The 57,671-nt window shown below is 43.4% G+C and carries 51 protein-coding genes and 1 other annotated feature (1 of these 52 running past the window's edge); of the genes, 7 read left to right on the forward strand and 44 right to left on the reverse strand.

Annotated features, from left to right (window positions below; translation table 11 throughout):
- The first annotated feature begins 230 nt into the window (after nt 1-230).
- Nucleotides 231-455 carry a helix-turn-helix domain-containing protein gene (locus ACFQU8_RS06915; RefSeq protein ID WP_382358476.1) on the forward strand — a complete coding sequence of 75 codons (225 nt, stop codon included), beginning with the start codon at nt 231-233 and terminating at the stop codon, nt 453-455.
- A gap of 45 nt (nt 456-500) precedes the next feature.
- Here ACFQU8_RS06915 and ACFQU8_RS06920 read toward each other — a convergent pair whose 3' ends face one another.
- The 4 genes from ACFQU8_RS06920 to ACFQU8_RS06935 all read right to left on the reverse strand — a co-directional run bounded on the left by ACFQU8_RS06920 (nt 501) and on the right by ACFQU8_RS06935 (nt 4,316).
- Entirely contained in the window at nt 501-944 is a 444-nt protein-coding gene (locus ACFQU8_RS06920) for an acyl-CoA thioesterase (protein ID WP_382358477.1), read from the reverse strand.
- 82 nt (nt 945-1,026) lie between these two features.
- On the reverse strand, nt 1,027-1,791 hold the full coding sequence (gene sdhB, locus ACFQU8_RS06925; RefSeq protein ID WP_382358478.1) for a succinate dehydrogenase iron-sulfur subunit: 765 nt from the start codon (nt 1,789-1,791) through the stop codon (nt 1,027-1,029).
- A 21-nt stretch (nt 1,792-1,812) separates the two neighbouring features.
- Complete coding sequence (sdhA, locus tag ACFQU8_RS06930) at nt 1,813-3,561, reverse strand: succinate dehydrogenase flavoprotein subunit (RefSeq protein ID WP_382358479.1); 1,749 nt, start codon at nt 3,559-3,561, stop codon at nt 1,813-1,815.
- Between the two features lie 134 nt (nt 3,562-3,695).
- A complete protein-coding gene (locus ACFQU8_RS06935; protein WP_382358480.1) occupies nt 3,696-4,316 on the reverse strand; it encodes a succinate dehydrogenase cytochrome b558 subunit in 621 nt (206 codons plus the stop codon).
- Between the two features lie 270 nt (nt 4,317-4,586).
- Between ACFQU8_RS06935 and ACFQU8_RS06940 the strand changes: the two genes are divergently transcribed.
- Nucleotides 4,587-5,024, forward strand: coding sequence for a YslB family protein (locus ACFQU8_RS06940; protein ID WP_382358481.1), 438 nt, complete (start codon nt 4,587-4,589; stop codon nt 5,022-5,024).
- Nucleotides 5,025-5,071: 47 nt separating this feature from the next.
- Here ACFQU8_RS06940 and uvrC read toward each other — a convergent pair whose 3' ends face one another.
- From uvrC to zapA, 11 genes are all read right to left on the reverse strand, one after another.
- Nucleotides 5,072-6,865, reverse strand: coding sequence for an excinuclease ABC subunit UvrC (uvrC, locus tag ACFQU8_RS06945; protein WP_382358482.1), 1,794 nt, complete (start codon nt 6,863-6,865; stop codon nt 5,072-5,074).
- Between the two features lie 90 nt (nt 6,866-6,955).
- The gene (gene trxA / locus ACFQU8_RS06950; protein WP_382358483.1) at nt 6,956-7,273 is read right to left on the reverse strand and encodes a thioredoxin; all 318 of its coding nucleotides are present in this window, start codon (nt 7,271-7,273) and stop codon (nt 6,956-6,958) included.
- A 156-nt stretch (nt 7,274-7,429) separates the two neighbouring features.
- Complete coding sequence (locus ACFQU8_RS06955; RefSeq protein ID WP_382358484.1) at nt 7,430-8,404, reverse strand: electron transfer flavoprotein subunit alpha/FixB family protein; 975 nt, start codon at nt 8,402-8,404, stop codon at nt 7,430-7,432.
- Nucleotides 8,405-8,458: 54 nt separating this feature from the next.
- Nucleotides 8,459-9,232, reverse strand: coding sequence for an electron transfer flavoprotein subunit beta/FixA family protein (locus ACFQU8_RS06960; RefSeq protein WP_382358485.1), 774 nt, complete (start codon nt 9,230-9,232; stop codon nt 8,459-8,461).
- A gap of 21 nt (nt 9,233-9,253) precedes the next feature.
- Nucleotides 9,254-10,027 carry an enoyl-CoA hydratase gene (locus ACFQU8_RS06965; protein ID WP_382358486.1) on the reverse strand — a complete coding sequence of 258 codons (774 nt, stop codon included), beginning with the start codon at nt 10,025-10,027 and terminating at the stop codon, nt 9,254-9,256.
- A gap of 18 nt (nt 10,028-10,045) precedes the next feature.
- Complete coding sequence (locus ACFQU8_RS06970) at nt 10,046-10,633, reverse strand: TetR/AcrR family transcriptional regulator (RefSeq protein ID WP_382358487.1); 588 nt, start codon at nt 10,631-10,633, stop codon at nt 10,046-10,048.
- A 121-nt stretch (nt 10,634-10,754) separates the two neighbouring features.
- Complete coding sequence (locus tag ACFQU8_RS06975) at nt 10,755-12,446, reverse strand: long-chain-fatty-acid--CoA ligase (RefSeq protein ID WP_382358488.1); 1,692 nt, start codon at nt 12,444-12,446, stop codon at nt 10,755-10,757.
- Between the two features lie 379 nt (nt 12,447-12,825).
- Nucleotides 12,826-15,168 carry an endonuclease MutS2 gene (locus ACFQU8_RS06980; RefSeq protein ID WP_382358489.1) on the reverse strand — a complete coding sequence of 781 codons (2,343 nt, stop codon included), beginning with the start codon at nt 15,166-15,168 and terminating at the stop codon, nt 12,826-12,828.
- Between the two features lie 61 nt (nt 15,169-15,229).
- Nucleotides 15,230-16,942 (reverse strand): DNA polymerase/3'-5' exonuclease PolX, encoded by a 1,713-nt coding sequence (gene polX, locus ACFQU8_RS06985; RefSeq protein WP_382358490.1) that lies wholly within the window; start codon nt 16,940-16,942, stop codon nt 15,230-15,232.
- 127 nt (nt 16,943-17,069) lie between these two features.
- A complete protein-coding gene (locus ACFQU8_RS06990; protein WP_382358491.1) occupies nt 17,070-17,609 on the reverse strand; it encodes a CvpA family protein in 540 nt (179 codons plus the stop codon).
- A gap of 6 nt (nt 17,610-17,615) precedes the next feature.
- The gene (zapA, locus tag ACFQU8_RS06995; protein WP_382358492.1) at nt 17,616-17,876 is read right to left on the reverse strand and encodes a cell division protein ZapA; all 261 of its coding nucleotides are present in this window, start codon (nt 17,874-17,876) and stop codon (nt 17,616-17,618) included.
- 216 nt (nt 17,877-18,092) lie between these two features.
- Here zapA and rnhC point away from each other — a divergent pair, with 216 nt between their 5' ends.
- Complete coding sequence (rnhC, locus tag ACFQU8_RS07000) at nt 18,093-19,019, forward strand: ribonuclease HIII (protein WP_382358493.1); 927 nt, start codon at nt 18,093-18,095, stop codon at nt 19,017-19,019.
- A 40-nt stretch (nt 19,020-19,059) separates the two neighbouring features.
- On the opposite strand, the gene pheT is transcribed toward rnhC, so the two are convergent.
- The 3 genes from pheT to ACFQU8_RS07015 form a co-directional block, all read right to left on the reverse strand.
- Entirely contained in the window at nt 19,060-21,486 is a 2,427-nt protein-coding gene (pheT, locus tag ACFQU8_RS07005) for a phenylalanine--tRNA ligase subunit beta (RefSeq protein WP_382358494.1), read from the reverse strand.
- A complete protein-coding gene (pheS, locus tag ACFQU8_RS07010) occupies nt 21,486-22,535 on the reverse strand; it encodes a phenylalanine--tRNA ligase subunit alpha (RefSeq protein WP_382358495.1) in 1,050 nt (349 codons plus the stop codon). The genes pheT and pheS overlap by 1 nt, the downstream gene beginning before the upstream one ends.
- A 355-nt stretch (nt 22,536-22,890) precedes the next feature.
- Nucleotides 22,891-23,628: a TrmH family RNA methyltransferase gene (locus tag ACFQU8_RS07015; RefSeq protein WP_382358496.1), complete on the reverse strand. Its 738-nt coding sequence runs from the start codon at nt 23,626-23,628 to the stop codon at nt 22,891-22,893.
- A gap of 94 nt (nt 23,629-23,722) precedes the next feature.
- On the opposite strand from ACFQU8_RS07015, the gene sspI reads away from it, so the two are divergent.
- Together sspI and ACFQU8_RS07025 are read left to right on the forward strand one after the other, a co-directional pair.
- The gene (sspI, locus tag ACFQU8_RS07020; protein ID WP_382358497.1) at nt 23,723-23,947 is read left to right on the forward strand and encodes a small acid-soluble spore protein SspI; all 225 of its coding nucleotides are present in this window, start codon (nt 23,723-23,725) and stop codon (nt 23,945-23,947) included.
- Nucleotides 23,948-24,210: 263 nt separating this feature from the next.
- A complete protein-coding gene (locus ACFQU8_RS07025; RefSeq protein WP_382358498.1) occupies nt 24,211-24,885 on the forward strand; it encodes a lytic transglycosylase domain-containing protein in 675 nt (224 codons plus the stop codon).
- 60 nt (nt 24,886-24,945) lie between these two features.
- Here the strand turns inward: ACFQU8_RS07025 and ACFQU8_RS07030 are convergent, their stop codons facing one another.
- The 18 genes from ACFQU8_RS07030 to citZ all read right to left on the reverse strand — a co-directional run bounded on the left by ACFQU8_RS07030 (nt 24,946) and on the right by citZ (nt 45,066).
- Nucleotides 24,946-26,022: a M42 family metallopeptidase gene (locus tag ACFQU8_RS07030; protein ID WP_382358500.1), complete on the reverse strand. Its 1,077-nt coding sequence runs from the start codon at nt 26,020-26,022 to the stop codon at nt 24,946-24,948.
- Between the two features lie 72 nt (nt 26,023-26,094).
- On the reverse strand, nt 26,095-26,580 hold the full coding sequence (locus tag ACFQU8_RS07035) for a dUTP diphosphatase (protein ID WP_382358501.1): 486 nt from the start codon (nt 26,578-26,580) through the stop codon (nt 26,095-26,097).
- A 339-nt stretch (nt 26,581-26,919) separates the two neighbouring features.
- Nucleotides 26,920-27,492, reverse strand: a complete 573-nt coding sequence (locus tag ACFQU8_RS07040; RefSeq protein ID WP_382358502.1) for a TVP38/TMEM64 family protein — start codon at nt 27,490-27,492, stop codon at nt 26,920-26,922.
- 143 nt (nt 27,493-27,635) lie between these two features.
- Nucleotides 27,636-27,992 (reverse strand): 50S ribosomal protein L20, encoded by a 357-nt coding sequence (gene rplT, locus ACFQU8_RS07045; RefSeq protein ID WP_382358503.1) that lies wholly within the window; start codon nt 27,990-27,992, stop codon nt 27,636-27,638.
- Nucleotides 27,993-28,055: 63 nt separating this feature from the next.
- Nucleotides 28,056-28,253 (reverse strand): 50S ribosomal protein L35, encoded by a 198-nt coding sequence (gene rpmI / locus ACFQU8_RS07050; RefSeq protein ID WP_382358504.1) that lies wholly within the window; start codon nt 28,251-28,253, stop codon nt 28,056-28,058.
- 29 nt (nt 28,254-28,282) lie between these two features.
- Nucleotides 28,283-28,792, reverse strand: coding sequence for a translation initiation factor IF-3 (gene infC, locus ACFQU8_RS07055; protein WP_382358582.1), 510 nt, complete (start codon nt 28,790-28,792; stop codon nt 28,283-28,285).
- A gap of 67 nt (nt 28,793-28,859) precedes the next feature.
- Nucleotides 28,860-28,978: a sequence feature (ribosomal protein L20 leader region), on the reverse strand.
- 143 nt (nt 28,979-29,121) lie between these two features.
- Nucleotides 29,122-31,071 carry a threonine--tRNA ligase gene (thrS, locus tag ACFQU8_RS07060; RefSeq protein WP_382358505.1) on the reverse strand — a complete coding sequence of 650 codons (1,950 nt, stop codon included), beginning with the start codon at nt 31,069-31,071 and terminating at the stop codon, nt 29,122-29,124.
- A gap of 340 nt (nt 31,072-31,411) precedes the next feature.
- Nucleotides 31,412-32,269 carry a sporulation protein YtxC gene (ytxC, locus tag ACFQU8_RS07065; protein ID WP_382358506.1) on the reverse strand — a complete coding sequence of 286 codons (858 nt, stop codon included), beginning with the start codon at nt 32,267-32,269 and terminating at the stop codon, nt 31,412-31,414.
- A gap of 238 nt (nt 32,270-32,507) precedes the next feature.
- Nucleotides 32,508-33,440: a primosomal protein DnaI gene (gene dnaI / locus ACFQU8_RS07070; RefSeq protein WP_382358507.1), complete on the reverse strand. Its 933-nt coding sequence runs from the start codon at nt 33,438-33,440 to the stop codon at nt 32,508-32,510.
- Nucleotides 33,441-33,466: 26 nt separating this feature from the next.
- On the reverse strand, nt 33,467-34,807 hold the full coding sequence (locus ACFQU8_RS07075; protein WP_382358508.1) for a replication initiation and membrane attachment family protein: 1,341 nt from the start codon (nt 34,805-34,807) through the stop codon (nt 33,467-33,469).
- 37 nt (nt 34,808-34,844) lie between these two features.
- On the reverse strand, nt 34,845-35,315 hold the full coding sequence (gene nrdR / locus ACFQU8_RS07080; RefSeq protein ID WP_382358509.1) for a transcriptional regulator NrdR: 471 nt from the start codon (nt 35,313-35,315) through the stop codon (nt 34,845-34,847).
- A gap of 267 nt (nt 35,316-35,582) precedes the next feature.
- Nucleotides 35,583-36,614 carry a glyceraldehyde-3-phosphate dehydrogenase gene (locus ACFQU8_RS07085; RefSeq protein ID WP_382358510.1) on the reverse strand — a complete coding sequence of 344 codons (1,032 nt, stop codon included), beginning with the start codon at nt 36,612-36,614 and terminating at the stop codon, nt 35,583-35,585.
- A gap of 145 nt (nt 36,615-36,759) precedes the next feature.
- A complete protein-coding gene (coaE, locus tag ACFQU8_RS07090; RefSeq protein WP_382358511.1) occupies nt 36,760-37,359 on the reverse strand; it encodes a dephospho-CoA kinase in 600 nt (199 codons plus the stop codon).
- A 14-nt stretch (nt 37,360-37,373) separates the two neighbouring features.
- On the reverse strand, nt 37,374-38,198 hold the full coding sequence (mutM, locus tag ACFQU8_RS07095; RefSeq protein ID WP_382358512.1) for a DNA-formamidopyrimidine glycosylase: 825 nt from the start codon (nt 38,196-38,198) through the stop codon (nt 37,374-37,376).
- A gap of 12 nt (nt 38,199-38,210) precedes the next feature.
- On the reverse strand, nt 38,211-40,850 hold the full coding sequence (gene polA, locus ACFQU8_RS07100) for a DNA polymerase I (RefSeq protein WP_382358513.1): 2,640 nt from the start codon (nt 40,848-40,850) through the stop codon (nt 38,211-38,213).
- 71 nt (nt 40,851-40,921) lie between these two features.
- Nucleotides 40,922-42,310, reverse strand: a complete 1,389-nt coding sequence (gene pnpS, locus ACFQU8_RS07105) for a two-component system histidine kinase PnpS (protein ID WP_382358514.1) — start codon at nt 42,308-42,310, stop codon at nt 40,922-40,924.
- A gap of 214 nt (nt 42,311-42,524) precedes the next feature.
- Nucleotides 42,525-43,796 carry an NADP-dependent isocitrate dehydrogenase gene (icd, locus tag ACFQU8_RS07110; protein WP_382358515.1) on the reverse strand — a complete coding sequence of 424 codons (1,272 nt, stop codon included), beginning with the start codon at nt 43,794-43,796 and terminating at the stop codon, nt 42,525-42,527.
- Nucleotides 43,797-43,950: 154 nt separating this feature from the next.
- Nucleotides 43,951-45,066 carry a citrate synthase gene (gene citZ / locus ACFQU8_RS07115; RefSeq protein ID WP_382358516.1) on the reverse strand — a complete coding sequence of 372 codons (1,116 nt, stop codon included), beginning with the start codon at nt 45,064-45,066 and terminating at the stop codon, nt 43,951-43,953.
- Between the two features lie 277 nt (nt 45,067-45,343).
- On the opposite strand from citZ, the gene ytvI reads away from it, so the two are divergent.
- On the forward strand, nt 45,344-46,453 hold the full coding sequence (gene ytvI, locus ACFQU8_RS07120; protein ID WP_382358517.1) for a sporulation integral membrane protein YtvI: 1,110 nt from the start codon (nt 45,344-45,346) through the stop codon (nt 46,451-46,453).
- A 5-nt stretch (nt 46,454-46,458) separates the two neighbouring features.
- Here the strand turns inward: ytvI and ACFQU8_RS07125 are convergent, their stop codons facing one another.
- The 8 genes from ACFQU8_RS07125 to dnaE form a co-directional block, all read right to left on the reverse strand.
- Entirely contained in the window at nt 46,459-46,845 is a 387-nt protein-coding gene (locus ACFQU8_RS07125) for an FxsA family protein (protein WP_382358518.1), read from the reverse strand.
- A gap of 71 nt (nt 46,846-46,916) precedes the next feature.
- The gene (gene pyk / locus ACFQU8_RS07130) at nt 46,917-48,677 is read right to left on the reverse strand and encodes a pyruvate kinase (protein ID WP_382358519.1); all 1,761 of its coding nucleotides are present in this window, start codon (nt 48,675-48,677) and stop codon (nt 46,917-46,919) included.
- A gap of 21 nt (nt 48,678-48,698) precedes the next feature.
- A complete protein-coding gene (pfkA, locus tag ACFQU8_RS07135) occupies nt 48,699-49,658 on the reverse strand; it encodes a 6-phosphofructokinase (RefSeq protein WP_382358520.1) in 960 nt (319 codons plus the stop codon).
- 255 nt (nt 49,659-49,913) lie between these two features.
- Nucleotides 49,914-50,870 (reverse strand): acetyl-CoA carboxylase carboxyl transferase subunit alpha, encoded by a 957-nt coding sequence (gene accA, locus ACFQU8_RS07140; RefSeq protein WP_382358521.1) that lies wholly within the window; start codon nt 50,868-50,870, stop codon nt 49,914-49,916.
- A complete protein-coding gene (gene accD, locus ACFQU8_RS07145; RefSeq protein ID WP_382358522.1) occupies nt 50,867-51,727 on the reverse strand; it encodes an acetyl-CoA carboxylase, carboxyltransferase subunit beta in 861 nt (286 codons plus the stop codon). Before accD ends, accA begins: the two co-directional genes overlap by 4 nt.
- Before the next feature lie 92 nt (nt 51,728-51,819).
- Nucleotides 51,820-52,455: a FadR/GntR family transcriptional regulator gene (locus ACFQU8_RS07150; RefSeq protein ID WP_382358523.1), complete on the reverse strand. Its 636-nt coding sequence runs from the start codon at nt 52,453-52,455 to the stop codon at nt 51,820-51,822.
- 103 nt (nt 52,456-52,558) lie between these two features.
- The gene (locus ACFQU8_RS07155) at nt 52,559-53,797 is read right to left on the reverse strand and encodes an NAD(P)-dependent malic enzyme (protein ID WP_382358524.1); all 1,239 of its coding nucleotides are present in this window, start codon (nt 53,795-53,797) and stop codon (nt 52,559-52,561) included.
- A 197-nt stretch (nt 53,798-53,994) separates the two neighbouring features.
- The gene (dnaE, locus tag ACFQU8_RS07160) at nt 53,995-57,375 is read right to left on the reverse strand and encodes a DNA polymerase III subunit alpha (RefSeq protein WP_382358525.1); all 3,381 of its coding nucleotides are present in this window, start codon (nt 57,373-57,375) and stop codon (nt 53,995-53,997) included.
- A gap of 141 nt (nt 57,376-57,516) precedes the next feature.
- Here dnaE and ACFQU8_RS07165 point away from each other — a divergent pair, with 141 nt between their 5' ends.
- A protein-coding gene (locus tag ACFQU8_RS07165) for a YtrH family sporulation protein (RefSeq protein WP_382358526.1) crosses the window boundary here: on the forward strand, nt 57,517-57,671 show its beginning. It continues 178 nt past the right edge of the window; only the first 155 of its 333 coding nucleotides appear in the window; its start codon is at nt 57,517-57,519; the stop codon falls past the right edge of the window.

The following is a 57,671-nucleotide window of genomic DNA, read 5'->3' on the forward strand; positions in this document are numbered from 1 at the left end:
GTTAAAGCAGCAGCAGGCTGCTTAGAGGAATTTTAAAAAAATACACATTAGAAATTCTGCAGGTCTTTGCGTTTTTAATAAGAGCAATTATGAAATTGATTCAGGTCAAAAAACTTTCTTAAATAACCCGCAAAGGGGCTCACTGTTTACGTCTTCTTTCATAAACTAATCATGACTAAATAACTCACCCTTCAACTGCGACTCTTTGGACAGCGAGGAGGGGTTATCAATTGAAGGATAAGACAAACAAAACATCACAGCTACTGACAAAACGGGAAAAGGAAGTATTTGAACTTCTTGTACAAGATAAATCAACAAAAGATATTGCCCAGGAATTGTTTATATCAGAAAAAACAGTCCGGAACCATATTTCAAATTCAATGCAAAAAATGGGCGTCAAGGGGCGTTCCCAGGCTGTTGTCGAACTCCTCCGTATGGGGGAGTTAAAGCTATAGGGAGTTAAAAACCGGCTTTCTTTTCAAAAAGCCGGTTTTTGTCATCTATAAAGCCATAAGCTGACGTTTCATTGTATCGTTCATCGGAACCGGCTTTTCCGTATCGGAATGAATCATGACCATTCGTCCGCGGCCCGTTAAAGAGAGTTCATAGTTGTCATTTAACGCCATATAATGAACGTCCAGAGACGTGTTGCCAACGTGACCTAGTTTGACATACAATTTGATCGTTTCATTAAAATAAATTTGCCTATGATAATCACATTGTAAATCCGCTACAATCGGCATGACCTTTTCATCATGCTCCTGAGGAAACACCCCTGCTTGTTTTAAAAATTCAATCCGTGCTTCCTCAAAATAAATAAAAGCTGACACATTATTAACATGTCCGAACATATCCGTTTCGGAAAAACGAACTTTAACAGGAATATAAAATGAAAATTCCGACATCCACTGATCTAAATCTTCAATATAAGAAACCTTTGTCAATTAAACTGCCTCCCTATGAAAATGACCCCTGCCACTTAATGGAGCAAGGGTCATTATATAGATAGATTGATAGTTTTATAATCTAATGTGCTTCATCACTGCCAAAGAAGTTCTTGAACGCTTGAATATTGGTTGCACGGTTCATGGCAGCAATTGACGTCGTCAAAGGAATACCTTTAGGGCACACTTCAACACAGTTCTGAGCATTGCTGCAGCCGCTAATACCGCCGTCTCCCATTAACCCTTCGAGACGTTCACTGGCATTCATTTCACCTGTTGGATGTGAGTTGAACAAACGTGCTTGCGATATAGCTGCTGGACCGATGAAATCGGATTTATCATTAACATTCGGGCATGCTTCAAGACAAACCCCACAACTCATACATTTCGATAATTCATAAGCCCATTGTTGTTTTTTCTGAGGCATCCGCGGACCGGAACCAAGGTCATAAGTTCCGTCAATTGGAATCCAGGCCTTCACTTGTTTCAATGATTCGAACATTTCTTCCCGATCAATGAATAAATCGCGAATTACCGGGAATGTTGTCATTGGCTCAAGACGTATTGGCTGTTCCAGCTCATCTACCAGAGCAGAGCAGGATTGCTGAGCTGTTCCATTAATAACCATGGAACAAGCTCCGCAGACCTCTTCAAGACAGTTCATATCCCATTGAACTGGTGATGTTTTCTCCCCACTCGCATTGACTGGGTTTTGCCGAATGGCCATCAGTCCGGAAATCACGTTCATATTACGTGTATAAGGCACCTCAAATGTCTCTTTATAAGGAGAAGAATCCGGACTGTCCTGACGGGTAACGATAAACGTAACAGTACTTTTTTCAGCCATTTCATTGACTCCTTTCATTAACTACTTGCTTGAATAGTCACGCTTACGGGGCGCTATATATTGTGTATCTACTTCTTCATAGTTAAAGACAGGCTCATGATTTGTTTCATCAAATTGAGCGACAGTCGTTTTCAGGAAGTTTTCATCATCACGCTCGGGAAATTCTGGTTTATAGTGCGCACCACGTGTCTCATCACGCTTCAGAGCACCGATCGTGATAACGCGTGCCAGTTCCAGCATACTTTCCAGCTGACGCGTGAACATGACACCCTGGTTGTTCCAGCGGGACGTATCATTTATGTTAATATCTTTCCAGCGTTCCATCAACTGCTGAATTTGCTTATCAGCTTCTTTCAGCTGATCGTTATGACGGACAACGGTGACATAGTTGGTCATCAGTTCGCCGAGTTCTTTATGAATCTCATAAGCATTTTCAGAACCATTCATCTGCATCAGCTGCTCAAATTTATCTTGTTCTTCTTTCTCTTTATTATCGAACAATTCAGATGGCATATCATCAACATGTTTGTCCAGTCCCTCAATATAATCGATAGCATTCGGCCCGGCTACTGATCCGCCATAAATAGCCGACAGTAACGAGTTAGCGCCCAGACGATTTGCGCCATGCTGGGTGAAGTCACACTCACCAGCGGCAAAAATGCCTGGAATGTTAGTCATCTGGTTATAGTCGACCCAAAGACCACCCATGGAATAATGGACAGCAGGGAAAACTTTCATTGGAACTTTGCGGGGATCGTCCCCTACAAATTTTTCGTAAATTTCCATGATGCCGCCCAATTTGACATTGAGCTCTTCAGGATCTTTGTGTGACAAATCAAGATAGACTTTATTTTCACCATCAACACCGAGGTTCTGATTGACACATACATCAAAGATTTCCCGTGTCGCTATATCACGCGGAACCAAGTTTCCATAACCTGGATATTTCTCCTCAAGGAAATACCATGGTTCGCCATCTTTATACGTCCAGACACGTCCACCTTCACCACGGGCTGATTCACTCATCAGACGGAGCTTATCCTCTCCCGGGATAGCTGTGGGATGAATCTGGATAAACTCACCATTTGCGTATTTTGCGCCTTGACGATAAAGAATGCTTGCAGCTGATCCAGTATTGATCATAGAATTCGTGGACTTGCCAAAAACAATGCCAGGACCGCCTGTTGCTATAATAACAGCATCCGACGGAAACGATTTAATCTCATGTGAGCGAATATTTTGGCCGACAATGCCGCGTCCAACATTATCATCATCAATGATGGCTCCAACAAATTCCCAGTTTTCATATTTATTAACAAGGCCTTCCACTTCATAACGGCGCACTTGCTCATCAAGTGCATATAGGAGCTGCTGTCCTGTTGTTGAGCCTGCATACGCTGTCCGGTGAACTTGTGTCCCGCCAAACCGGCGGAAGTCCAAAAGGCCCTCTGCTGTACGATTGAACATAACACCCATGCGGTCCAGCATATTTATTATACCGGGCGCTGCTTCACACATCTCTTTCACGGGTGTCTGGTTAGCCAGAAAGTCACCGCCGTAGATCGTATCATCAAAGTGGAGCCACGGGGAATCACCTTCGCCCTGTATGTTAACAGCACCGTTAATGCCGCCCTGAGCACACACAGAGTGAGAACGCTTAACAGGAACAATCGAAAACAAATCGACTTCAACGCCTGCTTCAGCTGCTTTAATTGTTGCCATCAGACCGGCTAAACCGCCGCCAACAACAACCATTTTACGATTACTCATAGTATAAGGCTCACTCCTTATTTTCTGTAAAATATGGTTCAAGAAAACCGGTGAGATCAAACTATTCCGCTCGAAAGCCGATGTTTAACTGACGATGCAGCACGTCCTGATCTGGTCTTCTCAAACCGTTTCTTTTAAACACCATAAGCGAATTGGATCAACGCTCTGACACCGAGATAACTGAGTGCTAAAAATACAATCATTGTAATGTATGTAAGCACCTTCTGGGAACGTGGCGATTGTGTAAAACCCCATGTTACCATGAAGCTCCAGAGTCCGTTCGAAAAATGGAACGTTGCTGCCAAAAGGCCGATGATGTAAAACCAAAACATTAATGGATTGGACAAAATATCTTCCATCAAACTGTAATCAAGCGGTTCGTTGCCCAAACCAATCTGTATGCGCGTTTCCCAAACGTGCCAAATGATGTACACGAATGTAACAATACCGGTGATTCGCTGCAAAAGATACATCCAATTGCGGAAAAAACCATATCGTGTTGTATTGCTCTTTCCGATAAATACAATGTAAACCCCTAAGATTCCATGAAACAAAATCGGCAAGTAAATAAGCACTATTTCCAACAAAAGTCTGAATGGCAAGTTATCTACAAAAGATGCCGCTTGATTAAAGCTTTCCTCACCGTAAACAGCAAAGTGGTTCACAATCAAATGCTCAATCAGAAAAAGACCAATTGGAATGACACCAAGAAGCGAGTGAAGTCGCCGATAAAAAAATTCACGATGTTCTGCCATGATTTATCCCCCCTCTTCACGTTTAATACACTTCAGACAATAAGACTGTAGTTATTATTGCCCAAAAGATGCACAATTTATGACATATATATTGTAATGCTATCCGGGTTGGGCGTCAAGAAAAGGAAGTGAATATGCATATTATCCTACTAAAAAATGCCGGACACTGCTTGCACTTTAACACATTTGCATTGATAATATTACTATGATTCCGTTTAAACCAATAAATGTGTTTATGCGTGTATTCGTACTGGGGAAGGGATGACTTTAATGACTAAAGACCACAGCATGATGCCAATTACACTTTTGGATAAATTAAACACGCCGGGAGCCGGATATGATCTCATCCGGTATATTGGCCTGCCGGATTTATTTGGGAATGAAACCCATACTATGCTTTATTTTATGGGTAAAAATCTGGCTCGAAAATTTGAAATACAAGCCGTATCCGATATTATCTACGCATTTGAAAAATTAGGATGGGGCCAACTGGAACTTTTAAGCGAGCAAAAAGATAAGCTGACTTTTCAATTAATGGCCGACTCCGTGGTTTATCGTCTCACAGCGCCAATCGAAACGGAATTCCGTCTTGAATCCGGGTTTTTAGCTGCATCAGTTGAAAAGATTAACAGCAATTCATGCGAATGCCATGAAGATATACATAAAAAAGTCCATCTTGTCGAATTCACAGTCACCTATACTGATTAAACAATCGCACTTCTGGAAGCTGTCAGATTAAAAGGAGCGAAACAAAGTCAGGTTGTTTCGCCCCCTTTATCGTTATTCAAATGGGTTAGAATGTCTTGGGCAATAGTTTGCGGAACGCCTAATTTCGTAAGATTTTCCACGGACGCCTGTTTAATATCGTTAATTGATTTAAAATGGGTCAACAGCAGACGCCGCCGCTTTTCCCCAACACCTGGAATGTTATCCAGCTCTGACTGGATGCTATTTTTGCCTCGTAGTTGTCTATGAAAAGAGATAGCAAACCGATGTACTTCATCTTGAATGCGCTGCACAAGATAAAATGGCTGTGATTGTCTTGACAGCTGGATCACTTCGGGTGGATTACCATACAGTAATTCACTTGTTTTATGCTTGTCATCCTTCACCAAACCGGCAAGCGGAATATCCAGACCCAGCTCATTTTCCAGCACATCCATCGCTGCACTCATTTGACCTTTGCCGCCATCGACAATAATCAAGTCAGGCAATGGCAGGTCGTCTTTCAGCACTCTTGTATACCGGCGACGGACAACTTCACGCATCGTTTCATAATCATCCGGTCCTTCAACATTTCGGATTTTATATTTGCGATATTCTTGTTTGTCAGCCCGCCCATTGATAAAAGCTACCATTGCTGATACGGGATCCGCCCCTTGAATGTTCGAGTTATCGAACGCCTCAATCCTGTGCGGTGTTTCAATATTCAAGGCATCACCAAGACTGTCAACAGCCTGAAATGTCTGCTCTTCATCACGTTCAATGAGTGAGAACTTTTCCTGCAGGGCAATCCGGGCGTTTTTCATCGCCAAATCCACAAGCTGTTTCTTCCGCCCGCGGAATGGGGTGTGGACATTTATTTCCAATAAGTCACTTAACAAATCAGTGTCAGTGCCAATCGGAACAAGCAGCTGTTTTGGTTTCAGATGGTGCTGGTGCATATAAAATCGTCCAATAAAGCTGACAAAGGTATCTTCAGGGTCATCAAAAAAAGGAAATGTTGAAACATCACGCTCGATTAAGTTCCCTTGTCTCACAAAAAAAACCTGAATGCACATCCACCCTTTATCATAACTATAGCCGAATATATCGCGGTCTTTCTGATCATTTAATGTCATTTTTTGCCGTTCCATAACGGCTTCAATATGCTGAATAAGATCCCGCAGTTCCTTAGCCCGTTCAAAATTCATTTCTGCACTGGCTTCGTGCATTTTATTGAGCAAATCATCCTTGATCTCTTTGTGACCACCGTGCAGAAAAGAGGTGATGTTTCGAATAATCTCTTTATAGGTTTCTTCCGGAACCGGTTGTTCACGGCAGGCAAGACACTGCTCCATATGATAGTAAAGACACGGGCGGCCTGGAGGATTATTGCATTTCCGTAATGGATACAATCGGTCCAGCAGCTTCTTCGTTTCCTTAGCTGCCAGTACATTTGGATAGGGTCCAAAATATTTTCCTTTATCCTTTTTGATATTTCGTGTAATAAGCAGCCTCGGATGTCTTTCAGATGTAATTTTTAGATACGGGTAGGTTTTATCATCTTTTAAAAGGACATTATATCTGGGATCGTATTTTTTAATTAAATTCATCTCCAGAATTAATGCTTCCATTTCAGATGATGTCACAATATACTCGAAATCCTGAATTTCCTGAACCAGGCGTTGTGTTTTTTTATCATTAGCTCCATTGAAATATGATCGGACTCTGTTGCGGAGCAATTTAGATTTTCCAACATAAATAACCGTGCCATTTTTATCTTTCATTAAATAACAGCCTGGCTGTGCCGGCAGAACAGCCAGTTTTTCCTGTAATAGCTGATTCATTGCAAAACTCATCCCTAAATTATGATACCTGTCTATACATAATCCCCTGCTACGTGATGTAACAAGGGATTACGATGCAACGCTCTTTTATTATGCAGCGTGTTTGTTGATTAAGTCAACGAGTGCTTCTTTAGGCTGGAAGCCAACAACCTGATCAACAACCTCGCCGTTTTTAAACAGCAGAAGTGTAGGAATGCTCATGACGCCATAATTGCCGGCTGTTTCCTGATTTTCATCAACATCCAATTTTACAATTTGTACTTTATCGGACATTTCGCCGTCAATTTCTTCAAGAACTGGAGCGATCATTTTACAAGGTCCGCACCATGGGGCCCAAAAATCCGCCAGAACCAGCCCTTCAGCTGTTTCCTGACCAAAGTTTTGATCTGTTACATGTTCAATTGCCATTTTCATTACCTCCTCAATCACTATACTGTAAATTGAGTATATCATCGTTCATTATTCCTGGCGAATACTTTGTTTATTCCACTTCCAGAGCGTCATACACGCGATAACATAACGATGCTGCTATTGCTTTTAAGTATCAAAGTGCCTTTCAGTACCTTAAACCACAGCCTGCTTCAATTCTTCGGTCAGTTTTGGAACCACTTCAAATATATCACCGACAATGCCATAATCCGCAACATTGAAAATATTTGCTTCCGGATCTTTATTGATGGCAACAATCACTTTCGAATTGGACATGCCTGCAAGATGCTGGATTGCACCGGAAATACCGACAGCAATATACAAATCAGGTGTGACAACTTTACCGGTCTGACCAATCTGCAGCGAATAGTCACAGTATTCGGCATCACATGCACCGCGTGAAGCGCCGACAGCTCCTCCCAGCACATCCGCGAGTTCATACAAAGGCTCAAAACCCTCGGCACTTTTCACTGCGCGTCCGCCGGAAACAATGACGTTTGCCTCAGATAAATCAACACCCTCAGACGTCTTCTGAATCACGTCTTTGATAACTGTATTAAGATCTTTGACATCAACTTCCTGAGCCGTTATATCTCCAGAACGTGATTCATCGCGTTCAAGTGCTGGCAGGTTATTCGGACGAATGGTCACGAAGGTTAAACCATCTGATATCGTTTTTTTCTCAAATGCTTTCCCCGAATAAATGGGTCTGATGAAAACAGCTTGATCATCATTGATTTCAATATCTGTAACATCCGAAATCAAACCAGTATCAAGTTTGGCGGCAAGCCTTGGCGTTAAATCTTTTCCGGATGCTGTGTGTCCCATGATAATGCCATCTGGTGATTCGTTATTAATCACTGTCATAAGCGCCTGTGAATAGCCTTCGGACGAATACGTTTCCAGATTGTCATGCTTAACCGTTATGACACGGTCAGCTCCGTTGTAAATAAACTCCTGTGCCTGTTCATTCATATCTTCATGACTGCATAAAACACCAACAACTTCTGCTCCGTCATCAATCCTTTTAGCTGCCGCAACTGCTTCAAATGTGACATGGCGCAGCTCCCCATGCCTCGCCTCACCTATAACAAGTAATTTATCACTCATGCTATTTCTCCTCTCCTTATCAAAAATTAAGCAGGTATTTTGTTCCCAAACGAATTAAAGTACTTTGGCTTCATCTTTAAGCAGTGAAACCAGTTCACTCACCTGTTCGTCAATGTCGCCTTCCAGAATGCGTCCTGCTTCTTTTTCAGGAGGCAAAAATATATCAATTGTTTCGGTTTTAGCCTCAACATCTTCTTCGTCCAGATCCAAATCATCAAGTTCGAGTTCATCAAGCGGTTTTTTCTTAGCCTTCATAATACCAGGCAGTGACGGATATCTCGGGTCGTTCAACCCCTGCTGACAGGTAACCAGTAATGGGAGATCTGCTTCTGCCTTTTCGACATCACCTTCAACGTCTCTTTCTATAGATGCTGTGCTGCCATCAATTTCAAGCCCTGTAATTGTTGTCACATAATTGATGCCCAGCCTTTCAGCAAGCCGTGGGCCGACCTGACCGCTCGCCTCATCTATAGCGACGTTTCCAGCCAAAATCAGTTCTGGTTCTTTATCATTAAAATAGGATTCCAGAATTTTGGTTGTTGTAACCTGATCACCGTCTTCAAGATCATCTTCTGTATTAATCAGAACGGCCTGGTCAGCTCCCATAGCAAGAGCTGTGCGCAATTGTTTTTCAGCCTCCTCATCACCAACTGTCACAACTGTCACTTCCCCGCCGTGCTTATCACGCTGGTTAATCGCTTCTTCTACAGCATATTCATCATACGGGTTAATAATATATTCAGCGCCTTCATCTTCAATGCGTCCATCCGATACACTGATTTTTTCTTCTGTATCAAACGTGCGTTTCAACAGTACGTAAATGTTCATACCCGTTTCTCCTCCTTTAAATTACTTATCCTGAAAGTCTGGTTTGCGTTTATCCAGAAATGCATTTATCCCTTCTTTTGCATCTTCTGAACCGAAAATATCGGCGAATGCCTTTGCTTCCTCCTGAACCCCTGTTTCAAATTGTTCAGACTTAGCATAAGGGATCAAGCCCATGACCGCATTAATTGATAATCGGCTTCTTGATGCAATCGTCCCAGCCAGTTCATATGCCTTATCAAAAGCTTCCCCATCTTTTACTGTCTGATTGGCAAGACCAACTGTTTTAGCTTCCTTGCCGCTAATGGGCTCGCCTGTTAAAATCATTTCATAAGCTTTGGCGGCCCCGACATGCTGCGGCAAACGCTGTGTTCCGGCAAATCCCGGAAGAATACCCAGCGTCACTTCAGGCAGGCCAAGTTTAGCCTCTTCAGTCACAATGCGAATGTGACAGGCCATCGCGAGTTCCAGTCCGCCTCCTAAGGCAGCCCCGTGTATGGCAGCAATGACAGGGATTGAAAAACGCTCAATCTGGTTAAATAATTCCTGTCCTTTTTGTGATAAAGATTGATAATCAGAAGCATTTTGCAGAGCCGTAAACTCTTTAACATCCGCTCCGGCGGAGAAAAATTTCCCTTCCCCTTTTAAGACGACAGCTTTAATAGTGGAATCGGTTTCAAGTTTGTCCATATAATCTTTTAGATCATTTAATAGATTACGTGTCAAAGCATTTGCCGGTGGACTCTGGATCGTCAGGACTGCTACATGATCGTGTGTTTCATAGTTTATGGTACTCATATCAAATGCGCCTCCTTTCTAATGATTAACGGAAAGACCAGACGTGATAAAGGCGTGAACATCCGAACTTTGTGAAATAAGCTCATATCGCTGGTCCTGCATAACCCAATTGGTAACGATCTCATCAAGCGTACCAAAGATCATTTGCCGAACAAGCGGAATATTCAAATTATCACGAAAGATATTTTCCTCTATGCCTTCTTTAATTATATCATCAATCACCGTTAGATAGGGCTTTAAAATCTGATTAATTTCCTGCCTGAGTTTTATATTCGACTGCCTCAGCTCCAACTGCGTAACAACGGCGAGATGATGATCCTCAGCAAGCTGATGGAAATGCATGCTGATCAGCGTGTATAACTTAGCTTCAGCATTGTCCTCATATTGTATGCTGCTGGCAATCTCTTTAATAAACTCACCCATTTTTTCTTTGAAAACTGAGATAAGAATATCTTCTTTATTTTTAAAGTAAAGATAAATGGTTCCATCAGCAACACCCGCCTTATTAGCAATTTTAGCTACCTGCGATGCATTAAAACCATTTTCTGCGATGACTTCAACAGCTGCCTCGATAATTTGATTATACTTCGGTTTGTTTTTTTCCATCATAATCTCCTTGAAATTCACTAGTGAATAGTGAATGAACAGTCATTCATATCCTTATTCTAAAGGGCAGGCTATCTTCTGTCAATATATCGTTCAGGCAGGTCGGTTGTCGTTTAATGAATCAAACGGATTCAAAATTTGGCTGTTGTTTTTTATCTTCATCGATAAGCTGACGGCGTAAGATTTTACCCACGGCTGTTTTAGGCAATTCATCACGAAATTCATAGACTCTTGGTACTTTAAACGCTGCCAGATTGTTACGGCAAAATGTATTAAGATCTTTGTCATCAACTTGGTGACCAGCTTTCAAAACAACATAGGCTTTAACTGTTTCGCCGCGATAAGGATCCGGAACACCTGCAATCACAGCTTCCTGAACAGCTTCATGTTCATACAGCACTTCTTCCACTTCCCTAGGGTAAATGTTGTAGCCACCAGCAATAATCAAATCTTTCTTCCGATCAACAATGTAAAAATACCCATCTTCATCCATGTACCCAACATCACCTGTGAACAACCATCCGTCTTTCAGGACATGATTCGTTTCTTCTTCATTATTCCAGTAGCCCTTCATAATTTGCGGACCCTTTACAGCTAATTCACCAGTCTCCCCGACAGGTGCTTCATCACCGGTTTCCAGCACAATTTTCGCAAGCGTGTCCGGCCATGGTAAACCGATACTGCCATTAACACGATGTTCCCATACTAAATTGGCATGTGTAACTGGCGAGGATTCAGTTAAACCATAGCCCTCCACAACACGGCCATTGGTTACATTCTCAAATTGCTCCTGAACTTCAACAGGCAATGGTGCCGATCCGCTAATACAGGCTTGAATAGACGACAAGTCATATTTTTTCAAATCGGGATGACTCAATAGTCCGATATAAATCGTTGGTGCACCAGGGAATAAAGTGGGTTTTTGTTTCTGGATCGTTTTAAGAACGTCTTCCGCATCAAATTTAGGCATTAGAATCATTTTAAACCCATACATCACAGACAGATTCATAACGGTCGTCATACCATATACATGGAAAAATGGCAAAACACCCAAAACCGTTTCGTTGCCAGTTTCCGTTTTATATAGCCAGTTCCGGCACATTTGCACATTGCTGACCAGGTTATAATGCGTCAGCATCACACCTTTTGGATGTCCGGTCGTGCCGCCAGTATACTGCAGCAGGGCCACATCATCCTGTGGATCGATGTCAACTGGTGTATAGTGCTCATGACCGTTTTCCATGATTGACTGCCAAATATGAATGTCCTCCGATGACTCCGGATTGACAACCATATTGTATTCTTTCTTCTGGATAAACGGATAGACCAGATTCTTCGGAAAAGGCAAATAACTTTTTATTTCTGTTACAATAGTATGCTTCAACTCAGTGTTGCCGCGCACCTTGGAAACACGCGGCAATAAAACATCTAAACAGACAATAAACGTTGCGCCGCTATCCATCAGCTGGTACTCAAGTTCACGTTCTTTATATAACGGATTCGTCTGAACGACAATTCCGCCAGCAAGCAGGGCCCCGTAATAACTGATAACGGCTTGCGGGCTGTTCGGCAGCATAACTGCTACCCGATCCCCCTTTTCCAAACCAAGTGATTGAAAATAAGCTGCCAACTTTTTCGCCTGTGAATAGACATCCCCAAAAGTCATGTCTTTCCCCATAAAATGAATCGCTTTCTTTTTTGGGAATTGTTCCGCTGACTCGACCAAAAACGAATCTAGTGATCTCTTTTCATATGCAATCGTTTCTGGAATCACTTCCGGATAATGCTTTAGCCAATACGATTGGTTCACCATTATATACTCCTCCTCTTTGCTTGGCTAATTCCATTATACCGATAAGTGATTATTTTTTGAAACTTAAAATACCATTTTCTTTAAAATTTTTTAAAATATCTGCTAAACAAAGATATACAGCATATTTAAAGCAAGTAAACAATTCCAACTATTAAGAAGATGGCACTAACGATAAACATGATCTTCGCCAGACGCTTCAGCAGCATCTGAATCCCCTCCAATACGCACTCCATACTCTAAATAAAGCAGGAATCAAACTATCACGTTCAGCTGGCTTCAGGTCATTAAAAATCTGCCTGGACATACGAGCCGAAACAAAAAGATCTTATCAAATAAAGTCATCCCAGTACATATTGTCCGGCAGCAGCTAACATTGATGTTATGCCAATTCAAGGACAGTCACACCACTTCCGCCTTCACCTGCTTCACCCTGCCTGTCTCCTTTAATGCGGGGATTTTTTTGGGCAAATTGTTTAACCCCTTTGCGCAGAGCGCCAGTACCTTTTCCATGAATAATAAAAACTTTAGGGTAGCCAGCAAGCAAGGCATCATCAACATATTTTTCTAATTGCTCCATCGCTTCCTCGTAGCGCTCACCACGGAGGTCAAGTTCTGTTTTGACATGATGACTGGAACCCTTAACGGTTGTCATCGGTTTTTCCGTTTCCGTCTTCTGCTCATTAATACGCTCCAAGTCGCTCCGCTTCACTTTGACTTTCATGACGCCTACCTGAATCAAATATTCCTGATCATTAACCTTTTCCAATACCGAACCTTGCTGGTTTGCTGACAATAGTTTTATTTGATCGCCGGGTTTCAGTTCTTGTGCTGAAGCGTTGGCTGATGCTGTCTTATCCGATTTTTTCGCTGATAAATCTGGCTGCGCTTCTTCAAGCATTTTCCGGGCTTCTATCCACTCATGCTCTTTTAACTGGGCGTCTGTTTTCATAGTACGGACTTCGTCAACAATGGTTTCTGCATCATCACGCGCTTTTTGCAGTGCTTTAGCCGCTTTATCTTCCGCATTTTTATACATTGTCTCACGCTTCGTTTTGAACTGGTTCCACGCCTTTTGCAGTTCCTTATGAAGGTTTTCACTTTCTTCCAGAACTTCCTGTGCCTGTTCGTAATCAGCTTCAGCCTCATGATGTGATTGTTCAAGTGAGGCAATCATATTTTCCACGCTTGCAGCATTAACACCGACATGATTTTTAGCCTGATCAATCACCGAATGAGACAGTCCCAAACGTTTGGCAATATCAAACGCGTTACTGCGTCCAGGTACGCCAATCAGCAGCCTGTAAGTAGGCTTTAAGCTTTCCACGTTAAATTCTACTGAGGCGTTCACCACATGTTCACGATTATAACTGTATGCTTTTAGTTCAGGATAGTGTGTTGTAGCCACTGTGAGGGCACCACGAGCGACAACATCATCCAGAATAGCCATAGCTAATGCAGCACCCTCTTGAGGATCAGTTCCCGCACCGAGTTCGTCAAACAGCACAAGAGATTTGTGATCGACTTGCTGGAGAATTGAAACAATATTTGTCATATGCGATGAAAACGTGCTTAAACTTTGTTCAATCGATTGTTCGTCACCAATATCAGCAAAAACATTATCAAAAACAGCCATCTGACAACCATCCTCTGCAGGAACTTGCAGACCTGACTGAGCCATTAACGTGAACAGCCCGACCATTTTTAATGTAACCGTTTTGCCACCGGTGTTGGGACCAGTAATAACGATGGTTGTATAGTCTTCACCGATAGAAACATCATTGCTCACGACCTCGTCCTCAGGGATTAGCGGGTGCCGGGCTGCCTCGAGATTAATTATCCCGTCTTCATTCATAACAGGCATAGCCGCATTCATTTGTCTGCCTAATTTTGCCCGGGCATTAATAAAATCGATTTGCGCCAGAAGCGAGACATTCTCTGTAAGAACGTTTTCATTAGCCGCAATTTGCCCGCTCAATTCCTGGAGAATCCGATCAATCTCTTGTTTTTCTTTACTTTTTGCCTCCTGAATCTGGTTATTCAAGTCGACAATCGCCTTTGGTTCCATGAATAACGTCGCACCGGATGTGGACTGGTCATGAACAATTCCGCCGATTGCTCCGCGGTATTCCTGTTTCACAGGCAGAACATAGCGGTCATTGCGAATGGTGACAATTGTATCTGACAGCATTTTACTCTGTGATTTCGTATAGCGGTCCAGCTTATCACGTACATTGCCCTCATAGGACCTGATCGATGACCGAATGCTCCGCAATTTAGGTGTGGCGCTGTCCATCACGTTTCCTCTTTCATCAATACAGTTATTAATGGCTTTCTCCAATTCAGGCAAGGAAACAATACGTCCGGCCATATCGTCTAAATGGGGCACATCCGTTTCTAAAGTATCAAAAAAATGCTTAACCTGACGGGTTGCATAAAGTGTCGTGGCTATATTAAGACAATCCTCAGCAGTCAATATCCCGCCGATAACACTCCGCTTCACACTTGCACGAATATCTGCAATTCCGCCTAAGGGCACAGCCATATTCAAGCGTAATATCTGACCGGCTTCATCGGTCTCCGTCTGCCGTGTTCTCACATCCTCAATATCGGCTGAAGGTTTCAGTTTGCGGGTCAGTTCTTTTCCGACAGTCGTCGCTGCCTGGTTACTTAATCGGGCAATGACTTTGTCAAATTCTAATGTTTGCTGTATATGTTCATTCATCGGGCTTTCTCCTTTGACTGGTTAAACATGCAGATCGCATTTCAGCTTTAATGCCACCTGTCTAGCGGCTCATAAAATCGATCAATTGCTGCTTCGGCCATGTATTAATAACGGTTTCCTTTTTAAGCCATCCTTTACGGGCAGCACTAACCCCATAGCTTGTATGGTCAAGCATTGCAAAATCGTGAGCATCCGTATTAATAGCGATTTTAACACCTGCCGCCCGTGCTTTGTATGCCCAGGCACTGGATAAATCAAGCCGATTCGGATTAGCATTGATCTCTAAAGCCGTATTGGTTTCTTTCGCACGCTGAATCAGCCGGTCGACGTCGGCGTCATACCCTTCCCGGCGGCCAATTATTCTGCCTGTCGGATGAGCAATCAAAGATACATGCGGATTAGCCAAGGCAGCTTCGAGCCGCGTCATGATCTTTGTCTGCGATTGGTTAAAGCTGGAATGAATCGCTCCAATAACAAAATCCATTTCCTGCAAAAATTCGTCTGAGAAGTCCAGAGAACCATCCGGCAAAATATCCATTTCTACACCGGCAAAGATATGAATATCAGCATATTTTTCATTTAATCGGTCGATTTCCTCACGCTGTTTGCGCAGCCGTGTTTCATTCAGACCGTCAGCAACCCGGAGAAATTTGGAATGGTCTGTAATCGTTATATAATCATAATGTTTGCTGCGTGCTGCATTCACCATTTCTTCGACCGATTGAGCGCCATCACTCCAAGTCGTATGCATGTGCAAATCGCCAATGATATCTGTCTGCTCAATCAATGGAACAGGATTATGATAGGCTTCCACTTCACCAGTATTTTCCCGGACTTCCGGTGGTATATAATTCAGGTTAAAGTGGTTGAAAAACGCTTGTTCACTGGAAAACGTGACAATATCACCAGTGGACTCAGCTTCTACGCCATATTCATTTATTTTATAACCGCCTGACTTAGCCAACTGCCTCATGGCTACATTATGATCCTTTGAGCCGGTGAAATGATGCAGCGTTGTTACAAATTCTGCTGGCGCAACGATACGAAAATCCACATTAACATCATAAACATCGGCAAGCGTGACCGAAACTTTTGTATCACCCTGTGCAATAATCTCTTTTACACTGTCCATTTCAAGCAGTTGATCACGGACTGACTTAAAATGATCTGCCGCGATAATAAAATCAATATCTTTGACTGTCTCCCGCATACGCCGCAAGCTGCCGGCACGAGAATACTGTCTGATAGCGGGAATTGCATCCAAATACTGTTCAATCCTCTCGGCCAGCGGCAGCACTGTGGCTATTGGCAGTCGCTCCGGACGCTCATTCGCTTCATCAATCGCTGCTATAATTTTTTGGGCTGTCTTCTTGCCAAATCCATCTAATTGTTCAACATCTCCATTTTCACAAGCCTTACGCAACGAAGAAGCATCCGTTATCCCCAGCTGCTGATATAGATTCGCCAGTTTTTTGCCGCCCAGGCCCGGCAGATCCAAAAGCGGCACTAATCCCTGTGGCACTTCTTTTTCCAGCTGCGTCAGGGTTTCAGACGTTCCGGTCTCAATATACTCATCAATAACGGCTGAGGTACCTTTACCAATTCCGTTCAGCGCTGTAAAATCTGCAATATCGGTAATCGACCGGTCATCGCGTTCAAGTGCTTGAGCAGCTTTGCGATAGGCAGAGATTTTGAATGAATTTTCCCCTTTCAACTCCAGACGGACAGCAATAGCCTCTAATAATTTAATCACATCTTTTTTATTAACTGCCATTTCCCTTCACCTGCTTTAGTATCATTAAAAAAGCCGATTCAATTAAAGTCAATCCATGGGTACACAATGATAACCAGATCGCTCATGATTCGAACCAGCTTTATCTATGCTCATCAGCATTCATCAGTTATTTGATGCCCTGAAACCATAACGTTTTAATCTGTTCCGATAAAAAAGGTGTATGATCAATGATAAATACTGCAACCGATGAACCATTGATCCATGTCTGAATCGTTTCTGATGGCGTTAATACCAGTATATATAAAACAATAAAAATCATTAAATAGATTTCCACAAACCCAAGTACCGCACCCAGCCATTTGTTAAACAACCGCACTATCGGTAATTCAGCCACAAAATCAAGCATGGATGCTATGATTTGCAACAGTATTTTGACAGCAAAAAAGATAATGGCAAACGCAATCGCGTTATAAAAAGCGTTCTCCATCGGGATGGCATCCAAAACGTCTGCCCACGCACTGTCACTGTCCAAATTAGGGTAAGGGATCCATAAAGCAAGCTGTGAGGCCAGCTTATCGTAGTATAAAGCAGCCAGAATAAAAGCCGCTATAAAGCCAATCAGATGAAATGCCTGGAGAATAAAACCACGTCTCAGGCCGATAAAACATCCGAAAATAAGCAACAAAATGAGTATAAGATCCACCATCAGCTACTAATCCTCTTTCTCATGCTGCGATCCCAGCAGTTTCGCATATTCTTCCTTTAATCTCATATAATCACTCATGGTATTAACAGCAGTCAGGACAGCCAGTTCTGCCATCGTAAGCTGCTGATTAACCTCATGAATTTCACGCATTTTCTGATCAACCTGGTTCGCTATCAGGCGAACATGACTTGCATCTTCTTTTCCAGCTATTGTATAATTTCTGTTATATATTTCAACGGTTACACGCGTTTTATCATCCTGGGCCACGCCAGACACCCTCCTATCGCAATAAAATAGTGATGACACATTTACAGTGCTGCCCAGCTGGTGTTACAAAGCTTAATATACACTATATCCTAACACACAGATGGCCGTCCAGGAAATCTATATCCATTACTAATATCAATTGACTCCGAAATTGCTTGCATTTTCTTCATTGGCGACCGCTGCTGTTGGGGAAACACTATTCACTGGAGGCTAACCATGTCACAGACAGTCCATAAGTTACCAGAAACAACTCTTTCTAAAATGAGAGCCTACTATACACACAATCTGGAATCAGCGCCTAATGGAGCGCTTTTTCGGGCCAAAACGTCCAATGCTGTGATTACAGCCTACAAGTCCGGCAAAGTTCTATTCCAGGGTAAAAGCCCGGCTGCCGAAGCAGAAAAATGGATCAACAGCGAGGAAAAGCAGGCAGCTCCGGAAAAAGCTTTTCCAGAAACAGCTGCTGCCCCACCGGAATCCCTCTTATCCGGCAGCCACATTGGCTCAGATGAGGCTGGCACAGGGGACTATTTCGGTCCCATTACCACAGCCGCGGTCTTTGTCACAAAAGAACAAATGCCACTGTTAAAAGAATTAGGGGTTAAGGATTCTAAAAACCTCGCCGACAGCACTATCAGACACATTGCCAAAGATATCGTGGCACTGGATATGCCCTATTCGATTTTGACGTTGCACAATCCGAAGTACAATCAACTGAGAAACCAGGGCTGGACTCAGGGAAAAATGAAAGCAATACTCCATCATCAGGCAACTTGTAATGTCCTGGACAAAATTGATTCGGCTGAAACAGAAGGTATTCTAATTGATCAGTTCTGTAAACCTGACGTTTACAAACGGCACATTGCAAGTGAAAGCAAACGCGTTCCACAAGACACCTACTTCATGACAAAAGCTGAAAGTCACTCCATTGCAGTAGCAGCTGCATCGATTCTCGCCCGAACCAGTTTCCTGCAGAAAATGGATCAATTAGCGAAACAAGCAGGGATGACACTTCCAAAGGGTGCTGCAGGGAAAGTGGATCAGGCCGCTGCCAGACTCATTCAAGCTAAGGGAAAGAATTATCTCGATACGTGTGCCAAAACGCATTTTGCTAATACAAGCAAAGCGTTCAAGCGACTATAAAAACGAGCAGTCACCTCAAAACGGTGACCGCTCGTTCATCTCAGCTGCGGACGTAGGCATCAAAAACGTTATTCACTCTGTTAATAATGGCCTGATAGGATTCTTCAATTTCATCGTCTTGCAGTGTTTTTTCCGGATCCTGATAAACCAGGTTATAGGCAATCGACTTCTTGCCAGATGGTAAATGCTCACCCTTATACACATCAAATAGCTGCACATTTTTTACAAGAGGTGCCCCTGTTTCTTCAATTAATGCTTTAATATCCCCTGCATGGACTGACTCATCAACAATAAAAGCGATATCTCTTGCAATTGATGGGTATTTCGGAATTGAATGATAGCTTGTCGTATTTTCAAAGCTGTTCACTACATCATCCATAGCCAAATCAAACACATACGTATCGTTCAGATCCATTGTTTTCGCAAAAGCGGGATGAACCTGTCCTGCAAAACCAATGACGCGGTCATTGCAGACAATCGTTGCGCATCTGCCTGGATGCATATGAGGCAGTTCAGTCTGTTTAAAGGCTATCGGCATTTCAAGATAGTCGAACAGCCCTTCAATAATGCCTTTAATAACGTAAAAGTCAACCGGCTTTTTCTCCTGCTGCCATGGATGGTTCAGCCATAATCCAGTAAGCGCACCGGATAAACGTAATAATTCATTTGGCTGCTGTGTAAGGGTCTCTTCATCAGAACTAAAAACATGACCCAGTTCAAAATAATGCAGATCCGTTTGTTTACGTGCCAAATTATAGGTTAGTGTGCGGAGCAGCTCCGGCAAAATGCTCAGGCGCAGATAACGGTGATCTTCACTCATTGGCATAGCAACCTGGACGGGGCTTCGGTATTGTTCAGCCAAGTCTGGGCTGAGCAGCTTATCCACCATCGTTTCATCAGTCAGGGCATAAGTGATTGTTTCCATGAGCCCGGCACCCTGCAAATAGTTTTTGACCTCGCGCTTGAGCTGCTGACTTGCCGTTAAACCACCTGCTTGTGCTGTACCCTGCGGCAATGTGTAAGGCAAATGATCGTAACCATATATACGGGCGATTTCCTCCAGCATATCCTCAAAAATCGCTATATCACCACGCCGAGTCGGAACATGCACAACAAACGTGTCCTGCTCCTGTTCAAATGGAAATTGCAATCGTCGTAAAATAGCGCCAATTTCATCAGCCGCAATGACTGTACCCAAGCGTTTATTAACCTCGTCTGTTGCAAGCGACACAATTGTTTCCTGGCGGTTCAGTTCATCAAAAGAAACAGGACCTGAAAGGATTGTTGCGCCTGCATATTGTTCGAGCAGATGACAGGCACGCCTGCCAGCCTGTTCCACACGATTGGGATCAACGCCCTTTTCATAACGTGTACTGGAATCGCTGCTGAGTCCTGTGTCTTTGACTGTTGTTCTGACAGCAGATGGATGAAAATAAGCAGCTTCCAGAAGGATCGTCGTCGTATCTTCTGTAATTTCTGTATCCGCACCACCCATAACGCCAGCTAGAGCAACTGGCTCCGTGCCGTTTGTGATGACAAGATTCTCACTGCTTAATGACCATTTTTCGCCATCGAGTGTGGTCATGGTTTCCTGCTCCCGGGCACGTCGTGTTACGACTTCTGTTGATCCAAAGCGGTCATAATCAAAAGCGTGCAGCGGCTGGCCATATTCGAGCAGCACGTAGTTCGTAATATCCACCACATTATTGATAGGACGTATACCGGCCGCTATTAAGGCGTTACGCATCCATAATGGGGACGGCTTAATAACAATATCTTTGGCAATGAACGCCCCATAATAAGGGTTTAAATCAGGCGCCTCCACTTGCACGGAAACCATGTCTTCGGCCTGTTCACTGCTCTGATTGGCATCTTCCCGAGGCCATGACACATCCTGATCCAGGATAGCTGCCGTTTCATAGGCAACACCAAGCATACTCAATGCATCGGCACGATTTGGGGTCAAATCAAATTCCAAAACAGCATCATCTAAATTCAGAAGCGGCTCAACATTGTCACCGACTGTAACATCGTCCGGGAACACGAAGATCCCTTCAGTGGCATCTTTGGGTACATATTTGTCATCAATCCCAAGTTCTTGCAAGGAACAAATCATACCATTTGACTGAATTCCCCGCAGTTCCGTCTGTTTTATGTGAACATCTTGGGGTAAAACAGCACCAGGCTTGGCCACAGCTGCTTTTTGACCTTCGCGAACATTAGGAGCGCCGCAAACAATTTGCAGTTGTTCATCACCAACAGCCACTTGACAAAGGCTAAGTTTATCAGCATGCGGGTGCTGTTCACAGCTTTCGATCAATCCAACAACAACACCTGTTAGTTTGTCAGCCACATAATTGATGCCCTCAACTTCAATGCCCGTCTTGGTTATCCTTTCGGCAAGTTCTTCCGGGTTGATTGAGGCAATATCAACGTATTGATTAAGCCAATTTAATGAAACAAGCACTAGAGAGTCCCTCCTTTTGCATAATGAAATTGTGTTATAAAACGTTTGTCATTTCTATAAAAGTGACGAATATCGTCAATCCCGTATTTCAGCATAGCAATGCGATCTGGTCCCATGCCAAAAGCAAACCCGGTATAGAGATTGGAGTCATAGCCGGCCATTTCCAATACATTCGGGTGAACCATACCAGCCCCAAGAATTTCAATCCAGCCTGATTGTTTGCATACTGAGCAACCATTTCCCTCACATACCTTGCAGGAAATATCCATTTCAACTGACGGCTCAGTAAATGGGAAGAAGCTTGGGCGCAGACGAATTTTCCGGTCTTCGCCAAAGATGCGTTTGGCAAACGTATTTAATGTCCCTTTTAAATCACTCATTCGGACATTTTCATCAACATACAGGCCTTCAATCTGCGTGAACTGGTGGGAGTGCGTCGCATCATCCGAGTCGCGGCGATAAACCTTTCCAGGACAGATCATTTTCACGGGCTGGTGTCCGCCGTATTCTTGCATGGTTCTTGCCTGAACGGGTGATGTATGCGTCCGGAGAAGCAGTTCATTCGTCAGGTAAAACGTGTCCTGCATGTCACGCGCTGGATGGCCTTTAGGCAAATTCAAAGCTTCAAAGTTGTAATAATCCGTTTCCACCTCGGGGCCTTCACGCACTTCATAGCCCATTCCAATAAACAGATCCTCAATTTCTTCGATAATACGCGTTAATAAATGCGGACCGCCAACATGCACCGGTCGTCCCGGCAATGTCACATCAACGGTTTCCTGTTCCAGTTTTTCCTCCAGAGCAGCCTGTTCAAGAACGGCCGTCTTATTGTCGATCGCTGCTGTAATAGCCTCACGAACCTTATTGGCCAATTCACCTACAACAGGCCGCTCTTCTTTGGACAGCTGTCCCATACCGCGCAAGACTTTTGTTACAGATCCTTTTTTGCCTAAATAGGTTACCTTTATGTTCTGAAGCTCTTTTAAGTCGTTTGCCGCATCGACGGCCGCAAGTGCTTCCTGCCGAATGCTTTCCAGTTCCTCTTGCATCAATATGCCTCCTTTGTTTACCCACTGGCGAGTGACAGCCATCAATAAAAAAAGCCTTCATCCCTCTAGTAAGGGACGAGGCTGTCTTATCGCGGTACCACCCTTGTTGACACAACTGCATCGTGTCCGGCTTAACATGATAACGGATAACGATCCGGGGCACCTTTACTTAACGCAAGGTCCAAGTGCCAGCTCCAGAGTGAATTGACAGCAGCCTGCAGCGGAGATGCTTCCAGTCCATGGCATCTCCTCCCTTGTGCCGTACCGCGTAATAGCTGTCTTGCTCGTTCACAGCTTTTCAAACTATAACCAGTCAGATTGCCTACATTATAAATAATTTATGAATAATATGCAACTAACTTTTCAAGGCGTACATTAAGATACCTGCTGCGACACTGGCGTTGAGTGATTCAGCTTGTCCATAAATCGGAATATTTACGATTTTGTCAGCTGAATCGAGGACCTCTTCACTGATTCCTGCTCCTTCGTTGCCAATGATAAGCCCCATTTTGTCACTCGCTTCTGCCTTATGAAATGAAACAGCATTTGTAAGTGCTGATGCCCAGATCGTAAATCCATCTTCTTGCAGCACGGAAATGCGTTCCGGTAAATTCACATAACGAATTGGCATATGGAATAAGGATCCCTGTGTGGCCCGGACGACTTTATCATTGTACACATCAGTTGTTCTCTCACCTATCATCACCATATCAAAGCCTGCTGCATCGGCAGTTCGTATCATTGTACCGAGATTGCCGGGATCCTGAATAGCATCAAGCAGCAATACTGTGTCACAGACGTGTACCTCTACCTCCTGCATCCGGACAACCGCCGCAATCCCCTGAGGCGACTCGGTCCGGGTCATATGCTGCATCACCTGGGTGGTGACCACAACAGGCGCGTAAGGTTCACACCAGTGAGGAATGTCAACATCTTCTGCCACAATCATTTCCTCGATTAGCCAGTTGCTCCGGTAAGCTTCTTCAATTAAATGAAAGCCTTCAACAAGAAATGTGCCGGATAGCTTACGTCCTTTCTGTTTATGCAATTTCTGCCACCGTTTAATGTTTTGATTCTGCAGCGATGTAATCATGATGGTCTCCTTATTACCATTTTCTTATATCATACATATTCCAGACTGTTCTGGTCAAACTAGTCGTAGCTTATTATTCAGAAAAGGTGATTTCATGGATTTAAACCTGCGTGAGGCTATTCTCTACAACATAGCCCAAAACAATCAAGAAGAACTGGAAGCAACCATAAGTGACGCTGTCCAGGGAGGCGAGGAAAAGATGCTGCCTGGATTGGGTGTCCTTTTTGAATTAATCTGGAAGCAGTCTGATACTGAAAACAAGCAGCATATGATCGAATCTCTGGAACACGGTGTTCAACAAGCTAATACAGACCAATGAATAATTTGAAGAGGCTGGGACATAACAAAAGCGACTAACTCAAGCGTCGACGGAGACGCCTGCGGGAGCAACGGGTAGGTGAGACCGCGGAGAAGATGTCTTTTTTGAGCGGTTCAGTCACGCAAGTGGTTCGCACTTTGTCTCAGCCTCTTTTTAATGTCCAACTATTCACGTGTCACATACAGCATTCCATTGAAATTCTTTGTTGCCTTATAACCATTTCCGTTTTAAACTGATAATAATGGCAAGGAGGAGTTAATTTAATGGATATACGCTCTATGCAGTCATTTATACAGCAACAAGCCATGCAAACATTGGCTTCGCCAGCATCCAGCCAAAAATCAGGATCATCATCGACATCCATGTTCAATTCATTATTTAAACAGATGCTTGAACAGCAGATTACAAACACCATACCGAGTGAGCAAAACCCGCCGGATAACTACAAAGCCGTGCAGCCTAACCTGGCAGGAAACAGGCAAGATTTACAAACAGCCGCAAACAGCCAAATTTCTGACAGAATAAATGATCAGCCTAATATGACAGAGGCGGCAGGACAACCAGACACATATAACGCATACATAACAGACGCAGCTGAGACATATGATGTTGACCCAAATTTAATTCAGTCCGTTATCAAAGCTGAATCGGACTTTAATACTAATGCAACCAGTGACGCTGGTGCACAGGGATTAATGCAGCTTATGCCAGCAACGGCTGGATCACTTGGTGTAACAAACCCGAAAGATCCGCAGCAGAACATTGACGGTGGAACAAAATATTTAAGTCAAATGCTTAACAGGTATAATGGCGATACTGAACTTGCCCTCGGAGCTTATAATGCCGGTCCAGGAAATGTGGACAAACATCAGGGCTTACCGCCATTTCAGGAAACCAGGCAATATGTGAATAAAGTGATGACAGATTATCTGGCATGACTTCCCAGACGCTGGTAATGAAAACGCCCGGATGCTCATCCGGGCGTTTTTTATTAACTCTTAATTAAATTTGATTTCATTTACTTTGTCAGCATTCAGTTTTTTAATCGTTGCAACGATCAGATTCACGGCATTTTCAAAATCGTCACGATGCAAAATAGCAGCATGTGAATGAATATAACGTGTGGCTATCGTAATCGATAATGACGGAACACCATCAGCCGTTAAATGGATCGATCCAGAATCGGTACCTCCGCCGGCAAGCGATGCAAATTGATATGGGATATGATTTTCATCAGCCGTATCGACAACCAAATCGCGCACACCTTTGTTCGGCACCATCGAAGCGTCATAAATAAGAATTTGCGGCCCTTTACCAAGTTCACTGTCCGCTTCTTTATCAGACACACCTGGCATATCACCGGCAATACCGACATCAACGCCAAAGCCGATATCCGGCTGAATCGTACGAGCTGCTGTACCCGCACCGCGCAGACCAACTTCTTCCTGAACGGTTCCGACACCGTAAACGATGTTAGGGTGCTGGGAGCCCTGCAGTTGTTTTAACGCTTCAATGGCAATTGCACAGCCGATCCGGTTGTCCCATGCTTTAGCCATCAGCATCTTTTCATTGGTCATTGGTGTGAATTCAAAGTAAGGGACGATTGAATCACCGGGCCGGATACCGAAATTTTGCGCTTCCTCTTTGCTTGAGGCGCCGATATCAACAAACATATCTTGAATATCAACCGGTTTTTTGCGTTCTTCAGCCGAGAGCACATGCGGCGGTTTGGAGCCGATTAAACCTGTAACATCGCCGTTTGCCGTCATAATCGTAACACGCTGGGCAAGCATTACCTGGCTCCACCAGCCCCCGACAGTCTGGAAATAGACAAAGCCATTGCTGTCTATGCGGGTAACCATAAACCCAACCTCATCCAAATGGCCGGCAACCATGATTTTTGGCCCGTTCTTTTCACCAGTTTTTTCCGCAATCAAGCTGCCCAAATTATCCGTATACACGTTATCGGCGCAGGGAGTGATATACTGCTCCATGACATTTCTTGGTTCCTTCTCATCTCCGGGGACCCCGCGTGCATCGGTTAAATCTTTCAGCATCGTATTCATTTTATCCATATGTAACAGCCTCCCTTTTCATGCTCCGTCATTATTATAACGCTAAAATCAGAAATGACAAAATATTTTTTACTAATACCCTTGATTCTGCCGCTCATAGTTAATGTCATTCTTTTTTAAGTAGGCTGTCATTACGGCCGTCTCATCAAACCCAAGTAACTTGCCTAACTGTATGAAACGCACGAACAGCTGCTTATAAGCTGCTTCGCCAGGTTCCTGGTAAAAAGCAACACAATCGCTGTATACCAGCGTGAATTGCCCGGTCACATTTGTATTGGCTGGTTCCACTTCTCTTGCATCAAACCGATAGCCCTTCTCCAGACCCAGTGACAATATAAAATGAATTCCGTCAACATATTCCTCCAAAATGACAGATTGTTCATTTTTCGGTTTTGTACTCCAAAATTTAAAACATCTGGTTTCATTAGCCAGTTCACCCAATTCCACCAGCAAAGCTAAATACTTTTCCCGGAAGAGATCTCTGTCCGACAAATTGTGCTGCGCTTCAATATAAGTATCTAAATGTTCCTGCATTGTATACAGCGCTGACCAGTCCATTTTCCCACCTCATTTCACATCTTTAAAACAATTCTATCACGAAACGCTTAAATTCGGGAACATTCAAGATGCTGGACTGTTGAAAAAAAGTTGGGACACAAATATCCTGTCAAACGATAATCCGGACAACCTGAATAAACGCTTGCATGAAAGAAGCCGCTGCGGAAATAGATCTCGTTTTCCACAGGCGGCTGGTGAATCTCCGGCGTGCATTAACGCACACCGGAGTCTTTCCTATACGCTATTCTTTAGAAGTCACCGCCTATTCCACCGCTCATGTTAATTGGCAGGCGTTTTTGATATTGACGACTTTTTGCCCCTGTCTCATGGACCTTCACTTCAGGTGCTCGCCTGAAAAAAATCCTGCCATTTGATAATAATTTCTTTACGGCGCAATAAATAAATAAGTGGTAATAAAACAAGCAAAAAAACGAAGATATATAATGGCGATAAATGTGACAGCCACCTGCCGACAGATGTATAAACAAATGCCAGCGGGATGTTGGTCAGCAGTGACGCTTTGGTGTACGCTCTGAAGCTTTCCGATGCTTCAAGCAAACAGAGTGATAACAAATGAAAATGGATAAATGGCACAAGTCGCAAAAGAGCCACTTGTGATGTTGTCATAGCCGTACTGTCGCCCATTAATTTTTGTTTTAAGCGGGTGAGTTTGTCAAATGTCCTGGGCATCCAGCGAATCAGCCCATAAAAAATCATGCTGGAAAGGGTAATTCCGATCACCGAATACAGTGTTCCAGCGACCGGCCCAAACATGATCCCTCCTGATATACACATAAAAACAACTGGCAAAAAGAATAAGGGCCGTAATAAATGGAAGCTAATAAATAAAACCGGTGCGAACAGGCCGCCTGTTTCAATAAGTATCATGATGTTGTTTCCAAGCTGCTCCATTCTTTCGCCTCCTTTCTCCGGCGCCTGCCCTATTTATACCAGTACATCTGTATGACAAGAGACGAGCCTTTATGACATAACTGCCGAGAAACAAAAAACGGCCAAATCCATTAAGTGGATCTGACCGTCAATCACAGTTCATTTTATTTCAAGGCCGCTTTTGCTTTATCAGCTAACTGGCTGAATGCCTGTTCATCATTAACGGCAAGCTCTGACAGCATTTTACGGTTCACTTCGATACCTGCCTCTTTCAAGCCATGCATTAAACGGCTGTATGACATATCGTTCATACGAGCGGCAGCATTAATACGCGCAATCCACAGTTTGCGGAAATTACGTTTCTTCTGCCGGCGATCACGGTAGGCATAATGACCGGATTTCATTACCTGCTGTTTAGCTATTCTAAATAAGGAATGTTTTGAACCGTAGTACCCTTTTGCTAGCTTTAAAATTCGTTTATGACGCTGACGCGTTACTGGTCCACCTTTTGAACGTGGCATGTTCATTACCTCCTAATACAATTGAAAATCGTTGGTTCGTCCCATTGTTAAAGTTGGTGCCGCTTATTTATTTTGCAGCATCGTTTTGATACGTCTGTAATCACTGTTGGAAACTGTCGTTGCTTTACGCAATTTGCGCTTTTGCTTTTGTGATTTATTCGCGAACATGTGACTTGTGTATGCGTGACCGCGATTTAACTTTCCAGAACCTGTTTTGCGTAAACGTTTCTGCGTTCCTTTATGAGTTTTCATTTTAGGCATATGAGTATCCTCCTTGTATCATCAAGCATTTATTTTTCTTTTTCTTTACTTGGGGCAAGCATCATAAACATATTGCGGCCTTCCATTTTAGCTTTGGATTCAAGCGTTGCCACATCTTTTGTCTCTTCTGCCAGCCTGTCAAGCACTTCCCGGCCAATTTCCTTGTGCGTGATCGCTCGTCCGCGGAACCTGACAGCCGCCTTCACCTTATCACCATTGCTTAAGAACTTCCGCACATTCTTAAGTTTCGTGTTAAAATCATGCTCGCCAATTCCCGGAGTAAAACGCACCTCTTTAACATTAATGACCTTTTGTTTTTTACGCGCTTCTTTTTCTTTTTTCTGCTGTTCAAAGCGATACTTGCCGTAATTCATAATACGGCATACCGGCGGTTTGGCATTCGGAGCTACCAGCACCAAATCCAAATCTCTTGTCTGCGCGATATCCAGTGCTTCGTTGCGTGATTTTACTCCTAACTGATCGCCATTCGAATCTATCAGCCGCACCTCGCGGGCACGGATTTTTTCATTGACGTACATTTCTTTGCTAATCGTCAAACACCTCCAAGATATTGTCCGTGATCTGTCGTTGACAAGCGCATTTATTACAAATAAAAAAGTGTCGGTACACAGGCACCCACACGTCTCCAATAATTGTTGGATAAGAACCAGCCGACAGCTTTCATGCGTCGATCAGGTGAGAAGCGGGTGCTTCTACTTGTCTCAGATCAATTTTTCAGCCTTTACAGAATAGCACTTAATTAACTATATGTCAACTGCTGTCAAGACACTGTAAAAGCTTTAATTATATTATAACATGGTTTTGGCTAAAAAAGAAGCCCGAACGCATGGCATTCGAGCTTCTCAGGTTAGGAATGTTTCTGCAGTACTTTTTGTTCAACTTCCTCTTTAATCAGCGACTCAAAATCATCATAGTTTAGTGTCTCCGTTTGTTCCTCACCGTAACGCCGCATATTGACAGTGCCGTTCGTCATTTCCTTATCTCCCAGCACAAGTGAAAATGGAATTTTTTGTGTCTGTGCTTGTCTGATTTTATAGCCAATTTTTTCATCACGCTCGTCCACATTAACGCGCATGCCTGCATAGCGCAGCTGGTCTGCTATTCTTTTGGCATAATCAAGGTGTGCATCCGGTGATACTGGGATCACTTCTGCCTGTACCGGTGCCAGCCATGTCGGGAATGCCCCTTTGTACTCTTCAATCAGAAAAGCCACGAACCGTTCCATTGTGGACACAACACCGCGGTGAATAACAACCGGACGGTGCTCCTCGCCATCCTGACCAATATAAGTCAGATCAAAGCGCTCTGGCAGCTGATAATCAATCTGTACTGTCGACAGCGTCTCTTCCTTTCCGATGGCTGTTTGCACCTGAACGTCCAATTTCGGACCGTAAAAGGCAGCTTCACCAATTGCTTCAACGTAGTCAACATTCATGTCTTCCATCGTTTCTTTCAGCATGGCCTGTGCTTTATCCCACATTTCATCATTGTCAATGTATTTCGCTTTATCTTCCGGATCGCGGTAAGACAGCCGGAAATAATAATCTTTAATGCCAAAGTCCTCATAAACCTTTTGAACAAGCTCTACAACCCGCATAAATTCATCTTTCAATTGATCTGGACGAGCAAAAATGTGCGCATCATTCAAGGTCATCGCACGTACACGCTGCAGTCCTGAAAGAGCACCAGATGCTTCATTACGATGCATCGTGCCAAGTTCTGCAATTCGAACCGGCAGCTGACGGTAACTGTACATCTGGTTCTTAAAGACCATCATATGATGCGGGCAATTCATCGGACGAAGCACGAAGTCTTCATTATCCATTTCCATAACCGGAAACATGTCGTCCTGATAGTGCTCCCAGTGACCGCTTGTTTTATACAATTCTGAGCTGCCTAAAACAGGTGTATACACATGGTCGTAGCCAAGCCGCTCTTCAAGATCGACAATATAACGTTCGATATTGCGCCGGACGGTTGCCCCTTTTGGCAGCCAGAGCGGCAAGCCTTGTCCAACTTTTTGTGAGACACTAAAGATTTCCAGTTCTTTGCCTAATTTGCGGTGATCACGTTCTTTGCGCTCTTCCAGAATGCGAAGATGTTCATCAAGCTGGCCTTGTTTTTCGAAAGCTGTTCCGTAAATACGCTGAAGCTGCTTATTATCACTGTCGCCGCGCCAATAGGCACCTGATACACTCATCAGTTTGAAGGCTTTAATTTTGCTTGTTGAAGGCACATGCACCCCACGGCACAGATCAAAAAATTCGCCTTGCTTATAAATCGTGACTTGCTGATCCTCAGGGATGTCATCGATTAATTCCAGCTTAAGATCATCACCGATCTCTCTAAACATCTGTTTTGCTTCATTCCGTGACACTTCAACACGCTTGATTTCCAGATTTTCATCTATAATTCGCTTCATTTCTTTTTCAATCTTTGGAAGATCTTCAGGCGTCAGCGTATGTTCAAGATCCATATCGTAATAAAAACCTTCCTCAATAACAGGGCCAACACCAAAATTAACCTCGCCATACAGCCGTTTGACCGCCTGAGCCATTAAATGTGCTGCAGAATGACGCATGATGTCAATTCCTTCCTGATCGCTGTACGTGATAATTTCAATCGCTCCGCCATGAGGCAGTTCACGCCGAAGATCATACAGCAGACCATCCACTTTAACGGCCAGTGCTTGTTTCTTTAACCCGGAGGAAATCGAACGTGCAATATCTTCGCCCGTTGTCCCTCCCGCAAATTGTTTGTTCGTCCCGTCGGGGAACGTGATCGTCATATCTGTCATCATAACCGCTCCTTCGCTTTTATACTCAGCCACTAAAAAACGCCCGTCCCTTCACTTGAAAGTAAAGGGACGAGCGTCCTGCACGTGGTTCCACCCTGATTTCCGCATAGATTGCGGCTTCATTAACCTTTAACGCAGGCATTCTCGCTGTTGTTTACGAAGTGATCCACAACAGAGTTCAGAGGTGGTGACCATTTAGCCGGTAAGGGGAAGTTCTCAGCCGCAGACTTCCTTCTCTTCTCTTGCCGTATGCTAAATAGCTGTGGCCTCATCAGCACTTTTAAATGATGAATCGTATAGAACATATTATAGCTGTTACAACTAATAATATCAACCGGTATCACTTAGATTTTAAATGGAGTGGAAATGGAAAATGTCTTAGAGATGTAAATTCAGCTCTTTCCTGAAATATATTGATGATAGTCAGTGTTTTCGGTTCGGACGGATCATCTCCATATATTTTAATAGTGTTCGGCGCCATTGTAATCAGTGGTGACAAATTCAGCTCATTCGCATCTAAACCAGTTATATAAAGAGGTTCCTTCTGCATAAGTGTCTGCAGCTCCATAGTGGAATATTGTCTGCCATCCGGGCGAAAAAACGTAAACGTCTCACCTTGTATAACATACACTGTATCCATTAAAGAAGGTCGTTTGCTAACATAGCCCCTGAGCATATCAAGAAATGCCTGATGATCTTCTTCACGTTTAAATTCATCAATGGCCAGTCCAACGTAATAAATAATGTCATCTTTGAAAGATTTTAATTGAAAGTTAATAACGGAATCAAAATGAAGCTCTCCAGTATGCTGAATATTAGCCAGAAAAATTGAATCCAGCAACTGACCCGGATCCTGATTATTTCGAACCATCTGACTATCACCATCATCACCTAGAATAATCCAGTGGGATAAGTCCATAATACGTTCTATTTCGGCTGAGCTCGTATAATAGTAGAAGCGTCTGATGACAAATCCGATCATACCTGTTAATCGATGTGACATGTACACACCCGCCATTGCACGGGCAACTGTTTCAAGAAAATGGCTATTATCCGACTGATTGTCCAATTGTAAATGATTGCCCCATTCCTCGGCAGTTTTCCAATGCAATTCAATCTGTTTATTTAATTGAAACAGCCTTTCACAGAAACTGATTGTTTCTTTATCTGACTCAAAGTAAACCTCCAGCAAATACATCACCCTCATCCAACCAAACTGATACATTATATGGACCGCATAATCAAAACATGTATGGTGTCAAGAAACTAGTAAATCTTCATGGCTTGGCTGTTGTGGTAGGATATGCTGATTAACAAGTAATGTCAGGTTAAACAACATAAAAAAACAGCACCTCCTGCAGAACGGGAAGAAGATGCTGCTTTGTAAAGACTGATCCGAATGTTGTTAAACACGCTCTGAAAAGATGTGTGACTGATCAGCCATCACGGCGGTTTTCACCTGATAGACTGACTTCTCGGCTGACCTGCTTAACCCGTTCGAGGATACGGCCAGCCTTGACCATTTCACTGCCGCCGCGGTTCGTCAAAGCGAGCTGTTCCTCCAATTGTGCCATACTATAGTTGGAGGTGAAAAACACTGGTAAATTCTCCATCATACGATATTGCAGTATTGAGCCAAGTATTTCATCCCTGAACCAGGCTGATTGCGTTTCAGCGCCAATATCATCCAGCATCAGAACATCAGCCGTTTTAAAATAATTCATCTTTTCATTAATCGAATCATCTTTAATAGAATTTTTCATTTCCCTGACAAATTCGGGCATATAGATAAGCGTCGATGATACGTGATGCTCTTTTAAAGCATTGGCCAGCGCTCCCAGAAGATACGTCTTGCCAACGCCAAAAGGGCCATAAAAATAGATACCTTGGGATGGAAGTTCTGATTGCGCATTTTCTAAGAAAAGCAGCAGCTCACGGATGCTGTTTCCTCTTTCACTGTCATGCTCAATATCGGCAATGGATGCGTTTAAAATATCTTTTGGCATGTACAGGCTTTGAATCAGATTTTGCTGCTCTTTTTGCTTTTCATAATCAATCCGATTGTAGCATTTTTCATAGAGAAGCCTGATGTCCCCATTCTCCACACGCAGAACAGGTGAATACCCCTGGACCATATTGATACAGCCGCCGAATGACTGACAGCGATCACACTGCTTCGACTGCGTCTTGTATTCATACAGCCTGATCAAATTTTTATTGATAGTGCTCTGTGTCAGTTGTGGATGCCGCTCAAGAAATGCCTTGATTTCCGGATCATTAAGAACATCTTCCCGTATTTGCCGGTAGTTTGCCTGAAAATCTTTATTTTGCTGCATCCATTTTCTTAATTCAGATTGTACGGGTTCCATTTAAACCATCCTTATAAATGACGATTCTACTTTTTGGAATACTTGCGCAGAAGCGCTTCAGTTTCCTGCCACTCTTCATCAGTACTAACCGTTTGCTGCTGTGTTTGTTCCGACTGTTTTTTGCGCTCTTTAAACCAGTCAGGAATAACTTCTTTTGATGTTTGCCTGCGATCGTTTTTCTGTTTCGGCTGTTTTTTCTGATTCTGTAATTGCTGCCGTTTAGCAAAGTGCATGGCTTCTCTGGCTGTTTGCAGATTAGCACGTGACCAGTGACTCGCAATCGTCTCCATATACGCTTTTGACAGCTTCATATCCGATTGCAGCAGAACGTAGTGTATGAGAACGTTCATAACCGGTGACGGCAAACCTTGTGTTGCCATGACTTCCCTGATAACTTTAAGGTCCTGGCCGGAAGCCTGCCCGCCGCTGGACAAATCTGCAAGAAGCTGGCTCGGTGAAATGTTTTCCATTTTCCGGATGAGCTGTTCTTCTTTTGTTGTCGGCTTATCCGCAGAATGCGTTTCTTCTGAATGTGTCTGATTAACCGTGTTTTCCTGTTTCTCGGTCAGTTTGATAGAAGCTTGCTGGTGGTTAGTCTCAAATACATCATGACAAGCTTCCTTGAATTCCTGTGCATTAAGTGTATTATCACTCGTAAGGGCCCATAATACAGCTTTTTCCACTTCATATTCAGCGAGACCGTATAAGGTCATCATTTGCGATATCAGCCGCTTATTAGCAGTGGTCAAAACCTTTTTTACCGGTATCAGCTGCGATTCGAGCCTCTGTTCTATCCAGGAAAAATCAATCGATGAAGCCGTATCATCTTGGGTATTATGTGCAGCATCAGTGATAGCCACATCGTCTGTATGCAGCTGAAAGGTCTGAAATACATCACTGAACGATGCCGTAATGTCCGTCCCTTCCCATGTGGACGAATCCTCGAAATACATTTTCAGCATGTCAAATTTATCCTGACCAATATGATGATAAAGCAACTGCGTCAGCATATCATCTGAGAAAAATTGGGCAGGTGTAAAAGGGGGATGCAGTTCATAAAGATATGTCGTATGTTCAGCAGATTGCTGCCTGAACGTTCTTAGCAAACCAATCCCTTCCAGCTTTCGCCGGGCGCGATAGATAGCATCGAGCGGCAAATCCATGTAGTTCATCAGTGTGTGATGCGTCTGTGCTGAATCCATCTGCAAGTCCTGTTCATTTACAAGCGTGATATATAAGGAAACAGCCTGAATGCCGATCAGAGGCTGATAGAGATGTGTTAAAGATGTTGTGTAGTCAGATGAAAGACTGCCAGTCAGTAAAACCCGGTAACCTTCAATTGGCAATATCTGTCCGATGTCACTCATTAGCCTAACCCTTTCCTTATTACAGCATACCGGAACATCAATCAGATGGCTCTTTATCGGATTTTATCAAATCCTTCAGCTCATCAAAAAATACGGACAAGTCTTTGAATTGGCGGTAAACAGAAGCAAAGCGAACATAGGCGACTTCATCGACTTCTGAAAGCCGTGTCATCACCATTTCACCCACCTCATTACTCGCCACTTCTGATATACCGGCATCACGTAATTCTTTTTCCACGTCAATAGCAAGTTCTTCGATGTTTTCCAGAGGAACAGGCCGTTTTTCGCATGCTTTAAGTAATCCGCGCACAAGCTTTTCACGGCTGTATTCTTGTCTGTTGCCATCCTTTTTAACGACAATCAAGGGTGTCTCTTCTATCCGCTCGAACGTTGTAAACCGAAAACCGCATCGTTCACATTCCCTGCGCCTGCGAATCGACCGGCCCTCTTCTATCGGGCGGGAATCCAATACTTTGGTGCTTTTGTTCTGACAATTTGAACATCGCATACTGCTCAACCCCATTCGCTTTCGCTGATACTGCCGTCATTCATTCATAGCAAGGTAACGAAATGACACACAGAACATTGTTCTCCAGCAGCTGCTGGAATACATTAAAGCAGCTAGGCTTAAGCATGCCCTGTTGTTCGTCCCACAAACGACCTTACTCATTCATGATATGTATACTTATTATAACACGATTTCCTGTTCTAACGGAATAAAAAAAGATTGACGCATTTCCTGATCAAAATGGTCAATCTCTTTTAACTAACAGCACTAGGAAATCTGCGGCTGCTCTTTCTTAACCCGGTCTCCAGCATAACGGACAAGATCCACAACCCGGCTGGAATAGCCCCATTCATTATCATACCAGGCAAGGATTTTAATTTTATTATCCTCGAGCACCATCGTCGATAAACCATCAATAATGGCCGAATAGTTTGTTGTTGTGTAATCAACTGAGACAAGCGGCTCATCGCTGTACTGAAGGATGCCTTGCATGTCATTTTCCGCAGCATTCCGGAAAAGATCGTTAATATACGCTGCTGTGACCGGCTCCTCCACATCAATAACTAAATCAACAAGTGATACATTTGGCGTTGGTACGCGTAAGGCTGTGCCATGCAATTTCCCTTCCAGATGCGGCATGACATCACCGATTGCTTTGGCCGCGCCGGTTGAAGTGGGAATGATTGATTGCGTACAGCCGCGAGCACGCCGTAAGTCTTTATGCGGGTTATCAAGGTTCTTTTGATCGTTGGTAAATGAGTGTACAGTGGTCATCAACCCATTTACGATCGTCAAATGATCATCAAGCACCTTAATAACCGGAGCGAGACAGTTGGTCGTGCATGAAGCATTTGAAAGAACCCTGTCACCGTCAGGATTAAACTGTGACTCATTCACACCCATAACAATGGTCCTGTCGACTTGCTTACCGGGTGCCGTAATGACAACTCTATTGGCACCAGCCTGAATATGGCGGCCGGCCTCTTCTTGTGTTTTGAATTGACCTGTCGCTTCTACAACAATATCAATCTCATATGCTTGCCATGGCAGTTTTTCCGGTTCACGTGTCCTGACAATCGCGATTCGCTTGCCATCCACTTCCAGTTCATCCTGCAGAGCCTTTACGTCCCTGTCAAAGATACCATGAATACTATCATATTTAATAAGATGGGCAAGTGTGTCAGCAGGATAATTGGCATTGATGGCTGCAATATCCAGATCATCATCTTTTACCGCCTGCCGGAAAACCATTCGTCCTATGCGGCCAAATCCATTAATTGCAATCCGCGTTTTACGCATATGTCATCCCTCATTATATGTTATACTTTTTGTTCTTTGTATTAATTAGTATAACACATTTCAGGAATAGTGTGACCGCTTTCAGGAAAAATTCTGCTTTATTTCTAATAATTTATAATAAATTCTGCTAAACAACCAGTGATAATCAGGCACCCGTCCATGACTGAAGCAGCCATTCCAGCTGCTCATAGGCATGATGCTTTGAGCCGTTATTATCAATCACCGCATCAGCCATTTCAGCTTTTTCGCTAACAGGCATTTGTGCATCAATTCGCTGACGGGCCTCTGTGTCAGAATAACCATCACGTGTCATCAGCCGATTGAGCTGCACGTGTTCATCGACATAGACCACAATCGTTTTATCAACAAAGTGCGTTAATTTACTTTCAAATAACAAGGGAACATCCAGCACAATGCTTCCAGCCCCCGAATTAACGTAAGCATCTCGTTGCTCAAGCATTTTTTTCCGGACGGCTGGATGCACAATATTATTCAGCTGGTTTCTTTTATCGTCATCATTGAAGACAATAGCCCCTAATTTTTTGCGGTCAAGTGTTTCATCATCCCGCAAGACCGATTCACCAAACGTGTTCACGATTTGTTCATAGGCGGTCTCACCAGGCCTGACAACCTCGCGTGATAATTTGTCAGCATCAATCACCGGAATATTGAAATCATCAAACATTAAGGAGACAGTACTTTTTCCGCTGGCAATACTTCCTGTTAATCCGATAACAAGTGTCATTTACAATCCTCATTTCATTTTTGACATGCTATGCAGACGTGTGTCCCACGTCCGCCAACAGACATTTTAACAATAGGTTCTCCGCATCTCTGACAAGGCTCATCCACCTGACCATATACAAGCAGCCTTTGCTGAAACATACCCATCGCTCCCTGGGAATTAACATACGAACGAATGGTTGTTCCTCCTAGAGTAACGGCCTCCTGCAATGTGTCGATAGCTGCTTCCCAAATCGCTTCCGCCTCATGTTTCGTTAATGTGCTTGCCTTTCTTAACGGATGAACAGCAGCTTTAAATAACGTCTCATCAACATAGATATTGCCCAGACCGGCAACAACTGTCTGATCCAGGAGCACGGACTTAATGACACGATCTGTTTTGGCTAATTTTTGATAAAGATAGACGATCGTAAAAGCGTCATCAAACGGGTCGGGCCCTAATTGGTTCAGTGGCTTATGATTCAGTTCATCACCTTTTGCAAATACATGCATCGTGCCGAATTTTCGCACGTCACGATACCGAAGTTCTTCGCCGTTCTCAAATCTAAACAAAACATGTGTGTGTTTGTCGATTGGTTCCTCTGACAAATGAACCTTATATTTGCCCTCCATTCGCAAATGAGATACAAGAACCAAATCATCCAATTCAAATAACAGAAACTTGCCCTTTCGCCTGATGTCCTGAATCGTCTGTCCCGCGATAAGATGTTTAAATTCTGACACGTCTTCCGGCCGTTTAATAATATTTGGCCAGAATACAGTTGCGCTGATGATCGTTTGATTTATGACAAATCGTTTAAGGTTTTCTTTTATCGTTTCAACTTCCGGCAGTTCTGGCATGTCTCATTCCCCTTACTTGGCTTCAAACCAGCTGTCTCCATATTCATAATCAACTTCTAACGGCACACTGAGATTGACCGTTTTCGTCATCGTCGCTGGTACAATCTCTTTTAATTGTTCAATTTCTTCTTTCGGCGCCTCCAGAATCAGTTCGTCATGAACCTGCATCAGCATGCGCGCTTCAAGTTTGGCATCTCTTAATGCCTCATGCAGATCAATCATGGCTTTTTTAATAATATCCGCCGCGCTGCCCTGAATAGGCGTGTTCATAGCTGTACGTTCTGCAAATGACCGCTGGTTAAAATTCCGGCTTGTAATATCCGGCAAATAACGTCTGCGCTTCATTAAAGTCGTCACATAACCCTGGTGTTTCGCTTCTTGAACGATGTCATCCATATAAGTTTTAACGTCAGGATAACTGGCAAAGTAGCGATCGATAAATGCCTTCGCTTCTTTACGCGGAATGCCAAGGTTCTGTGACAGTCCGAAATCACTGATACCATAGACAATGCCAAAGTTTACGGCTTTGGCCTGCCGGCGCATATTAGCTGTTACATCGTCCTTGTCGACATGAAACACATCCATTGCTGTTTGTGTATGAATATCCAGGTTATCAGTGAAAGCCTCGACGAGTTTGTCATCGCCTGCAATATGGGCAAGAACGCGTAGTTCAATTTGCGAGTAGTCGGCCGCAAACATAATCCAGTCCTGCTTCGATGGCACAAAAGCCTGGCGAATTTTACGGCCTTCTTCAAGCCGGATCGGGATATTCTGCAAATTCGGTTCAACCGAGCTCAGCCGTCCTGTCTGTGTCAGAGCCTGGTTAAAACGCGTATGAATTTTCCGGGTATCCGGATCCACAACTTTCTGTAAGCCGGTGATATAGGTTGACTGCAATTTGTCGAGTTGTCTGTACAAGAGAAGCTTGGGTATAATCTCATGTTCATGCTGCAGCTGTTCCAAAACACCAGCTGCTGTGGAGTAGCCCGTTTTCGTTTTTTTGATGACGGGCAAACCCAGCTTTTCAAACAAAATTGGCCCAAGCTGCTTAGGCGAATTAATATTAAACGTCTCACCAGCTAATGTGTGTATTTCGGTCTCCAATTCGCTCAGACGCTGTTTCAAATCGCTCCCCATTTGCTGCAGCCGTTCTGTATCAACCTGAACACCGGTATGTTCCATTTCGGCCAGAATGAGCGCAAGCGGCAGTTCCAGCTCTTTAAGCAAGTTGAACTGCTCATTTGCCTTAAGCTGCTCTTCCATTTTGTCACTAAGCTGAAACAGACTGCGCGTTTTCCGGGCGATGTGTTCACTAAGGATTTGCTGCTCTGGAACCTGTCTTTTAGCACCCTTTCCGTAAACTTCTTCATCAAATAGAACGTCAGTCACGCCCATACGATGGGCAATCATCGGGATATCATGATTATTCTCAGCCGGATTAAGCAAATAAGACGTGAGCAGCATATCAAAGACGATGCCCTGAATATGAATGCCCCGGTTCAATAAAGTGACAAGTGTTTTCTTGGCATCAAATACAATTTTTGCTTGATGACGGTCCTCTGCCCAGGCTTTAAAAGCACTCGATGTGATTGCTGTTTCAGCAGGTATGAAATAGGCAGCTGTTTGATTAACGATGCCAATACCTTCAATGCTGCCATAATGATAATTGTCATCAAGCATTTCCAGCACCAGCGCTGTCTCATCTCCCAGCATGTCGTTTGTCACAGTGTCAGCGATCGTATAATCGATTGGTTTCAGCTCATCCCGGTTGTCACCCGTTTCCTCTGATTCATCACCAATCCGGGTCAGAAGTGACTGAAAGCCCAGGTCCTTAAACATGGCACTGACCTCTGTTTGCGGGTAGCCTGTATAAGTCACGTCTGCCAATGACACCTCAATCGGCGAGTCACGATCAATAATGACAAGCTGTTTACTCATAAATGCCTGATCCTGATAATTTCTCAAATTTTCGTTTACTTTCTTTCCGCTCACTTCGTCAAGATGCTCATAGACATTATCAACCGTCTGGAATTGTGTCAGTAACTTTGTGGCTGTTTTTTCGCCAATTCCAGGGACGCCTGGAATGTTATCCGAATTATCGCCCATCAATGCTTTAAGATCAATAATCTGCTCCGGCGCAATAGCCATTTTCTCCTGCATAGATGCCGGCGTATACACTTCAATGTCGCTGATCCCTTTCTTCGTCAACTTAACTGTCACCTTGTCTGATACAAGCTGCAGCAAGTCTTTATCACCCGATATAACGCTGACATTCCACTCTTCTCTCTCGCCTAGTTTGGACAAAGTTCCAATAATATCATCAGCTTCATATAAATCAAGCTGATAATAGGCAATCTGAAAAGCATCAAGCAGCTCTTTCAACAGCGGAATCTGCTCCGATAATTCCGGGGGTGTCTTTTGCCGTCCGCCTTTGTACGCATTATATGTGTCGTGCCGGAATGTTGTTTTACCAGCGTCAAATGCAATGAGCATGTGTGTTGGCTGTTCATCTTCAATAATTTTCAGCAGCATATTCGTAAAACCATAAACGGCATTTGTATAGACACCTTTATTATTATTCAATAAGGGCAAAGCGAAAAAAGCCCTGTAAATGACGCTGTTCCCGTCAATCAGCACTAGCTTATTGCTCATATTTATGTTCCTCCGATCCTGTCCATAGTCGTTATACCAAGTTTATCACAATCTAACAAAAAGCACTCCCTTTACGAGAGTGCCGGATCCTCTTCTTTTGGTAAGTAGACATCGAAAACAGATCCTTTTTCAAGTTCACTTTCCACAGTAATGCTGCCATCATGGACTTCAACAATATGTTTAGCAATCGCTAGACCAAGCCCCGTACCGCCAGTATTTTGACTGCGTGCTTTATCTACCCGGTAAAAACGCTCGAAAATTCTGGGGATAGCTTCTTCCGGAATGCCAATGCCAGTGTCCTTCACTTTGAAATGAATGTTGTCATCTTCATTTTTAAGAATCAAATCCACCTTGCCCTGCTCTGGCGTGTAACTGATAGCATTTATCAGCAAATTAATCAAAATCTGCTCCATATGTTCACTATCTGTTTGAAGTATCAGATTTTCATCTAAATCAAATGTCAGCGTAATTTCTTTTTGTTCAGCACTCTGGCTGATCAGCGGTTTGATGTCACTGACAACCTGGTTTAGATCGACTGTTTCCCAGGTGATTTGAAATTCCTCTTTTTCCAATTTGGACAGAGTCAGTAAATCTTGAACCAGCCCCTCCATCCGGCTGCTCTCATCATAAATAATCGTCAAATACCGATCCAGTGATTCAGGATCATGTTTAGCACCATTCAATAACGTTTCCGCAAAGCCTGTCATGGATGCCATAGGAGTTTTAAGCTCATGTGAAACGTTAGCTACGAAATCCTTACGCATCAATTCAAGTCTCTTTAAGTGGGTAATGTCATATAACAAAAGAACAGCGCCCTTCAGCATCTCACGTTCATTGAATATAGGAGCCCCGACGATTTCAATATACTTTTTCTCCATACCAACAAACTGGGTGAATGAATAAGTCATATTTCTTTCATATAAAAATGTATCAAGCACAGTTTTTTGAATCGTTTCATTCGCCAGAACTTCATAGTATAGATACCCATGATAATCGTGCGTATTTCCTTCAAACATGATTAAAAATTTGCGATTGACTAAATGGATAAACCCTTTTTCATCAATCAAGACCAGACCACTTGCTGTATTATCAATTAATGTTGACAACTGTTCTTCCTGCAGCTGTTCCTGAATCTGAAATTCACTGAGATTGCGTGCCAATATATTTAATTTATAATTAAGTTCGCCTATACGACCGCCGGCAGTATCATGAACTCGTGCCCGATAATTGCCTTTCACAAGTTCATCAACTGTCTGGGATGTTTTGACGATTGGCTTCATATGTTTATCATATACATGAAGCATAATAATTAATAAAATGACATATTCCACAATCATAATCGAAATAAGAATGATATAATCATTCACAATTTGGCTTAGCGCAAAACTTGTTATTGCTACCAACAGAATCAGACTTGCGTGATAAGAAATTAATGGTTTTGTGAATAATGGCTTCATCATGTCGGATGCTCCAATTTATAACCCATTTCCCGGACTGTTTTAACCCGGAATGTGATAAATGACGCTGTTAAACATATAAAATCTAACGCTGTGATGTGAAGCTATTATAAATGAAAAGCTTCTTCTCACCAACAGGCAAAAAGAAGCTTTTTCACTTACGCAAGCATGTTTGGACGACGTCTTGGTTGCATAGCTGATTAGTAAGATTCGACGATTAATCCATATTTTTAATCAGTTCATCACCAAATCCGCTCGTTTTAACTTCCGCAGCACCTTCCATCATACGAGCAAAATCGTAAGTAACAACTTTTGATGCGATGGTAGTGTCCATTGCCTTAGTAATAAGATCGGCTGCTTCACGCCACCCGAGATGTTCAAGCATCAATACAGCCGACAGGATCATAGAAGATGGATTCACTTTATCCATACCGGCATATTTAGGTGCTGTTCCGTGTGTCGCTTCAAAGATGGCATGACCAGTATCATAGTTAATATTAGCGCCTGGAGCAATACCAATGCCGCCTACCTGTGCTGCCAGAGCATCGGAAATGTAGTCACCATTCAGATTCATCGTAGCAACAACATCAAATTCTTTCGGACGGGTCAGAATTTGCTGCAGGAAGATATCCGCAATAGCATCCTTAACAATCATTTTTCCGGCTGCAACGGCCTCATCCTGTGCCTTGTTGGCTGCCTCTTTTCCATCTTTTTCAACAATGCGGTCATATTCAGCCCATGTAAAGACTTTATTACCGTATTCCTGTTCGGCAACTTCATAGCCCCATGATTTAAAGGACCCTTCCGTAAATTTCATAATGTTACCTTTATGTACCAGCGTAACATTCTGGCGTCCTTCGTTAAGTGCATAGTCAATTGCAGCTCGTACCAGACGTTTTGTTCCTTCTTCAGATACGGGCTTAATACCAATTCCGGATGTTTCAGGAAAACGGATACTGTCAACGCCCATTTCATCTTGCAGAAAATCAATAACTTTTTTCACACTGTCTGTTCCTTTTTGCCACTCGATACCTGCATAAATATCTTCCGTGTTTTCACGGAAAATGGCCATATCGACATCTTCAGGGTTCTTGACCGGGGACGGGACACCTGAAAAATAGCGTACTGGACGCAGGCATGTGAATAAGTCCAATTCCTGCCGGAGCGCAACGTTTAATGAACGGATGCCTCCGCCGACTGGTGTTGTGAGCGGACCTTTAATAGCGATTTTATAATCATTAATCGTATTAAGTGTGTTATCCGGAAGCCATTCGCCACTTTTATCATATGATTTCTGACCAGCATAAATTTCTTTCCATTCAATCTGTTTTTCACCATTATAAGCTTTGTCAACAGCTGCTTCGATGACACGCTTAGTGGCCGCCCAAATATCCGGGCCGGTCCCGTCACCTTCAATAAATGGAATGATTGGTTTGTTCGGGACATTCATCTTTCCATTCTCAACTGTAATTTTTTCGGCTTGTGTCATATTGCTACCTCCTGTTCTTAATCATGCATCACCAGTCTACCACAATACCCGCCACTTGGTTAATAGGCGGCTTAATTTCCAGCTATTGCTGTTAAACTGGAGACGGCTAATAGCCGTTTTGGAGCAGGTTTCTTTGAATTTCACTGTGATTTATTTAGCGGTTTTCAATGGCTGTATAGTCCTGTGTGTCCGGACCCACATACTCTGCACGCGGACGGATGAGGCGATTATTATCATATTGTTCCAGAATATGTGCCAGCCAGCCTGAAACACGGCTTGTTGCAAACAGTGGTGTGAACAGATCATGATCGATTCCCAGGCTATGATAAACAGATGCTGAGTAAAAGTCCACATTAGCCGGCAGACCTTTTTCTTCTTTAATAAAATCCTCGATCTTTACAGACATATTATACCATTTGGGCTGACCGGTAAGTTTGGTCAATCTCTCAGACATACGTTTTAAGTGTTTAGCCCGCGGGTCACCACTTTTATAGACACGATGCCCCATCCCCATAATTTTTTCATTGTTGGCGATCTTTTCTTTAATATAGGGAACAGCATTCTCTTCGTCGCCAATATCCGTAAGCATTGCCATGACACGCTCATTAGCACCGCCGTGCAATGGTCCCTTTAACGCACCGATTGCAGCTGTCACGCCGGAATAAATATCCGACAATGTCGCGACACATACACGCGCAGTGAACGTTGAGGCATTCAGCTCATGATCCGCATGTAAGATGAGCGCTTTATTGATAGCTTCCACTTCTACATCTTCTGGCTCTTTGCCATTCAGCATATAGAGGAAATTAGCTGCAAAACTGAGATCTTCTTTCGGTCCAACAGGATCCTGCCCCTTGCGGATACGGGCAAATGCGGCAACAATCGTCGCGATCTTCGCCTGAATACGGACTGCCTTGCGCTGGTTCGCCGCTTCATCCATAACATCTGCTTCCTTATCATACAGTCCAAGGATGGAAACAGCTGACCGTAATGCTGCCATTGGATGGACGCTTGATAAATCATATGACCGCAAGTGATCAATGACAGCCGTATCCAAGTTCATATTGGCAGTCAGATCAGCCTTGAGCTCATCCAGTTCTGCTTGTGTTGGCATTTTTAAATGCCATAATAAGTAAATAACTTCCTCAAAACTGGAATTTTCGGCTAAATCATCAATTTTATAACCAACATACGTCAGTTGATCATTGATAATAGAGCTTATCGATGTTTCCGTCGCAACAATTCCTTCTAACCCTTTTTGTGATGACATCACAAACCCTCTCCTTTTCACAAATTGTTCAATACGTCAGGATTAAGTTACCAGTTATTAAACATGACAATTCATTACAGATAACAGGGTCCTTAAAACCAATTATAAAATAAAATCAACGTATTGTGAATTGAAACCGATAAAATTAAATTTTGGTGCAAAATCAAAACGAGACAAAATCCTGAATTTGTAAAAGCTGACTTATTAGTCTACTTTCCCGTTTCCAATCATAAATAAAACAGTACAAGCATTTTTAAGGCTGAAGGGTGGCATTGAATTGTACAAAAAGCGCATGTACCAGCTTTTAAGAAGCGGGATTGTCCTAACAGCAATTATTGCTGTCGGCATGCTGATACACTACACTGCTGTTTACATTTATCCATTTTTAGCGGCAGCCATTCTTGTGTTTTGCTTGAACCCAGTTGTGTCCTATTTAGAAAATAGATTGAACATGCCACGTGGCCTTGCATCGTTCAGCGTGCTGTTCATTACTATCGCCAGTTTCATTGGATTAATGATTATCTTCATTTCTGAACTCGTACACGGGACATCTTATTTGGCCGAGGCAATTCCGAAACATATTCAATCATTCATGTCGTTAGTAGAAGATTTGATTAATCAGTACCTTCTGCCATTATATCAAAACGTAACGTCTTTCTTTCAGACACTGAATCCTGAACAACAGGAAAGTATAACTAATACGATTCACCAATTAATTCAGCAGTTTGCATCACTTGGTTCAGATATGCTTAATTATGTCCTAACACAACTATCACATGCATTAGCGTCACTGCCAGGTTCTGTTACATTCTTGCTGTTCACCATTTTAGGTGCTTATTTCATAATGAAAGATTGGCATTTGCTGCTTGCTCAAAGCAAAAGAATCGTTCCCCGAAGCCTATTTGAAGCAAACACTCGTGTCTGGTATCATCTGCGAAAAATCTTTACCGGTTATATCAAAGCTCAGCTCTTGCTAATAACCCTGACGGCTGTCACTGCCCTGACTGGTCTGCTCATATTACAAATTGACTATGCACTGACAATTACGCTGTTGACTGCTTTAGCAGATATACTGCCATTTATCGGGGCAGGGCTTATTTTCATGCCGTGGATCATTTATTTATTTTTGACTGGCGATTATTCTCTCACAATTGGTTTAACAATTTTATATATGATCATCGCCGTTCAGAGACAGGCTCTGGAGCCAAAACTCGTGTCAGATGGCATTGGTTCAAACCCACTCGTGACACTTGTCACGCTGTTCATTGCTCTTCAGGTATGGGGAGCATTTGGACTGTTAATCGGTCCTCTTCTAGTGATTATCGGAGCTGCCTTTTATCAAGCAGGTGTTCTCCATCAGGCATTTCACTTTATTAAAGGATCATAATATTACTATTTTCGATAAATAATGGTGCCTTTGGCTGCACGTTTCCGCAGAAATCGTTCCGCCATTCGCTGAAACGGCGCCCTTGTAAAGGGAAGTACCAGCATAAATCCTGCGATATCGGTAATAAAACCAGGCGCAAACAGAAAAATGCCGCCAGTAAAGATACAAATACCATCCACGATAGCCCTGCCCGGCGGCTGACGATTATTGATCGCCAATTGGGCACGACGCCACGCGTCAAGACCTTCTCTTCGCGCAAGAGCTACGCCGGCGATACCTGTAAAAATAATTAATGCTACAACCCATATCGGGCCAATGATACCGCCCGCCCAAATAAATACACCAATTTCAATCGCAGGTATAATAATAAAAGCAAGAATTAACCATTGCATCGTCCGCTCCCCCTTCATATTATAACCTTTTCACAGTGGCAGCAGCGTTAATGTGTGACAATAATCGCGATTTATAATACTTTGGCATGGCCTTCATAGATGTCGCCCTTGGCCCCATCAATTGTAATATCTGTTCCACTGTGAATTTTATCGGATACATTTTCAACACCTACAATGACTGGTATCCCCAGGCTTAATCCAACAACAGCCGCATGGGAGGTTAAGCCGCCTTCTTCAGTGACAATGCCGCCGGCTTTCTCAACTGCTTCCATCATATCGCGATCTGTCCCACGCGTTACCAGAATATCACCTTCCGAAAGGTTTTCAATTGCTTCAGAAGCTGTTTCAGCAACAACCGCCTTTCCATAGGCACTGCCTCGTCCAATTCCTTGCCCTTTAGCCATGACATCTCCAATGACATGGACTTTCATTAAGTTAGTCGTGCCGCTTTCACCAAGTGGAACGCCGGCTGTAATAATCACTCTGCTGCCCCGGTCAAACAGCGCTGTATTCAGTCCCTGATTCACCGCTATGTCCAGCATATCATCGGTGGAACCTGCTTTACTGCCCGCAACGGCATGAACACCCCATACTAATGATAATTGCCGGTTAACACTTTCATGAAACGTAACAGCAATAATGGGGGCTTCCGGCCGGTATTTCGAAATCATTCTGGCCGTATGTCCGCTTTCAGTCGGTGTAATGATACCACTTACCGATAAATTCATTGCGGTATGTGTTACGGACTGACTGATTGCATCAGTGATCGTCATATCAACCCATTTTGAACGATCATCAAGAAGCAGCTGATGATCGAGTCCAGTTTCCGCTTTTATAGCTATATTGCTCATTGTTTGTACTGACTCAATCGGATAGTCTCCCGCTGCCGTCTCGCCGGATAACATAATGGCATCTGTCCCATCAAAAATAGCGTTAGCTACATCGGATGCTTCAGCCCGTGTAGGCCTTGGATTCCACTGCATGGAATCAAGCATTTGGGTGGCTGTTATAACTGGTTTGCCAGCCGTATTGCACTGCGCAATCAGTTTCTTCTGCACAAGCGGTACATCTTCTGCTGGTGTTTCCACACCCAGGTCACCGCGCGCCACCATCAGTCCGTTACTAACCTCCAGGATCGCATCAATATTATCAATACCTTCCTGGTTTTCAATTTTAGGTATAATTTTAATGTGTGTTGCATCATGTTCTTCAAGCAGTTTCTGCACTTCCAGTATATCAGATGGACGGCGAACAAAAGAAGCTGCTATAAAATCAACGTCCTGTTCAATGCCAAACTCAATATACTGAGCATCTTTATCAGTTATGCCAGGTAAATTGACATGAACATTCGGGAGATTGACACCCTTCTTATTCTTAATGGTGCCTGAGTTCAAAGCTTTCGTTCTGACCTCTCTATTCTCTGTATCAGCCGACAACACTTCCAATTCAATCAGACCGTCATCAAGCAGGATTTTTGAGCCGGCATGCACATCATCCATCAGCCCTTCATAAGTAACAGAGAAGCGTTCTGAGGTTCCTTCGACATCATCCATCGTTACATGTACGATACTGTTTTTTTCTATTTCGGCTTCACCGTTTTTGAATGTTCCGGTTCTGATTTCAGGCCCTTTCGTATCAAGAAGAATCGCAACTGTTTTTCCTGTTTTAGCTGCAGCTTCGCGAATGTTTCGAATCCGCTGTTCATGTTCTGCATAATCGCCGTGTGAAAAATTTAAACGGGCAACATTCATTCCAGCCTCAATTAACTTTGTTAATGTTTCAATCGATTCGGATGCCGGACCAATCGTGCTCACAATTTTTGTTTTTCGCATTCCAGTTCCTCCTTACAAACGTTATATTGACAATTCCTTGGACAATTGAAACATGTTCATATCAATGGTATGTTTTTTACTCAAAATATCTGAAATGTCATGGTGTACCAATTGATTGTTCTGAATACCTGCTACTTTTCCAGCCTGGCCGGCTTGAAGCAGATCGACAGCCTCTGCACCTAAACGGCTTGCCAGCACTCTGTCTGAAGCTGTTGGAGAACCGCCACGCTGAATATGGCCCAACACCGTTACACGTGTTTCCAGATCAGCTGTCCTTTTAATGTCATCGGCATAATCAAACGCACTTCCAACACCTTCAGCAAGAATGATAATACTGTGTTTTTTGCCACGTTCCTGTCCACGCTTCAACCTGTCAATAATGTCTTCCATCGCATCCTGTTTTTCCGGAATAAGAATGCTTTCTGCACCATCAGCCAATCCGGCCCAAAGTGCGAGGTCACCAGCATTCCGGCCCATAACCTCTATGATAAATGTCCGTTCATGCGATGAGGCTGTATCCCGTATTTTATCAATTGCTTCGATCACTGTGTTCAGTGCTGTATCAAACCCAATTGTGAAATCAGTACCGGCAATATCATTATCAATCGTTCCAGGAATGCCAATACAAGGGTACCCTTTCTCACTCAATGCCTGGGCACCCCGAAAACTTCCATCACCACCAATTACAATCAAGCCTTCAATCCCGCGCTTTTCCATTTGCTCGATTCCTCTACTTTGCCCTTCATCTGTTACAAACGCCTCACATCTTGCTGAATGCAAAATCGTTCCGCCGCGCTGAATAATATCACCGACCGAGCCGATATCCATCTGTTCAATATGACCGTCGATAAGACCCTGGAATCCATTATGAATGCCAAACACTTCAATATTATGATAAATAGCCTTTCTCACAACTGCGCGTATGGCAGCATTCATACCCGGTGCATCGCCACCGCTCGTTAAGACACCCAGTTTTTTCATACTGTCCTTTCACCCCACTCATTTCATTCGTCTTCTGAGAACCTGAATCGTTCCTGCGAACACATAAACACAACTAAAAACCTGATTACAGATATGTAACGCCGATGCAGATCATCTAACCACTATATCCAAATTAATCAAAATCGCTGCAAACAGCAATCATTTTAATCAACGTCAAATTATCACCAGCAACAAATCTCGTTATTAGTACGCTTAAGCGTGAAAGAGGCTGACTCATGTCAACCTCTCTTCTGATTAAGTGTTTTGATAATCACCTATTTTATGATATTTTTCCCATCTTGCTTCAAGTAATTCATCCGTCGACAGTTCTGACATTTCCTGCAGTGATTTGGCCAGAACAGCATCAATTGAGGCGGCCTGATTTTTGATGTCACGATGAGCACCGCCTTTTGGTTCTGGGATAACCTCATCAACAACATCCAATTCTTTTAAATCATAAGACGTAATCTTCATTGTTTCGGCTGCTTGCTGTGCCAGATCAGCGTTTTTCCATAGCAAAGCAGCTGCTCCTTCAGGTGAAATAACTGAATAAGTTGAATTTTCCAGCATATGAATACGGTCACCGACACCCAGGCCGAGAGCTCCGCCGCTTCCGCCTTCACCAATGACGATACAAATAATCGGAACTTTAAGGCCAGCCATCTCCACTAAATTTCGGGCAATTGCTTCACTTTGACCGCGTTCTTCGGCAGCTTTGCCTGGATAAGCACCTTTCGTATCAATAAAAGAAATAATAGGACGGTGAAACTTTTCAGCTTGCTGCATGTGCCGCAACGCTTTCCGGTACCCTTCAGGATGCGGCATACCAAAATTACGGCGAATATTTTCTTTCGTTCCACGACCTCGCTGATGGCCAATGACTGTAACTGGGGTATCCTGATACAGAGCGATTCCTGACACGATTGCTTCGTCATCCCCGTATAAGCGATCACCATGAAACTCCATAAAATTCGTGAACAGTTCCTCTATGTAGTCCAAAGTTGTTGGCCGTTTCTGGTGACGCGCCATCTGGACACGCTGCCAGGGTTCTAAATTACCGTATATATCCTCTTCCAGTGTTTCCAGACGTTCTTCCAGTGTTTTAATTTCCTCAGTCAAATCAATATCACTGTCGGCTGTAAAGGTCTTCAGTTCTTCAATTTTGTCTTTCAAGTCCACAATTGGCTTTTCAAAATCCAAGGCATCCTTCATGTCTGTTCCCCGCCCTTCTGATGCATCAAGAGCAACGTTTCTAGAGTAGATGTCATATCATGCCGATGAATGATACTGTCCAGCTGACCATGATTATACAGAAATTCCGCTGTCTGAAAATCATCCGGCAGCTCCTCATTAATTGTCTGTTCAATAACGCGACGTCCAGCAAACCCAATCAGGGCACCTGGCTCAGCAAAATTATAATCACCAATTGAGGCAAAGCTGGCTGATACCCCACCAGTTGTTGGATGGGTCATAACAGAAATCATCAGCTGACCAGCTTCCGAAAAACGTTTCACAGCAACCGATGTTTTGGCCATTTGCATAAGACTTAAAACACCCTCCTGCATCCTTGCACCGCCAGAGGCTGTAAAAATAATAAATGGGAGTGACTCTTCATTAGCCTGTTCAATCGCACGAGCAATCTTTTCACCAGCGGCCGATCCTACACTTCCCATACGAAACCCGGAATCCATAGCTGCCAGGGCAGTTGACTGGTTGCCTATAGAAGCCTTGCCGCATACGACACTTTCATTTAAACCAGTTTTTTCGCGGTCTTTGGCTATTTTTCCCTCATATCCAGGGAATTCCAACGGATTAGCGGACGTCAGGCCACTATCCCATTCCGTAAATGTGCCTTCATCAACTAAGCTGTGAATCCGATCCCAGGCACTTAAAGGATGATGATAGTCACAGTTGGGACAAACATTTAAATTTTTGTTCATTTCTTTGCGATAATAGATTTTATGACAATTGTCGCATTTTTTCATGAGGCCTTCCGGTATATCCAGCTTGCTTTGTTCATTAGGAACGGTGGCATATTTCCTTTTCTTGCCAAAAAAATCTTTAAGCAAGATTATTCCTCCTTTGTTCGCAACAGAACGAGACACCTATTGGTCACTATACTAATAAACTGCCAAAACTGCGATAGCCTGTCAACAAAATGTCATTCGTTTTGTTCGGCCGGCAGTTGATAAAACAAACGTTCAATCTCATCAAAGCGCCCTGTTTGGTAAAGATTTATGAGTTTCTGATAAAAAGACGGATTATATGCAAGGCTGGAAATCGTGTAAGAAAACGCATCCATCAGCTGCCAGACCTTAGCAAGCAACAGGCTTTCCGTTCTGCGAAACAGGCACTGAAAAAAAGCTGCATGTTTCTCATTACTGCTCAATGTATTGTCGCAGGTAATCGCCGACAGCGTATCAATATCATCTTGGCGGATATGCTTATATGCAATTCTCGCCGCTTCTTTTTCAATGATTTTTTTGGCAAACAACAGATCATTACGTGTATTTGCCCCCCGCAAAATGAATGACGACAGCACCTCAACTGAGTGATACGGCCGGTAGTCGCTCAGAAATGTCCCTTCGCCATGTCTTGTTTCAACTAATCCCAGTAGTTCCATGGCTCTTAGTGCTTCCCGAATGGAAGATCTGCCAGCCTGCAAGTTTTCCGACAGTTCACGCTCAGATGGCAATTTGTCACCTGGCTGTAAATCGTGTTCATCAATATACTTGCGGATTTCCTGCAGAACACCCTGATATACTTTCTGTTCCAGCGACATAGTCACAGCCGTCATCACCCCTTTGCAGGACGTTATGCATTATTTTCCTGAACGATTGAGCGGGATCTGTGAGAACCGATCCAGCCGTTCAAGAACTGCAGATTACGTTATGTTAGCATCACGTTTTATCAATCTGTGTCATATGGCGGGTTCTCTCAGCTACTGCTTCAGGGTCAACATTCATTCTTGCCACGCCTGAATCCATTGCCGCCTGAGCAACACGGGAAGCAACAAGTGGTGCAACTCTCGGATCAAAAGGTGCCGGTATCACGTAATCCTCAGATAACTCATCTTTTGTAATCAGCGACGCAATCGCTTCAGTTGCAGCCACCTTCATTTTTTCATTAATCTGAGTCGCCCGCACATCAAGAGCTCCCCGGAAAATACCTGGAAATGCGAGTACATTATTCACCTGGTTGGAAAAATCAGAACGACCAGTCCCAATAACCTTAACACCGGCCTCTTTGGCATCCTCAGGCATGATTTCCGGTTCAGGATTGGCCATAGCAAAAATAATCGGATCATCATGCATGGTCTCGACCATTTCTTTGGACAGCAAACCACCAGCCGATACACCAATAAAGACATCCGCGTCTGTCAAGATTTCTTCAAGTGATCCTTCTTCTTTATCTTTGTTGGTCATTTTGGCAACATCTTCTTTTACGTCATTCATGCCATATGATCTGCCTTCAAAAATAGCACCTTTTGAATCACACATAATCATATCACGCACACCAAAATGATGCAGAAGTTTGATAATAGCGATGCCGGCAGCGCCTGCTCCATTCGCAACAACTTTTATATCAGAAAAGGATTTGCCGGACAGCTCCAGCGCATTGATCAGTCCGGCAACTGTAACGATAGCTGTTCCGTGCTGATCATCATGAAAGACCGGAATACTTGTTTCTTTTTTCAGCCGTTCTTCGACAATGAAACAGTTTGGTGCCGCAATGTCTTCAAGATTGACACCGCCAAATGTCGGCTCCAGCAGTTTCACAGTCTCAATAACTTTTTCAACATCATGTGAACCTAAACAGATTGGAAACGCATCCACTCCAGCAAAACTTTTGAACAAAACGCCTTTGCCTTCCATAACAGGCAATGACGCTTCTGCTCCAATGTTCCCCAGTCCCAGTACTGCTGATCCGTCACTGACAACGCCTACCATGTTGCCTTTCATGGTATAATCAAAAACAGCTTCTTTCTGGTCATAGATTTCCTTGCACGGCTCTGCTACCCCTGGCGAATAGGCTAAGCTCAAATCCCGTGCATTACGGACAGGCACTTTCGCCTCAGTTGACAGTTTACCTTTGTTTATCTTATGAATATGCAATGCTTCATCTCTTAAGTCTGCCAAATTCATCACTCCTTTAATAGGTGTCCAAAACAATATAACTATTCCAGCCGCTAGACCCACCTTTACAAGTTCCAGAAGCTAAGAGCTTATGAAAATCTTATGAATCAGGTGGTCTGACCACTTAATGTTTTCATTATAACAAATCGCTTGTTTGTGTAAAGAAGAAAAATTAGCTTTCACACACCTCACGCCCCGTCTTATTCTGATAAATGATCGTCATCCTTATCCTCCGAAATCACAACATTGGCGGTTCCAAATCGGGACCGCAAAGCTTCCAGACATGGCTCATCCGGTTCCAGCAAATAGGCATGGGACAGGCGATAAGCAGCACCTTCTTTAGGATTATAAATAATGACTGGTGTCTGGCCCGGGTATTGATCAGAGATGGCTTGGATAGCTGACAAGGCATGGTGATCATTAGCTTCAGTGATTTTAATAAACAAACGCTTTCTTTGATCAATTTGCCAATCCGCTTCCTGGAACATCTCCACACTCGATAAGATCCATTGCTGCTGACCATTCCGGTTTTCAACCCTGCCAGCAAACATAATCAGCATGTCTTCCGAAAGCCAGCGGTGGATGTCTCTGTATAACTCCGGAAAAACTACTGCCTCCATATCACCCGTTTCATCACCAATAGTCACAAACGCCATCGGATCACCCCGTTTTGTCCGAATGGGTTTAATCGACTGTACAATGGCTGCACCTTTCGCATGCCGTTCATTTGTAAGCTTCGGACCATCCTCCATAGCGGCATAACCAGCTTTTTTCAGCATCGCCCTGTAATGGGTCAGCGGGTGACTGGAAACAAATTGGCCAAGCAGCTCCTTTTCATCGCGAAGTTTCTTTATCAGACTAAAATCATCAATCGCTACGTATTGCTCTTGTATGTCAAGCTTGTCCTGAAACAAATCAGTCTGACTATTGAATTCCTTAAAAAGTTCGCCCTGTTCCATAGCTTGATCAAGTGAAGCCAAAAGACTTGCGCGATTTGCATGAAGCTCATCAAAAGCACCTGCCATGATCAGCGTTTCCATAGTTCGGCGGTTCACAACTGTCAGTGATACACGTAAACAAAAGTGAAACAAACTTTTGAAAACACCATCCTGTCGTACGCGGATAATTTCATTGATGACTTGATAACCAATTCCTTTTATCGCCATAAATCCCATACGAATTTGCTGACGTTCCACCGAATATTTACCATAACTGTTGTTAACCGATGGTGGTGCCAAAGACAGTCCAGTCGCGTTCAATTCTTTAATATACAGATTCAGCTTATACTGCTGATTGGCTGTCGAACTTAAAAGTTCAGCGAAAAAGCTTTTAGGATAATGAGCTTTCAAATAAGCAAGCTGATAGGCCAGTTTACTGTAGGCAACCGCATGGCTTTTGTTAAAACCGTAATTAGAGAACTTAGCAATCCACTGAAATATTTCCCTGGCAATAACGTCACTGTAGCCTTGTGCCAAACAGCCCTGAATAAATGCCGTTTGCTGTTCATTCATCGCCTGCTGTTGTTTCTTACTGACTGCCCGTCGCAATATATCGGCCCGTCCTAAAGAAAATCCAGCAATCTGATGTGCTATTTGCATAATTTGTTCCTGATAAATCAGAACACCATAGGTTTCCTTTAAAATCGGTTCCAGATCCGGATGCAGGTAATTAATTGCCTCTTGATCGTGTTTACGGTTGATATAAACAGGTATATTGTCCATTGGCCCCGGCCGGTATAACGCGTTGACAGCCACAATATCTTCAAAATGGGTCGGTTTCAGCCTTTTCAGCACCTGTTTCATACCCTGTGACTCCAATTGAAACACACCATTCGTTCTGCCTTGCCGCAGCATCGCGTAAGTCGCATCATCCTCATCAGGAATAGCCTCCAGGGTCATCGTGCCGTTTCCGGTATAGCGAATTGTCTGCAATACGCGTTCCAAAAGTGTCAAATTGCGCAGTCCCAGAAAGTCCATTTTCAAGAGCCCGACAGCTTCCAGATCATTCATCGCATACTGAGTCAAATAGGTCTCATGAGTCCCCACCGTTAACGGAACATGATGAATGAGTGGCTCTTCGCTGATGACAACGCCAGCAGCATGGGTGGACATGTGCTTCGGAAGTCCTTCCAGTTTAGCTGCAATCGTAAATAACAATTTCAGTTTATCTGATTGTTTGATATATTGCTGCAATTCTTCTGATCCTTTGATATAAGCTGCAATAGGCTGATTTGCCTGTGCAGGGATATACTTTAAGATAAACGCTGCATCCTGCCGGTCGATATCCATGGTCTTAATCAATTCACGCAATAGTGATCTGGCTGCAAACGTTCCAAATGTAATAATCTGCGCTACATGATCGTCACCATACTTAGCACGAACATAATCGATCACTTCATCACGCCTGTGATCCGAAAAATCAACATCAATATCAGGCATCGTTACACGCTCAGGATTAAGAAAGCGCTCAAACAATAAATTATGAGCCATTGGGTCAACCTCAGTGATGCCAAGCACATACGCAACCAGAGATCCGGCTGCTGAACCACGCCCAGGCCCGACGAGAATCCCCTGATCTTTAGCATATTTAATAAAATCCCAAACAATTAAAAAGTAATCGCTGAATTGCATCGATTGAATAGTCCGCAGTTCATATGTAAGACGTTTTTCGATGTCACTGTTGACAGCAGTGTAGCGCTGTTTGACATTTTCCCAGCACAGCTGCTCCAGATAAGTATGGGCATCAAGCTGTTCCGATACCGGATAAGATGGAAGCATGTGTCTATCAAAGTTCAGGGTAACATCGCACCTGCCCGAAATATTTGCAGTCTCCTGAACAATCCCGGGCCACTCATCTCCATAGAGTTGTTCCATTTCAGCGGCGGGACGCAAATGGCGCTGTTTGACACTTATATCCGTTATTCGCAGCGGCCATGTTTCATCATGTTTCATAGAACGCAAACAATCGTAGGCTACAGCATCCTTTTCATTCAAATAGCGGACGTCATTAAGTAATACCGCTTTGGTCTGAGATGTTTCCTGGAAGGCTTTAATCGATTCACTGATCATACGCTCCTTCGGGATGCCATGATCCTGAACACCAAGATAGAAATCACTCTGTGCAAACATATGCCAATAATTCACGAGATAATCGCTGACTTGGTCAAAAGAAGCATTCTGCAGCAATGAACCAATATTGGAATCATAGGTTATCACAATGCAAATGAGATCCTCATTATAAGATGTTAACGCCTCAGCTGAAATACTCTTTTTTTGCGATAATTGAATATGAGTGCTTAAACGGATTAAGTTCTCGTACCCGTGATTGTTTTTAGCAAGCAACAGACACAAGTCCGGTTCACTGCCATTCGTATTCACCCTCACATGCATACCGATGATTGGTTTGATCCCGTTTTTCTGACAAGCCTTGTAAAAAGGGACAGCGCCATATAAAACATGTTCATCTGTAAGTGCAAGGGCTTCAAATTGCAATTCGCGGGCCCTTTCAGCCAATTTGTCAATCGTAATGGTGCTGCTCATAAAACTGTAACCGCTGTGGACCTGTAAATGTGTAAAAGACATACGATCCCATCTTTCCTTTCACTCTTAACTCTATTATAGCTAATCCGATCCAAAACTGCATCCATTAATATGTTTACCTCAGGCATATTCTGTCCATCGCCATCATAAAATGAAACAGTATATGGACAAGGAGCGAGCCTAATGGAAGAACGATTTATCGCCCAGCTCATTCATTGTTTTTTTATTGCATTTGGTGTCATCGTAGGTGGAGCTATTATTGGCAGTATTGGTGCGTTTATTACAGGCGATGCCCCTTTCACCCAAATCAACCGGATTGCTGACCGGTTAAGAATCTG

Source organism: Lentibacillus kimchii (genome assembly GCF_042666895.1).
In the GTDB taxonomy this organism is placed as follows: domain Bacteria; phylum Bacillota; class Bacilli; order Bacillales; family Amphibacillaceae; genus Lentibacillus; species Lentibacillus kimchii.

Excerpts from the sequence above, each read along its gene's own strand:
- sdhB (WP_382358478.1), bottom strand. The coding sequence starts at position 1,791 with ATGGCTGAAAAAAGTACTGTTACGTTTATCGTTACCCGTCAGGACAGT.
- rpmI (WP_382358504.1), bottom strand. The coding sequence starts at position 28,253 with ATGCCTAAAATGAAAACTCATAAAGGAACGCAGAAACGTTTACGCAAA.
- icd (WP_382358515.1), bottom strand. The coding sequence starts at position 43,796 with ATGACACAAGCCGAAAAAATTACAGTTGAGAATGGAAAGATGAATGTC.
- nrdR (WP_382358509.1), bottom strand. The coding sequence starts at position 35,315 with ATGCGATGTTCAAATTGTCAGAACAAAAGCACCAAAGTATTGGATTCC.
- pyk (WP_382358519.1), bottom strand. The coding sequence starts at position 48,677 with ATGCGAAAAACAAAAATTGTGAGCACGATTGGTCCGGCATCCGAATCG.
- ACFQU8_RS07085 (WP_382358510.1), bottom strand. The coding sequence starts at position 36,614 with ATGCGTAAAACGCGGATTGCAATTAATGGATTTGGCCGCATAGGACGA.
- thrS (WP_382358505.1), bottom strand. The coding sequence starts at position 31,071 with ATGACAGATATGACGATCACGTTCCCCGACGGGACGAACAAACAATTT.
- ACFQU8_RS06965 (WP_382358486.1), bottom strand. The coding sequence starts at position 10,027 with ATGAGTACCATAAACTATGAAACACACGATCATGTAGCAGTCCTGACG.
- sdhA (WP_382358479.1), bottom strand. The coding sequence starts at position 3,561 with ATGAGTAATCGTAAAATGGTTGTTGTTGGCGGCGGTTTAGCCGGTCTG.
- ACFQU8_RS07025 (WP_382358498.1), top strand. The coding sequence starts at position 24,211 with ATGGATATACGCTCTATGCAGTCATTTATACAGCAACAAGCCATGCAA.
- polX (WP_382358490.1), bottom strand. The coding sequence starts at position 16,942 with ATGGCAGTTAATAAAAAAGATGTGATTAAATTATTAGAGGCTATTGCT.
- pfkA (WP_382358520.1), bottom strand. The coding sequence starts at position 49,658 with ATGAAAAAACTGGGTGTCTTAACGAGCGGTGGCGATGCACCGGGTATG.
- pheS (WP_382358495.1), bottom strand. The coding sequence starts at position 22,535 with ATGCAAGAGGAACTGGAAAGCATTCGGCAGGAAGCACTTGCGGCCGTC.
- dnaI (WP_382358507.1), bottom strand. The coding sequence starts at position 33,440 with ATGGAACCCGTACAATCTGAATTAAGAAAATGGATGCAGCAAAATAAA.
- ACFQU8_RS06975 (WP_382358488.1), bottom strand. The coding sequence starts at position 12,446 with ATGGTGAACCAATCGTATTGGCTAAAGCATTATCCGGAAGTGATTCCA.
- ACFQU8_RS06940 (WP_382358481.1), top strand. The coding sequence starts at position 4,587 with ATGACTAAAGACCACAGCATGATGCCAATTACACTTTTGGATAAATTA.
- ACFQU8_RS06955 (WP_382358484.1), bottom strand. The coding sequence starts at position 8,404 with ATGAGTGATAAATTACTTGTTATAGGTGAGGCGAGGCATGGGGAGCTG.
- ACFQU8_RS07075 (WP_382358508.1), bottom strand. The coding sequence starts at position 34,807 with ATGAGTGACATCGGACAGATATTGCCAATTGAAGGTTACCGGGTTTTA.
- ACFQU8_RS06980 (WP_382358489.1), bottom strand. The coding sequence starts at position 15,168 with ATGAATGAACATATACAGCAAACATTAGAATTTGACAAAGTCATTGCC.
- polA (WP_382358513.1), bottom strand. The coding sequence starts at position 40,850 with ATGAGCAATAAGCTAGTGCTGATTGACGGGAACAGCGTCATTTACAGG.
- pnpS (WP_382358514.1), bottom strand. The coding sequence starts at position 42,310 with ATGATGAAGCCATTATTCACAAAACCATTAATTTCTTATCACGCAAGT.
- ACFQU8_RS06960 (WP_382358485.1), bottom strand. The coding sequence starts at position 9,232 with ATGAACATTTACGTACTGTTGAAACGCACGTTTGATACAGAAGAAAAA.
- mutM (WP_382358512.1), bottom strand. The coding sequence starts at position 38,198 with ATGCCAGAACTGCCGGAAGTTGAAACGATAAAAGAAAACCTTAAACGA.
- ACFQU8_RS07015 (WP_382358496.1), bottom strand. The coding sequence starts at position 23,628 with ATGATTACATCGCTGCAGAATCAAAACATTAAACGGTGGCAGAAATTG.
- citZ (WP_382358516.1), bottom strand. The coding sequence starts at position 45,066 with ATGTCATCACAAAAAGGGTTAGAAGGAATTGTTGCGACGGAAACATCG.
- sspI (WP_382358497.1), top strand. The coding sequence starts at position 23,723 with ATGGATTTAAACCTGCGTGAGGCTATTCTCTACAACATAGCCCAAAAC.
- ACFQU8_RS07125 (WP_382358518.1), bottom strand. The coding sequence starts at position 46,845 with ATGCAATGGTTAATTCTTGCTTTTATTATTATACCTGCGATTGAAATT.
- ytxC (WP_382358506.1), bottom strand. The coding sequence starts at position 32,269 with ATGTATTTGCTGGAGGTTTACTTTGAGTCAGATAAAGAAACAATCAGT.
- trxA (WP_382358483.1), bottom strand. The coding sequence starts at position 7,273 with ATGGCAATTGAACATGTAACAGATCAAAACTTTGGTCAGGAAACAGCT.
- rnhC (WP_382358493.1), top strand. The coding sequence starts at position 18,093 with ATGTCACAGACAGTCCATAAGTTACCAGAAACAACTCTTTCTAAAATG.
- ACFQU8_RS06990 (WP_382358491.1), bottom strand. The coding sequence starts at position 17,609 with ATGGTGGATCTTATACTCATTTTGTTGCTTATTTTCGGATGTTTTATC.
- ACFQU8_RS07040 (WP_382358502.1), bottom strand. The coding sequence starts at position 27,492 with ATGGAGCAGCTTGGAAACAACATCATGATACTTATTGAAACAGGCGGC.
- rplT (WP_382358503.1), bottom strand. The coding sequence starts at position 27,992 with ATGCCACGTTCAAAAGGTGGACCAGTAACGCGTCAGCGTCATAAACGA.
- ACFQU8_RS07035 (WP_382358501.1), bottom strand. The coding sequence starts at position 26,580 with ATGGACTGGTCAGCGCTGTATACAATGCAGGAACATTTAGATACTTAT.
- uvrC (WP_382358482.1), bottom strand. The coding sequence starts at position 6,865 with ATGAATCAGCTATTACAGGAAAAACTGGCTGTTCTGCCGGCACAGCCA.
- infC (WP_382358582.1), bottom strand. The coding sequence starts at position 28,792 with ATGTACGTCAATGAAAAAATCCGTGCCCGCGAGGTGCGGCTGATAGAT.
- ACFQU8_RS06970 (WP_382358487.1), bottom strand. The coding sequence starts at position 10,633 with ATGGAAAAAAACAAACCGAAGTATAATCAAATTATCGAGGCAGCTGTT.
- ACFQU8_RS07030 (WP_382358500.1), bottom strand. The coding sequence starts at position 26,022 with ATGGATAAAATGAATACGATGCTGAAAGATTTAACCGATGCACGCGGG.
- accA (WP_382358521.1), bottom strand. The coding sequence starts at position 50,870 with ATGAAGGATGCCTTGGATTTTGAAAAGCCAATTGTGGACTTGAAAGAC.
- ACFQU8_RS07150 (WP_382358523.1), bottom strand. The coding sequence starts at position 52,455 with ATGACGGCTGTGACTATGTCGCTGGAACAGAAAGTATATCAGGGTGTT.
- ACFQU8_RS06935 (WP_382358480.1), bottom strand. The coding sequence starts at position 4,316 with ATGGCAGAACATCGTGAATTTTTTTATCGGCGACTTCACTCGCTTCTT.
- coaE (WP_382358511.1), bottom strand. The coding sequence starts at position 37,359 with ATGACACTTGTTATCGGATTAACAGGAAGTATTGCCAGCGGAAAAAGT.
- dnaE (WP_382358525.1), bottom strand. The coding sequence starts at position 57,375 with ATGTCTTTTACACATTTACAGGTCCACAGCGGTTACAGTTTTATGAGC.